Genomic DNA, 56,786 nt, shown 5'->3' with positions numbered 1-56,786 from the left:
ACGGTCCGGAAGGCGGGGCCCGCCGCAACGCAGCCGACGGTCTACGGAACGACGGTGACGGGCCAGCGCCCCGCTTTCACCAGCCGGATCGCCACCGATCCGATGAACCGGTGTCCCGCCGACTCCGACGCGCCCACCACGACGGCATCCGCTTTCAACTCGTCTGCCGCGGTGACCAGGCCGTTGTACGGATCACCGCGGAAGGTGTGGAACTCCCAGCGCACATTCCATATGTCCTTGAGCCGCTCCGTGGCCGCCCTGATCTCGCTCACCAGGCCCTCCGCGACCTCGCCGGTCGTGTCGGCGACCGGTGCGCCGAGCGCGGCGCCCGCGGGCATCACCGGCTGGACATAGACGAGGGCGAGCATGGCGTTCTGCCGACGGGCCAGCCCGGCGGCGTACGCGGCGGCACGCATCGAGGAGTCGGACCCGTCGAGGCCCGCGACGATCACTTTTGGACCGTCTGTGCCACGTTCGAACTGGTGAGGCTGCTGGTCTGTCACGGCAGTGAGGTTAGCCGCTCCCGGCGCCGCACCCGGCCCAGGCTGCCCGCTGCCCTGACCGGAGCCGCCGGTTGTCGCGCATGCGATCCCTGGAATGGGTGCAAAACCGTTCCTAGCCAGTGTGCGTAAGTGAGTCTTGGACCCACTGTTGCGTACTGGGCGCATCCCGAACGGTTTTGGATGCGCTGGGTTCCCGCTTTCGCGTCCCGCTCGGCGGCACGCCTCCAGGGGCGTGATCCGTTGCGGGCGGGCGGGTTCCCTCACGCCCCCGGCCACCTGGTTCGGCCTGGACGGTCCGATGCCCCGCACGATCACTCTGGTCGTGTGGGGGCGGTGCCGTCCGACGCCGGATCGGGAGTCCGAGGGCGCGTCGTCCGATCGCGATACCGGCGGCATCGTGACGGGACATCTTTCGGCGTGGGGTGGCCAGCGGTTTCTGCCAGTGCTGGGCACCCCACATGCTGGTGTAGGCGGGGTCGACCGCGACCATGCTCAGGCCGTGTTCGGCGGCCATGGACACCAGTCGGGCCTTGAGCTTGGCGGTCGGGATGCCGGAGATGAGCTGCCGGAACCTTTTGCGGCGGCCGTGTTTCTCCCTGGTCTTCTCGGTGGTGAAGTCGAGGTCTTCGATGCCGATCGCGGCGACCCCGACACGCATCGCCCAGTTGATCAACCGGGTCAGGGCGTGGCGGATCTGTGCGTCGCGGTGAGCGGTGGTCCCGGACAAGTCGTAGGGGAAACGCCGCGGGTCGCCGATCGGGTTGCCGTGGACATCGAGGTGGTAGGCGGCGAAGTGGTCGGCGTTGGTGTCGACGCCGATCATGCCCCGGGCGCATGCGGCGGCCAGTGGGATCGTCTTGACGGCGGGGCGTTGCCAGGATGCGGTGAGGTACCAGCGTCCGCGGTCCGTATCGAGGTGGATGCGGTAGGCGACGGCCCGGTGCGCTTCGATGCGGTCGGCCCACTCCGCGCCCCGGTGCGCGAACGCGATGCGGGCGGTGAGGACGTACCGGCCGTGCCCGGCGTTGGCCAGGTGCGCGAGCGGGAATGGCAGCTTGATGCTGACCTCGCCGTCCGGGGTGACGCGGATCGTCTCGTTCCCGAACCGTTTGCCCGACTCGCCGTCGGCAGCGATGAACCAGCGTTCCGCCTCCCAGAGTTGCCGCCACTTGTCCTCGGTGAGTTGGGCCTGGGTGAGGTGGTGGCGGGTGTTGAGGAGACGTTTACCGCCCCGTACCACCCGCACCCGTCCGGCCTGCCACTCGGCGACAGCAGCAGCGTGCCGCGCCTTTAGTGCTGCGAGGCGGCGGGACTTGCGGAACCACTCGCCCTTCGACTGGTAACCGCCCGCCGCGCGCTTGGTGCCCTTCTTTCCGACCGGGAGGGACAGGCGGTGCCGCAGCGTCCTGATCCCGGCTGCCAGGTTCTGGATGTGCGCTGCCTGGCAACGGCGTGCGAGCGCCCACTGACCGTGCGTGGCCTTCGTGATCGCCCCCGCGATCCGCGACGACGACACCCCGGTCAGCTCCCGCTTACGCGCCGCCCAGGTCTCCGCACCGTGCTCCAGACCGTCCGCACAGCGGGCCTTGAGATCACCGGAAGCCAGCGCACCCTGGTGCTCGCCGACCGCGCGCAGCACCTTCTCGTCCTGGGGCGTTAGGTGTTTGAGGCGGTCCCGGATCGCCACCCCGCAGGGCCCGGGCACCACGAAGGGCACGGCCAACTTCCGCACACCACCCACCACATCACCCCCTACCGGGCCGGACACCTGCCACCCGACCCAACGAGCAGCAGCCACCAAGGTCACCCATTCGGCCCCAGAACCCCCGTTCCCACCCCCGCGAATGCACCGCCAGGACTCACTCCCGCACGCCACCACTCACTTCGGCTCAGTAAACCGACGGCAGCTCGCAACCCTTCGCACCCCATGTCGTCGAGAGGGGTGGACCGACCGAATTGCGACCGGTTGGTCGCGGAGCGTGACCGGAGTCCGCCTGGTCGCGGAATGCCGCTCCGGCCGACATCGGCCACGTCGCTGTGCTCACCTCCGGCGACCGCTCGCTTCTAGAACACCTTGCCACCGTGGACCTCGAACACCGCGCCCCGGTCGTCGTGGCGGGGCACCTCGATGCGGCTGCCCTACTTCAGCGAACGGAGACCGTGGAGACCGCCGGTCCCGCTGTGGTGCCGGCGAAAACCGACATGCCCACCCGTCCCGGTGCGACCCCGTTCCGGTTCCGGCCCGCGAGAGTCGGGTCCTGCGGGGCCGGTGCCTCGATGCAGCCGTTCCTGTCCCGGCCCACTTCCATCCCTCTTCTTCGGAGGGAATCCCCGCCTTCAGGCGGGGAGGGAATCCGATCCTGAACCCTGCGGCGCGGAGCGCCGCAGTTTCGCTCCGGAATGCCTCGCCCGCGGAGCCGCGCTCAGTCGGGCCGCTTCTGGTTCTCGATGTAGTCCTTGACCACGTGGAGGGGTGCGCCGCCGCATGACCCCGCGAAGTGGGAGCCGGACCAGAAGCGGCCGTGCATGATGGCCTGGTTGACGTGGCCGGTGAACTCCTCTCTTCGCAGCGTGTCAGTATCTCGTCGTTGAAGACGGTCCGCCGGTATCTGGTGACGAACATCAATTGCGTGTGGAGGTGGTGGATGACGTGACGGCCGCGCCGTACGTCGGGGTTTGGTTCCCAACGTGGTGACATGAACCAATGTTACGGTTAAGGTCGATTCGAGTCGGAGGGGTGGGCTGAATGATCCGTGCGTACAAGTTCCTCCTGCGGCCCACCGCCCGGCAGGAACAAGCGCTCGGTGAGATGCTCCGCGATCACTGTTCCCTCTATAACGGGGCATTGCAGGAACGTCGTGACGCCTACCGGCATGTCTCGAAGACGACGGTCCGATACGGGCAGCAGTCCGTGCAGCTCAAGGAGATCCGGGCATGCGACCCGGAGCGTCAGGGCCGCTGGTCGTTCTCCAGCCAGCAGGCGACGCTGCGGCGTCTGGACAAGGCGTTCGCGGCGTTCTTCCGCCGTGTCAAGGCCGGTGAGAAGCCGGGCTATCCGCGTTTTCGTGGACTTGGCCGGTTCGACACGGTGGAGTTCCCCAGGGACGGAGACGGCTGCCGTTGGGATGCCACCGCGCACGACCCGGTCACCCGCGTCCGCTTTCAGGGCATCGGGCACGTCAAGGTGCACCGGCACCGGCCGGTGGTCGGCCATGTCAAGACGGTCTCGGTCAAGCGTGAGGGCAAGCGCTGGTATGTGATCCTGACGGCCGAGCGGCCCCGGCCCGAGCCGCTGCCCGCGACCGGCAGCGTGGTCGGCATCGACCTGGGCATTGCCAACTTCCTCGCCGACTCGAACGGCGAGTTCGTGCCCAACCCGCGTCACGGGCGAAAGGCCGCAGCGAAGCTCGAAGCAGCTCAGCAGGCACTGAGCAGGTGCAAGCGCGGAAGCAAGCGCCGCCGCAAGACCGTGGAGAAGGTCGCTACCCTGCACCGCAAGGTGCGCCGCCAACGGCTCGACCACGCCCACAAGACCGCGCTCGACCTCGTACGCGAACACGACCTCATCGCGCACGAAGACCTCAAGATCCGCAACATGAGCAAGGCCCCCGAACCGAAGCCCGACCCCGACAAGCCGGGCAGCTTCCTGCCCAACGGGGCCGCGGCCAAGGCCGGGCTGAACCGCTCGATATCGGATGCCGGATGGGGGGTGTTCCTCGCGATCCTGAACGCAAAGGCTGAGAGTGCCGGGCGGGAAGTGATGGCCGTGGACCCTCGCAACACCTCCCGGCGATGCCCCGAATGCGGGCATACCACCAAGGAGAACCGGCCCACACAGGAGACGTTCCACTGCGTCTCGTGCGGCCACAGCGCGCACGCGGACACCGTCGGTGCTCTCAACGTTCTACGGGCCGGGCTGGTCCGTCGCGAAGCCCAACCGGCATAGCGAGAAGCCACCCCGTTGACGGGGTGGAGGAGTCAGTACGCCCGACATGGGCAGCAGCTAAAGGGTGAAAGTCCCGACGAGAAGAGGTGAGACTAACTCGCTAGCCGAACGGCAAGGGCGTCATCGCGAGGTGGGGTCCGAAGGAAGCCGGAGGCAAAACCGGGTACCGATGTACAAGAACCGCATTTGAGGCTAGGCGTCTTGGGCAAGGTGGCTGACTGCATCGAAGCCCGTTCTCACCAAGAAAGACGCAGAGTATATGCGGCGGCGATCCGGGGAAAGTTGCTGTTCTTATTCGGGGAGGTCTGCCCGGGTGTCACCTGTAACGGTGTGTCGGCCGCGATTGTGACGACCGATGCCAGCAATGGCACTGGTTTGCCGGACAGAAGTCAGCAGAGGTCATAGTACCGAGACGGGAAGGCAGTAGGCCGACAAGGACTCGGGAAGGGCCGAACGTTTAGCGGATTGGAAGAAGGGTGTCTGCTCGCGCAGGTCACGATGACCGCCGTAAATCTGCCCCGGCAGACCCTGGGGTGACGGGGTCGGTGCATACGACCGCCCAGCCCAAGGGGCGCAGTGACCAGCCGGCGCTACACGCGGACAACAATCACCGCGAGGTCTCCCTCTGGGAGACGGTGTTCTCGAAGGAGAACCTTCTCGCGGCGCTCAGGCGCGTCGAAGCAAACCGGGGTGCCCCCGGCGTTGATGGGATGACGACGGATGAACTCCGGCCATGGATCGCCCAGAACTGGCCCAAGGTATGGGCTGAGCTCGATGCGGGGACATATAAGCCCGCTCCTGTCCGTCGGGTGACCATCCCTAAGCCGAATGGTGGGGAGCGGATGCTAGGTGTCCCACGGGTGCTGGATCGCTTGATCCAGCAGGCAATTGCGCAGGCCCTCGTGCCCGTCTTCGATCCCCACTTCTCTGGGGCGTCGTTCGGGTTCCGACCAGGGCGTTCGGCCCACCAAGCCGTAAGGGTTGGTCGCCGGGCCGTCCAGGACAGAAACCGTTGGGCCGTGGACCTGGACCTCGACAAGTTCTTCGACCGAGTGAATCACGATGCGCTTATGGCGCGGGTGGCTCGCCGGGTGAGGGACAGAAAGGTCCTGAAGTTGATTCGGCGGTACCTGGAAGCCGGGATTATGAGCGACGGCGTGATGGTGAGGAACGAGGAAGGGACCCCGCAGGGTTCCCCTTGTCCCCGTTGCTGTCGAACATCATGCTGGACGACCTTGACCGCGAACTCTTCAAACGCGGACACCGGTTCGTGAGGTACGCGGACGATGTGATGATTTTCGTCCGGTCCGAGCGAGCGGCGCAGCGGACCCTCGCCTCGGTCACGGCCTTCATTGAGAAGACCTTGAAACTGAGGGTGAATCGTGAGAAGTCGAAGGCGTGCCCCATCTGGTGGACGTCACTCCTGGGATTCGGGTACTACCTCGCCAAAGGGCAGGTGAAGATCCGGGTGGACCGGAAGGCCGTGAGACGGCTAAAGTCCACCGTTCGGCGAGTCACCTCCCGGACGTGGGGCGTATCGATGGCCCACAGGATGGACAAACTCAACCGCTTCTCGGTCGGCTGGGTGGCCTACTTCAGTCTCTCCGACAGCCTTCGGGTTTTCGAGGAGATTGATCACTGGACCCGCCGCAGGCTACGGCAGGCCCAGTGGGTGCAGTGGAAGACCAGTCAGCGCAAGAACTCCATGCTCCAGAAGCTCGGTTACGAATTTGGAGACCAGGAGCAAGGCGTTGCAGTGCAACGCAAGCGATACTGGCGGGCCTCCCACCTGAAACCACTGGAAATCGCTATGAATAAAGCCTATTGGGATGCGCAGGGCTACAAGTCGTTCAAGGGCTCGTGGTCCCGCCTGAAGCTCGCCTGAGATCAGCTGGACGAACCGCCGGATGCGGGCCCGCATGTCCGGTGGTGTGGGGGGCGGGCCGGGCAAACCGGCCCGCCTACCCGATGTACGCCCGACATGGGCAGCAGCTAAAGGGTGAAAGTCCCGACGAGAAGAGGTGAGACTAACTCGCTAGCCGAACGGCAAGGGCGTCATCGCGAGGTGGGGTCCGAAGGAAGCCGGAGGCAAAACCGGGTACCGATGTACAAGAACCGCATTTGAGGCTAGGCGTCTTGGGCAAGGTGGCTGACTGCATCGAAGCCCGTTCTCACCAAGAAAGACGCAGAGTATATGCGGCGGCGATCCGGGGAAAGTTGCTGTTCTTATTCGGGGAGGTCTGCCCGGGTGTCACCTGTAACGGTGTGTCGGCCGCGATTGTGACGACCGATGCCAGCAATGGCACTGGTTTGCCGGACAGAAGTCAGCAGAGGTCATAGTACCGAGACGGGAAGGCAGTAGGCCGACAAGGACTCGGGAAGGGCCGAACGTTTAGCGGATTGGAAGAAGGGTGTCTGCTCGCGCAGGTCACGATGACCGCCGTAAATCTGCCCCGGCAGACCCTGGGGTGACGGGGTCGGTGCATACGACCGCCCAGCCCAAGGGGCGCAGTGACCAGCCGGCGCTACACGCGGACAACAATCACCGCGAGGTCTCCCTCTGGGAGACGGTGTTCTCGAAGGAGAACCTTCTCGCGGCGCTCAGGCGCGTCGAAGCAAACCGGGGTGCCCCCGGCGTTGATGGGATGACGACGGATGAACTCCGGCCATGGATCGCCCAGAACTGGCCCAAGGTATGGGCTGAGCTCGATGCGGGGACATATAAGCCCGCTCCTGTCCGTCGGGTGACCATCCCTAAGCCGAATGGTGGGGAGCGGATGCTAGGTGTCCCACGGGTGCTGGATCGCTTGATCCAGCAGGCAATTGCGCAGGCCCTCGTGCCCGTCTTCGATCCCCACTTCTCTGGGGCGTCGTTCGGGTTCCGACCAGGGCGTTCGGCCCACCAAGCCGTAAGGGTTGGTCGCCGGGCCGTCCAGGACAGAAACCGTTGGGCCGTGGACCTGGACCTCGACAAGTTCTTCGACCGAGTGAATCACGATGCGCTTATGGCGCGGGTGGCTCGCCGGGTGAGGGACAGAAAGGTCCTGAAGTTGATTCGGCGGTACCTGGAAGCCGGGATTATGAGCGACGGCGTGATGGTGAGGAACGAGGAAGGGACCCCGCAGGGTTCCCCTTTGTCCCCGTTGCTGTCGAACATCATGCTGGACGACCTTGACCGCGAACTCTTCAAACGCGGACACCGGTTCGTGAGGTACGCGGACGATGTGATGATTTTCGTCCGGTCCGAGCGAGCGGCGCAGCGGACCCTCGCCTCGGTCACGGCCTTCATTGAGAAGACCTTGAAACTGAGGGTGAATCGTGAGAAGTCGAAGGCGTGCCCCATCTGGTGGACGTCACTCCTGGGATTCGGGTACTACCTCGCCAAAGGGCAGGTGAAGATCCGGGTGGACCGGAAGGCCGTGAGACGGCTAAAGTCCACCGTTCGGCGAGTCACCTCCCGGACGTGGGGCGTATCGATGGCCCACAGGATGGACAAACTCAACCGCTTCTCGGTCGGCTGGGTGGCCTACTTCAGTCTCTCCGACAGCCTTCGGGTTTTCGAGGAGATTGATCACTGGACCCGCCGCAGGCTACGGCAGGCCCAGTGGGTGCAGTGGAAGACCAGTCAGCGCAAGAACTCCATGCTCCAGAAGCTCGGTTACGAATTTGGAGACCAGGAGCAAGGCGTTGCAGTGCAACGCAAGCGATACTGGCGGGCCTCCCACCTGAAACCACTGGAAATCGCTATGAATAAAGCCTATTGGGATGCGCAGGGCTACAAGTCGTTCAAGGGCTCGTGGTCCCGCCTGAAGCTCGCCTGAGATCAGCTGGACGAACCGCCGGATGCGGGCCCGCATGTCCGGTGGTGTGGGGGGCGGGCCGGGCAAACCGGCCCGCCTACCCGATCGAGCGGGGCATCGACCCGGATCGATGGGATGACCACGCGTGAGGCGGGGGCACACGCCCGCGGCGTCTCCGCAGCGTCGGTCACAAGCGCTCCGGCGGAGACCGGGTGGCGACCTGCCGAGGCTGCGTCAAGGGGCCGCGGTGGACCGGGCAAGAGCTCAGGACCGTTCCGCATCAGTGCGACGCAGGTGAGCATCACCAGGGCGATCGCGCCCCAGGGCGAAGGTCTGGTCCGCTCGGGGCGCCAGTGGTCCCGACCCATGGTTCTCCCTTCGTTGCGACGATGGGAACGGTAAGCGCAAGGCGGCCCGGCGGCGATCAGGGACGGGCAAATGGGTGGCCGCCGGAAAGGCCCACCCGATCGGCGAATGTGCGGACAGGGGATTCTGACTGCCCATGACCTGCGTCTCCGTCAGATGTGCTGGGCAGGGGCCCGGTGGGTCGGATCACCGGGGTGGAGCAGTGCCGAAAAGGGGTGGATCAAGAATCTGGTGAGGGTTCGTCATGCCCAGGGGACCCGTCGGACCGACCGATCGACGGACGCGGGCTCCACAGAACTGAGCGTCGGAGCCGGCCCGGCCGCTATCGCGGCAATCGGTGGCGGCGCGTCCCCCGTGCGTCTTCGGTGGATGAGTCATCAAGTGAACCGCCCGCCGAACGCGGCCACCGGCCCGGTACGCCCGTCGCCCCGGGTCCTGGACCAGGACCCGGGGCGACGGGCGTACCACCGACGGTCTGCGCCGGTCAGTGGCTGTACCTCTCGTTGCGCCGGCGCACCACGAAGACGGCGCCGGTGGTCGCGGCCACGGCCAGTGCCGTGCCGCCGACCAGTTGCGCGGCATTCATCCGGCCGATGCCGCCGAGATCACCCTGCACACCGTTCGGCGCGAGCGCCGTGGAGCCTGTGCTGGGGGTGCCGGCGGAGATCGTGAGACCGATCTCCGCCGTGGAGGTCGGCGACGTATTGCAGATGAACGACACTTCATAGGAAGCGCCCGGTTTTGCATCCCGGTCGACCGTGGCCGAGGCGCTGCCTCCTCTGGGAATAGTGACGCTGTCGAAGATGCTCGAGCTGGCCGTTGCTGTTGTTGGGCACCCCCGGGCGGCCAGGGTGACCTGGCCGCCCGGCGCGATCACCGACGGAGCAACGGTGTATCCGGTCGCGCCCGGCGCGCCCCCTGACGTCACGGCGTACGCAGCCGGAGCGGTCAGGGCGAATGCGGCGGCGCCGAGCAGGGCGACGGGTGCGACACCTATGGCGCGCATCGTGAAATCCTCCGGTTCCCCGAGGAGCAACTGCGGAACGAATATCCACAAAGTGTCAGATATGCACCTCGATGGAGGAAACGTTAGAAGTGCTGTATATCGCTCGCGATCGGGGACCGGCGAATGGGGCACAGGTGTCCCCCGGGCGGCGCACCATCCGGGCGTCAGGCCGTCAGGCCGTCAGGCCTTCAGGCCGTCAGGCCGTCAGGGCGCCGGTCAGCCCGACACGTTGGGGAAGAGGTCGAGGAACGGCGCGGCCGTGGCCGAGATGTCGCGGCCGAAGGGGGAGTCGAAGTCCCAGATCAGGAAGAGCAGGAAGGCGATGAGCACGCTGAACAACCCGGCCAGCAGCAGTTCCCGGAAGGTTCGGCGGATCTGAAGGGTGAAAATCAGCCCGACCGTCACCAGCGCCCCGGTGATCAGGCCGAACCAGACCACACCCGGCATGGTGGCGCCGGCGCTCTGGGCGCGGGCACTGCGCGCGTCGTCGGCGGCGGCGACCTGGTCGACCAGTGGCTGATACGCCTGCCCCTCGTGGTCGTTCCTCGGCCGGTAGTCGGTGACATCGGCACGCACCCGGCCGAGGAGTTCGGCGCCCTCGTCGGTGAGGCTGCCGCGTTCTGTCATCGCCTTCCACTCGTCGTGGACGACATGGCCGACGTACGCGTCGACATCGGCGCGGATGCGGGTATGCACCTCGGCCGGGTAGACCGAGGAGCGGGCATTCACCTCGTGCAGTGCCTGGGCCTCCTGGCGGACGTACTCCTGGGCGGCGCTGCGCCCCTCCCAGACGCCCGCGATGGCGAGGCCGAGCACGATGGCGTACACCACGCCGATCATCATCGTCATGTATTCGATGACGTCAGGGGTTTCGGACGGGTCGTCGTCCTCCCCGACGCGGCGATTGTTGAGGACGGCGATGGTGAGCACGACGGCGCAGGCCGCGGCCATGGCGAGGGTGAGAACAAGCCATTCCGACATGGGCTTCTCCGTGGGTCAGCGGGAGCGGGGACGTAGCACGGCAACGGCGAACACCGCAGGAGCGGTGATCAGCAGGGTGAGGGTGACCAGGGAGGGACCGCGCTGGGGGACCTTGCGCGGCGGCTTGCGGTAGGTGGGGATCGCCACCGGCTTCGGCCGGGGTGGCGTGGGGCGTACCGAGGGCGTGGGCTCCGGGGGTGGCGGTGTGGGCGCCGGTGGTGGTGGCGCCGGTACCGGGGGTGGTGGCGGAGGCGGAGGTGGAGGCGGCGGGGGTGGCGGCGGGGGTGGCGGAGGCGGGGGAGGGGGAGGTGGGGCCGGCGGTGGGGGTGTCGGCCGCGGGGTCGGCCTGGGCACCGGGCCCGCCTGGCAACGACCGTCACCCGATGTGGCGACCGCCGAGTTCCCGCCGCCGTCCCCGATCGAGGCGTACGAGCAGTTGTCGGCCACCGCGGGCACCGGGGCGGTCAGGAGCCAGCTGAGTGCGACGGCTGCGGTGAGCCGCCCGAAGAGGGATCCGTACACGACGGGGAGCATGTTCCGGCCGGTGGGAGGGCACGCGGACCACGGTCCTGATTCCCCTGATGGAGGGGACCTGGGGCACTGAGGGTTTGCGGGTCGGGAAATTTCTGCGAACGCGTTGAACGAAGAAGCATCCGCCGCCCGTACCTAGGGCCATGAACGACGCGGACGAGCGTCACAACTGGCTGAAAAATCACGGGAGTTGACATGAACACCTGGCGGAACGCCTCGCTCGCGGTCACCGCGGCGGCCCTGTTGGCGCTGACGACGGCGTGCGGTCAGGAGCAGGGTACGGATTCGCCCAACGGCCAGAACGTCGGCAATGCCAGTCCGGCCGGTCAGGCGGGCAGCGGCTACGACGCCGACAGCGGATACGGCTCCGGCAGCGACTACGGATCCGATTCCGGGGCACAGGCGGGCACGTCCAAGCAGGCAGGACAGCTCGCGGTGTGGGACAGCAAGAAACTCGGCAAGGTCGTGACGGACAGCGAGGGATTCACTCTCTACCGTTTCGACAAGGACACCGCGAGCCCGCCGAAGTCGAATTGCGAGGGCGACTGCGCGAAGGTCTGGCCGGTCGTTCCCGCGGGCAATGCGACGGCCGCCGCGGGTACCGATGGAGCACTGATCGGCAAAGTCACCCGCGCGGACGGTACGCAGCAACTCACCATTGCGGGGTGGCCGATGTACCGGTACGCCAAGGACACCAAGCCCGGAGACGCCAATGGTCAGGGGGTGGGCGGCACGTGGTTCGCCTCCGCGCCGGACGGCAAGAAGGCTGCGGTGAACGCCGACGGTCCGAGCGGTGGTGAGCAGGCCGATCTCGCGGGACTTTCGGTCCGCAAGGACCCGAAACTCGGAGACATCGTGGTCGACAAGCGCGGCATGACGGTCTACCGGTTCAAGAAGGACACGGCATGGCCCATGAAGTCGGCCTGCACCGGGGCCTGCCTCTCGAAGTGGCCGGTTGTCGCCCCATTGGCCAAGAATGATGTGAAGGGCGTCACCACCAAGGGCTTTGTCACCTTCAATCGCCCCGACGGTCTCAAGCAGCAGGCCATCGATTGCTGGCCCATCTATACCTTCTCCGGTGACATGAAGCCGGGTGACACCAACGGCCAGGGTGTCGGGGGCACATGGTATGTGGTGTCTCCCGAGGCAAAGCTCGTCGGCGCCCCGAAGTAGCCCCACAACAGCCGTTCCGGACCGGCCCGTCGCTGAATGTCACCGTTAGCGACGGGCCGGATGCACATGCCACTGGTGTGTGACCAATAACGGACCGCTAATTTCCGTTTCCGCTCGCTCTCCTGGCGGTCGGTCAGTAGCCTCTGGTCAACACTGACCATGAACATGGCCGGATCGCCGTGGCGACTTGTTGGAGACATCGATGGAGCGTCCCGCCTGGGCACCGCAAGGCATTGACATTTCAGTGCCGAGCGTGTCACGCATGTATGACTTCTATCTGGGCGGATCGCACAATTTCGAGGTGGACCGGGAAGCGGCCCGCAAGGCCATGGAGTTCATGCCGGGACTCCCCAAGATCATGCAGGCCAATCGTGCCTTTATGCGCAGGGCGGTGCGCCATGCGGTGAGTGAAGGCATCACTCAGTTCCTGGACATCGGTTCCGGCATACCGACCTTCGGCAATGTCCACGAAGTCGCCCAGGCCGCCGACCCGGAGGCGCGGGTGGCGTATGTCGACCACGATTCCGTTGCGGTCGCGCACAGCCAGGCCGTACTCGAAGGAAACGACCGCGCGGTCATCGCCACCGGCGATCTGCGCCGTCCGCAGGAGATTCTGAAGAGCCCCGAGGTCAGCGAACTCCTCGACCTGGAACGCCCGGTGGCGCTGCTGCTCGTCGCCGTCCTGCACTTCATCGAGGACGCCGACGAACCGCAGGCGGCCGTGACCAAGCTGAGCGAGTCACTCGCCCCCGGCAGCCTGCTCGTCATCACCCACGCCTCGTACGAGGGCATCCCGCTCACCCAGGAGGAGGCGGGCGGTGCGGTCGGTGTCTACCGGAACATCCGCAACCCGCTGATCATGCGGTCGCGCGACGAGGTCAGCCGGTTCTTCGACGGGTACGAGATGGTCGAGCCCGGGCTCGTGGCCATGCCCAACTGGCGTCCCGACTCCCCCGTGGTGCAGGAGCAGGAAGACCCATATGCCTTCTCGGGCTTCGGCGGAGTGGGACGCAAGGCGTGAGCATTCCCGCCCAAGCGTCCGGAGCACCGGACGCGGAGCCCGACGACGCCGAGGACCGGCTCCGGAGATTCGCCACCATCTGGAGCCGGGCCATCTTCCCCTCGACGGCAACGTCCATGACCCGTCCGGAGTTCGAACAGCATCTGCTGCCGCTGGCCCGCAGGTTGAGCGACATCCTGCACGCGCGTCCCTTCGACCCCGCGCCCGCCAACAAGGTGGGAGCCGCGCTCGTCGCCGCGCACTGCACGGACCCGGACGCGCTCAGCTCCACGCTGGGCGTCGTCGACTCGTACCTGGTGCTCTACTGCGGCGGCAACGGCCCGGTGATCCTGTCGACCGAGGACAGCAGGGCCCGGTGTGCCCGCATGCAGCACGCTCTGGCGGGCGGCTTCACCCAGGCGCTGCGCGAGCGGACCCTGGCCGAACAGGAGGCCATCGCCCGCTCGGCGCTCACCGCCCGCTCCAACGCCGAGGAGGCGCTGCACGCCACCGAGGCGCGGTTCCGTGCCGTCTTCAAGGACGCCGCCATCGGCATCGGGATCGCCGACCTGGAAGGCAATGTGCTGGAGGTCAACGACACGCTGACCCGGATGTTCGGCGGCCTCGATCACCATGTCCGCAGCCACAAGGTGAACGAGTGGGTCCACCCCGAGGACTCGCCGCACGTGTGGAAGTACTACGAGGAGCTGGTACGCGGCGAACGCGAGCACTACCGCGTCGAGAAGCCGTATTTCCGCAACGACGGCACCGTCCTGTGGACCAACCTCACGGTGTCGCTGCTCCGCGACCCCGAGGGCCGGCCGCAGTACCAGCTGGCGCTCATGGAGGACACCACGGAGCGCAGGCTGCTGAATCTGCGGCTGCGGTACGAGGCCACCCACGACGCGCTCACCGGCCTGCCCAACCGCACGCTGTTCTTCGAACGGCTGGAGAAGGCGCTCTCCGCCGATGACGGCAGCCGCTTCGGGCTCTGCTATCTCGACCTCGACGGCTTCAAGGCGATCAACGACAGCCTGGGCCACGCGGCAGGGGACCGGCTGCTCGTCGAGGTCGCCGACCGGCTGCAGAGCTGTGCGACCGCGCCGGGCGAGATGGTGGCACGGCTCGGCGGCGACGAGTTCGTGGCGCTGACCACCGGCCCGCACACCGAGTCGGAGGTCGACGAACTGGCCTGCCGGATCCTCGGCGTGCTCGCCACGCCGATTCGGCTCGACGGCCGCGAACTGACCGTACGAGGCTCCATCGGCGTCGTCGAGGGACCGGCGGGCGAACGCAGCGCCGCCGAGGTGCTGCGCAGCGCCGACATCACGATGTACCGGGCCAAGTCGGCGGGCGGCAACCGCTTCGAAATAGCCGATGCCGAGGCGGACGCCCGTGCCATCACCCGGCACGGGCTGACCACCGCGCTGCCCGCTGCCCTGGAGCGCGGCGAGTTCTTCATCGAGTACCAGCCGCTCGTGCACCTCGGCGACGGCACGGTCCACGGCGCGGAGGCACTGGTGCGCTGGTGCCATCCGCAGCACGGGGTGCTCGGGCCGGACCGATTCATTCCGCTCGCCGAGCACACCGGGCTGATCGTGCCGCTCGGGCGGTGGGTGCTGGAGGAGTCCGTACGGCAGGCCAACTTCTGGCAGGAGCGGCACAGCGATGGCGGTCCGCTGCGGATCAACGTCAATCTCTCGCCGACCCAGCTGCACCATCCGCGCCTGGTCGCCGAGACCGTCGACGTGCTGGAACGCTCGGGTCTCGAGCCGGGAGCTCTGTGCCTGGAGGTCACCGAGTCCGCGCTCATCGGAGCCGATGACGACCTGCTCAAGCCGCTGCGGCAACTGGCCGAGATGGGTGTCGACATTGCGCTCGACGACTTCGGTACGGGCTACTCGAACCTGGCCAATCTGCGTCGGCTGCCGGTGAGCGTGCTCAAGTTGGACCGTTCCTTCACCCGGGGCATGCAGCAGCATCCGGCCGACCCGGTCGATCTGAAGATCGTCGAGGGGATCGTCTCACTGGCGCACAGCCTGGACCTGGCGGTCACGGTGGAGGGTGTCGAGACGGGAGCCCAGGCGGAGCAGCTGCGGAAGCTCGGCTGCGACACGGCTCAGGGGTGGTACTACGCGCGGCCCGGGGCACCTGACCGGATCCACGCCTTGCTGCTGGCCGACGCGGTCTGAGAACCTGTCGGGTGACCTCTGATCGGGCGGCCACGCCTGGCACGCACGCTTCCCGCGTTGCCGAAATGTACTGGTAGCTCCTTCTTCGAGCTCTCAGCTTCGTTCGAGCAGGGGAGACCCCATCCGAGGACATCCCGCCGCCTTGGAATCGCGCGCACCAGACAGCGTCCGCCATCTGATCGAAGGTCACTCGACAGGCTCTGAGCGGGGAGGTCCGGCACCGGCCGCGTCCTCAGCTTCCGGACGGGCTCGATTTCCCGAGCCCGTCCGGCCGACTGGCCAGCAGTACCCGTTGGAGCTCCCGCGCCGCCCGTGGAGGCGCCACGTCACTGCGGTGTGCCAACGCGATCGTTCGCCGCAGCCCCGGCGGGGCAAGCCGTGTCGTCCGCAGGTCGTGCCCCGCCCGGACCGCCACCATGCTCGGCACCACCGCCACGCCCAGTCCCGCCCGTACGAAACCGAGCACCGCGTCCATCTCGCCGCCCTCCACCGTGAACGACGGCTCGAAGCCCTCCGCCCGGCACGCGGCCACGGTCAGCTCCCGCAGGTCGTAGCCGTGCCGGAACATCACCAGCGGCTCGCCCTGCAGATCCGCGATCCGCACGCTTCCGCCCTTCCCCGGTCGCGGAGCCCCCGCCGCCGACACCACCACCAGGTCCTCCTGGAGCAGTTCCACCGTGGTCAGCGCAGGCGACGCGGCCGGCAGTGGCAGGACCACCAGCGCGAGATCGAGCGCCCCCCGCGCCAGCTCCCGTACGAGGTCGTGCGAGCCGCCCTCCTCCAGGAGCAGCTGGATCCCCGGGTGCTGGTCGTGGAACGTGCGCAGTACGTCGGGCAGCAGCCCCGTGCACAGGCTCGGCGTCGCCCCGAGCCTGACCCGGCCCCGGCGCAGCTGGGCCAGCTCCTGCACCTCGTGCCGGGCGGTATCGGCATCCGCCAGGATCCGGCGGGCCAGCGGCAGCAGCGCCTCGCCCGCGTCGGTCAGGGCGATGTTGCCGCGGGCCCGGCTGAACAGCTCTGCCCCCAGCTCGTTCTCCAGCGCCCTGATCTGCTGGGAGAGCGAGGGCTGCGAGACATGCACCTCCTCCGCGGCGCGGGTGAAGTGCCGTGTCTCGGCGACAGCCACGAAGTACATGAGCTGCTGAAATTGCATACACCCAGCGTAGCCCGCTCCATAGTCAAAGGCTATGGATATGAGCCGTGTCATGTCTTGGACCGATGAGCCCGTTCGGTCGTAGCGTCGTGTCCATGGCACTGGCAACACGGACGGACCGACGACCGTCCATGACACGTACGCTCTGGGACTCGTCCGTCGGCAAGAAGACGGTCATGGCCGTGAGCGGCCTGATCATGCTCGGCTACCTGGTCGTCCACATGATCGGCAACCTGAAGATCTTCTTCGGGCCGGGGGAGTTCAACCACTACGCCCACTGGCTGCGGGTCATGGGCGAGCCCTTCCTGCACTACGAGTGGGCCCTCTGGATCGTCCGTGTGGTGCTCGTCGTCGCCGTCGTGGCGCACGCCACCTCCGCGTACCAGCTGAGCCGCCGGGACATCAAGGCGCGGCCCAGCAAGTACGTCCACAAGAAGCCCCGGGCGAGCTACGCCACCCGCACCATGCGCTGGGGCGGGATTATCCTCGCCCTGTTCATCGTGTGGCACGTCCTCGACCTGACCACCGGCACCGTCCACTCGGGCGGCTTCCAGTCGGGGCACCCCTACCAGAACGTCGTCGACACCTTCTCCACCTGGTACGGCAACGTCATCTACATCGTCGCCATGCTCGCTCTCGGACTCCACGTCCAGCACGGGTTCTGGAGCGCCGCGCAGACCCTCGGCGCGGGCAGGGCGAGCCGCGACCGTGTCCTCAAGACCATCGCCAACGTCCTCGCACTGGTGCTGACGGTGGGCTTCATCTCCGTACCCGTCGCCGTCATGACCGGAGTCGTGAGCTGACATGACCGACTACTCGCACTACGAGACCGGTGCACCCGTCGTCGACACCAAGGCCCCCGAGGGTCCCGTCGCCGAACGCTGGGACACCCGCCGCTTCGAGGCCAAGCTCGTCAACCCGGCCAACCGCCGCAAGCACACCGTCATCGTCGTCGGCACCGGCCTGGCCGGCGGATCGGCCGGGGCCACGCTGGCCGAACAGGGCTACCACGTCGTCCAGTTCTGCTTCCAGGACTCGCCCCGCCGCGCCCACTCGGTAGCTGCCCAGGGCGGCATCAACGCCGCGAAGAACTACCGCAACGACGGCGACTCGATCCACCGGCTCTTCTACGACACGGTCAAGGGCGGCGACTTCCGGGCCCGCGAGTCCAATGTCCACCGGCTCGCCCAGATCTCCGTCGAGATCATCGACCAGTGCGTCGCGCAGGGCGTCCCGTTCGCCCGCGAGTACGGCGGCCTCCTCGACAACCGCTCCTTCGGCGGTGTCCAGGTCTCCCGCACGTTCTACGCCCGCGGCCAGACCGGGCAGCAACTGCTCCTCGGCGCCTACCAGGCACTGTCCCGGCAGATCGCCGCGGGCAACGTCGAGCTGCACGCCCGGACCGAGATGCTCGACCTGATCATCGTCGACGGCAAGGCCCGCGGCATCGTCGCGCGCGACCTCGTCACCGGAAAGATCGACACGTACTTCGCCGACGCGGTCGTGCTGGCCAGCGGCGGCTACGGCAACGTCTTCTACCTGTCGACGAACGCCATGAACTCCAACGCCACCGCCATCTGGCGCGCCCACCGGCGCGGAGCGTACTTCGCCAACCCGTGCTTCACCCAGATCCACCCCACCTGCATCCCGCGCACCGGCGACCACCAGTCCAAGCTGACGCTGATGAGCGAGTCGCTGCGCAACGACGGCCGGATCTGGGTCCCGAAGGCCAAGGGCGACAACCGACCGGCCAACGAGATCCCCGAGGACGAGCGCGACTACTACCTGGAGCGCATCTACCCGGCCTTCGGCAACCTCGTGCCACGCGACATCGCCTCGCGCGCCGCGAAGAACGTCTGCGACGAGGGCCGCGGCGTCGGCCCCGGCGGACAGGGCGTCTACCTCGACTTCGCGGAGGCCATCCAGCGCATGGGCAGGGCGAAGGTCGAGGAGAAGTACGGCAACCTCTTCGACATGTACGCGCGGATCACCGCGGAGAACCCGTACGAGACCCCGATGCGCATCTACCCCGCCGTGCACTACACGATGGGCGGACTCTGGGTCGACTACGACCTCCAGACCACGATCCCCGGCCTGTTCGCGATCGGCGAGGCCAACTTCTCCGACCACGGGGCCAACCGGCTCGGCGCCTCGGCGCTGATGCAGGGTCTCGCCGACGGCTACTTCGTCCTCCCGTCGACCATCAACGACTACCTGGCCCGCAACCCGCACCACGGCGAGGTCGACGCCTCGCACCCGGCCGTGGAAGAAGCCGTCGCGGAGACCGAGGACCGGCTGCACCTGCTGCTCGCCGTCGACGGCGACCGCACCCCCGACTCCTTCCACCGCGAAATCGGCGAACTCATGTGGGAGTACTGCGGGATGGCCCGCACCGAGGAGGGACTGCGCAAGGCGCTCGACCGGATCCCGCAGATCCGTGAGGAGTTCTGGCGCCGCATCAAGGTCCCCGGCACCGGCGAGGAGTTCAACCAGTCGCTGGAGAAGGCCAACCGCATCGTCGACTACCTGGAGCTCGCCGAGCTCATGTGTCTCGACGCCCTGCACCGCGCCGAGTCCTGCGGAGGCCACTTCCGCGAGGAGTCGCAGACCCCGGACGGCGAAGCCGCCCGCCGGGACGAGGAGTTCTCGTACGCCGCCGCCTGGGAGTTCACGGCCACCGGCGACGCCCCCGTCCTGCACAAGGAAGACCTCGTCTTCGATTACGTCCACCCCACTCAGCGGAGCTACGCATGAAGCTCACCCTGCGCGTCTGGCGCCAGAAGAACGCCGACGCCCCCGGCGCCATGTCCACCTACCAGGTGGACGGCATCTCGCAGGACATGTCGTTCCTGGAGATGCTCGACACTCTCAACGAGGAGCTCATCCTCGCCGGCGACGACCCCGTCGCCTTCGACCACGACTGCCGCGAAGGCATCTGCGGCGCGTGCAGCCTCGTCATCAACGGCGACGCGCACGGCCCGGAACGCACCACCACCTGTCAGCTCCACATGCGCTCCTTCCAGGACGGCGACACGATCGACATCGAACCGTGGCGCGCCTCGGCGTTCCCGGTCGTCAAGGACCTGGTCGTGGACCGGTCCGCCTTCGACCGGATCATCCAGGCGGGCGGCTACATCACCGCCCCGACCGGCACCGCCCCCGAGGCGCACGCCACGCCGGTGCCCAAGCCGGACGCCGACTTCGCCTTCGAGCACGCCGAGTGCATCGGCTGCGGCGCCTGCGTCGCCGCCTGCCCCAACGGCTCGGCGATGCTCTTCACCTCGGCGAAGATCAACCACCTGGGCGTCCTGCCGCAGGGCGCCCCCGAGCGCGAGACCCGGGTGCTCGACATGGTCGGGCAGATGGACAGCGAGGGGTTCGGCGGCTGCACGCTCACCGGGGAGTGCGCCACGGCCTGCCCGAAGGGCATTCCGCTGCCGTCGATCTCGGCGATGAACAAGGAGTGGCTGCGGGCGACCCGGAAGGTCCGACGCTAGTGCCCCTCCCGGCAGGCTTTACCCCGTCGCGCCGTCCCCCAAGGCCTTGAGGGCCAGCGGGACCCCCTTCCGCGTCGGCCACAAGCCCTGGTGGCTCCTTCCCCAAGCTCTCCACTCCGTTCGAGCAGGGCAGACCCCGGCCAAGGACTTCTGTCCGCCGTGCGATCGCACGCACCGGACGACGCTCCTCATGGGGCAAACATGCCCGGTCCTAGGCCTGTTCTGATGTCGGCCGGCACAGCCGGTGAAGAGACCGGCTGTGCCGACGATCCGTGCAGCGCTCCTTCGGCCTGCGGCCGGCCGACGTCAGGGCTTGATCGGCTTCACCTTCGTGTCGACGCCGTTCACCCGCACGGTGACGTTCCCCTGGTTCCGCGCCCGATCGGCCACGATCCTGTAGGACGTGACCTTCCCGTCGCGCCACTCACAGCGGACCTCGTAGCCGCCGCGGGCGCGGAGCCCGGTGAAGGAACCCTTGGCCTTCCATTCGTCCGGCAGGGCGGGCAGCAGGTGGATGACGCCGTCGTGGCTCTGCAGGAGCATCTCCGCCACGGCGCCGGAGATGCCGAAGTTGCCGTCCATCTGGAAGGGCGGGTGGTTGCAGAACATGTTGGGCAGCGTGTTGTAGGCCAGCAGTCCGCGCAGCATGATCTGGGCGCGGTGCCCGTCACCGAGGCGGGCGAAGAGGGCTGCCCGCCAGGGCCAGGTCCACGAGCGGCGGCTGTCGCCCGACACCGTCGCGGCCGTGAACGGGACGCCTTCCTTCTCGCCGCACCGTGCCTTGAGCGAGACGAGGGCGGCGGCCGCGAAGTCGGGCGTCTTCGGGGTGATTTGGCGGCCCGGGTAGACCGCGAAGAGGTGCGAGGTGTGACGGTGGATGTCGCTGGGGCTGTCGATGTCCTCCTGCCACTCCTGCAGCTGACCCCACTGGCCGATCTTGTTCGGCGCGAGACGCGCCTGCATGTCCTTGACCTTGGCCCGGTAGTCGGCATCCGCCTCGAGCGCCGCCTCGCAGTCGAGGTAGTTCTGGAACAGGTCCCAGATGATCTGCTGGTCGTACATGACGCCGTCCTCGCGCGGCCCGTGCTCGGGGGACCAGCCGTTCGGCGAGACGAGGAGTCCGTCCTCGCGCTCCTTGAGCTGGTCCTCCCAGAACTCGCAGATCTCCTTGATCATCGGGTAGGCGACGGTGCGGAGGTAGACCAGGTCCTGGGTGAACGCCCAGTGCTCGTAAAGGTGCTGCGCGTACCAGGCGCTCGCGACGGTGTTCCACTCCCATGCGTTGCCGCCGAAGATGCTCTGGCTGGTGCGGGCGGTCCAGCCGCGCGTGTCCTTGCCGAAGGCGTTGCGGGTCGCCACGCGGCTGGGCACCGCCACCTGTTTGATGAACCCGACGAGTGCCTCGTGGCACTCCGACAGGTTCGTCGTCTCGGCTCCCCAGTAGTTCATCTGGACATTGATGTTGGTGTGGTAGTCGGAGGCCCACGCCGGCGTGTTGCTGTCGTTCCAGAGGCCCTGGAGGTTGGCGGGCAGACCCTTCGGGCGCGAGGAACTGATCAGCAGGTATCGGCCGAAGTCGAACATCGTCTGCTCGAGGGTCGGGTCCTCCCCGCCCGCCGCGTAACGCGCCAGCCGGGCGTTGGTCGGCAGGGCGACGACGGCGTCGTCGGAGGTGCCCCAGGCGACGGAGACGCGGTTCATGAGGGTGCGCATCTCGGCGGTGTGCTTGTCGCGTATCTCGTCGTAGGACCGGGCGGCCGCTTTCTCGAGTGCCGCGGCGACGACCGGTTCCGGATCGGCTCCGCGCCACCCGGCGGCGGCGTCGAGCTTGTAGTCGGTGCGGGCGTCGAGGAGCAGGGTCAGGGTCGTGCAGCCGGTGAACCGGAGCACCGACCCGTCGGTGCTGAAGTCGCCGTCGGTGTGCACGACCTGGACGGCGCACGCGTGCTTGAGGCCGTTGCCCATGACACCGCTGAAGGCCATCCGCCGGGCGCCGGCGTCGACGGTCGTCGGGGCCTGATCCTGTCCGGACGTCAACGAGATCGCTCCGGAGAGTCCCCGGTCTCTGTCCGACGTGTACCGGAAGACCATGACGTCCGCGGACCGGCTGGCGAAGGCCTCCCGCAGGACGCGCCGCCCCGGCTCGCCGAAACGGGTGACATGGACACCCTCGAAGAAGTCCAGGGCGCGCTGGTAGTCGACGAACGTGGACTGCATGCGCGTGTCGAACCCATTGCCTTCCAGGACGACCTCCGCGATCTGGAAGCCGGTGGACGACTCGCCGGGGGTGAACGTGAGCCGGTAGGCGCGGTAGGCCGTGCTGTTGGTGATCCGGAAGGTCCGGCTCTCGCCGCGGCCGGCGAAGGGCGCGCCGGGGTTCTGCGTGTCGAGGGTCACCCAGGCTTGCCCGTCCTGCGACGCCTCGAGCGCCCATCGCCGGGGGTCGTCGTGCGGACGGTCCGGGGCCGCTGTCAGCGTGTACGAGGTGACGGCGGTCGTGGTGGACAGGTCGGCCTGCCAGACGACCGCCGGTGCGACGGCGTCGACCCGCCAGACCGTGGCCGGATCGCGGTCCACCGAATTCGAGATGTCCGTGGCCTGACCGGATCCCTCGGAGTGCCCGCTGGGTGACGACAGGTACATCGAGCCGCCCCCGTCGAGGTCGACGCCGGACAGGCCGATCTCGCTCACCTGGAAGTGGCTGACCCCTGCTTTGGGAACGAAGTCGAACCGGTAGAAGCGGTAGGCCGCGGTGTCGGCACAGGTGAATTCCTTGGTCTGGTACCGGCTCTCGAAGGGCGTCGCCAGAGTGCGGCTGTCCAGCTTGGTCCAGGTGGAGCCGTCGGCGGAACCGGAGAACGTCCACTCCTGCGGGTCGCGCTGCGGGACGTCGTTGGCACTCGTCAGACGGTAGGACGCGACCTTGACGGGGTCGGGGAGCTCGACCTGCCACTGCACCTTCGAACCGGGTGCCTCGATGCACCACTTGGTGCTCGAGTTACCGTCGTACGTCTTGTCGACGCCCTCGGTCGAGGAGGTACGGTACGGTCCCCCCGGGGCCGTGACCTTCGCACGGCGAGCGAAGGTGACGACGACATCACCGAAGTTCCGGTACGAGCCGAAGCCGGTCATGCCGGTGTCGAATGCGCTGTCCGGCTTGCCCGCGAGAGCGTTGTCGTAGTTGTTGACACCACCCCAGAGACTCTGCTCGTTGAACTGGACGCGCTCCTCCGAGGGGTTGGCGAAGAGCATGGCGCCGAGCCGGCCGTTGCCGATCGGCAGGGCCTGCGACTGCCAGTCAGTGGCGGGGATCGAATACTTGAGCGCCTTGCGCGACAGGGTCGGCCACTGGACGGACGCCGGCACGGCGGCCCCGGCGGCAACGGCCTGTCCCACAGGGATTCCCCCGGTCAGCTGAGTGATCAGCGGTGTGAGGGCGAGGGCACCGCCGAACTTGAGGATGCTTCGTCTCTGCGGTTGCGGTTCATTGGTCACGAGAGAGCTCCTGGCCCATTGATCGGTTCTTTAATGGAGAGATGAGGGAGATGCGTCGAAGCATGCCGAGGGCGAGGCCATTTCATCGGATGACAGATCGGATGTCTAGAGTGTGCGGCACTGCCTCTGCTGATCCCCCCTCCCCAGGAGGGTCGATTTCGTTGGTCCTGGTCCCGGGAGCCGCCGGCTCCCGGGACCAGGAGGTCTCCGGCTGGCCGACCGGTCAGGAGGCGACAGAGATGTCGTCGCCGTGGACCGTTCCCTATGCGCACCAGCCGTGCAGACGGACCGTCACCGCATTCGTGGAGCCGGTGGTGAAGGAGACCGATTGCTTGGTCCAGCTGCTCGACGAGCCCCAGGTGCCGGCCGTCGTGTCACGCCGTACGCCGAGGTGGCCGAAGTTTCCGTGCACCCAACCGCTGAGCGTGTACGTGGCGTGGGGGGACAGGGTGAGCGTCTGCGTGCAATCGCCGGTCTGCGACGCGGTGGCCGCGGCCGCCAGTGCGTGCGCGCCGCCGTACGCCGGGGTGGAGACGACCGCGCCGCCGTTCTCACAGCTCCAGGGAGCGAGCGAACCGGTCTCGACGTCGCCGTTCACCGGGGCGCCCGTACCGCCGCCCGGACCGGACACCGTCAGTGTGAAGGTGGCCGAGTGGGTGAGCGTGCCGGAGATCCCGTCACGGTGATCCTGTACGTGCCGGGGGGCCGCGAGCGCCGAAGCGTTCACGGCGGTGGTGAACGTCTCCGCCGGACCGTAGCCGTGGGAACAGGCCAGTTGGACCTGATGGGCTGTCAGGCCGACCCGAGGGCGGCCGCCAGGTACGCCGCGGTCCGGCCGTCCGCCGCCCCGGCCACCTCCGTGGGCGTCCCCACCGCGACGATCCGGCCACCCCGGTCGCCGCCTCCGGGGCCGAGGTCGATCACCCAGTCGGCACCCGCGACCACGGCCATGTCGTGCTCCACGACCACGACCGTGCTGCCCGCGTCGACCAGTCCGTGCAACTGCCGCATCAGCACCTCGACATCGGCCGGATGCAGCCCTGTCGTCGGTTCGTCGAGCAGATACAGGGTGTGGCCGCGGCGGGTACGCTGCAGCTCGGTGGCGAGCTTGATCCGCTGGGCCTCACCGCCGGACAGTTCCGTCGCCGGCTGCCCCAGCCGCAGATAGCCGAGCCCCACATCGAGCAGTGTCCGCAGACTGCGCTCGGCGGCGGGGGTCCCGGCGAAGAAGCCGGCCGCCGACTCCACCGTGAGATCCAGCACCTGCGCGATGTTCAGCCCGCGCAGGGTGACCTCCAGCGTCTGCGGGTTGTACCGCGCGCCGTGGCAGTCCGGGCAGGGCGCGTACGTGCTCGGCAGGAAGAGCAGCTCGACGGAGACGAACCCCTCGCCCTGACAGGTCTCGCACCGCCCGCCCGCCACATTGAACGAGAACCGCCCTGCCCTGTAGCCGCGTTCGCGCGCCGCGCCGGTCTCGGTGAACAGCTTCCGCACGACATCGAAGAGCCCGGTGTACGTGGCCAAGTTGGAGCGCGGGGTACGGCCGATCGGCTTCTGGTCGACCTGGACGAGACGGTCCACCGCCTCCAGCCCCTGCGCCGATGTGCAGCCGGCCATGGGCTGCTCGGCGGGAAGGCCGGCGGTGGCGGACGCCTGCCGGTCGGCGAGGACCCCGGCGAGCACCTGACCGACCAGAGTCGACTTCCCGGAGCCGGAGACCCCGGTGACCGCGGTGAACACCCCGAGCGGGAACGCGGCGTCCACCCCGCGCACATTGTGCCGGTCGACACCGATCAGCTTCAGCCACCCGGAGGGCGTACGCGGCTCCCGGGCAGGCACCGGACCCCCGCCGAAGAGGAACCGCCGCGTCGCCGACTCCGCGACGTCCGCGAGTCCGGCCGGGGGCCCGCTGTGCAGCACCATGCCCCCGTGCTCGCCGGCCAGCGGCCCCACGTCGACCAGCCAGTCCGCCTGCCGCACCACGTCCATCTGGTGCTCCACGACGAAGACCGAGTTGCCAGCCTCCTTCAGCCGGCCGAGGACCGCGAGCAACGACGCGGTGTCCGCCGGGTGCAGACCGGCCGACGGCTCGTCCAGCACATAGACGACCCCGAAGAGTCCCGAGCGCAGCTGGGTGGCGAGCCGCAGCCGCTGCAGCTCGCCGGAGGACAGCGTCGGAGCCGTGCGGTCGAGACTGAGATAGCCGAGCCCCAGCTCGGTCACCGTCCCGATCCGGGTCAGCAGATCCGTCGTCAGCACCCGCGCGGTGTCATTGCCGCCCGCGGCCGACAGCACGTCGGCGAGGCCCGCGAGGGGCAGCGAGGTCAGCTCGGCGATCGTACGGCCGGCAAAGGTGACAGCCATCGCCTCCGGACGCAGCCGAGTGCCGCCACAGACCGGACAGGGGGCGCTGGTCAGGAAGCGCTCGGCCTTGGCCCGCAGGGTGCGGCTCTTGGAGTCCGCGAAGGTGTGCATCACATAGCGCCGCGCACTCATGTACGTGCCCTGGTACGGGCGCTGGATCCGGCCCGCTTCCCGCACCGGGTGGACCGTCACCACCGGCTGATCGCCGGTGAAGAGGATCCATTCCCGGTCCTGCGCGTCCAGCTCCCGCCACGGCCGGTCGATGTCGTACCCCAGCGTGTCCAGGACGTCGCGCAGGTTCTTTCCCTGCCAGGCGCCCGGCCAGGCGGCGATCGCGCCGTCCCGGATCGACAGCGACGGGTCCGGGACGAGGAGCTCCTCGGTGGTGCGGTGGATACGCCCCAGACCGTGGCACTCGGGGCAGGCCCCGGCGGCGGTGTTCGGCGAGAACGCATCGGAGTCCAGCCGCTCGGCCCCCGCCGGATACTCCCCGGCGCGCGAGAACAGCATCCGCAGCGAGTTGGACAGTGTGGTGACCGTACCGACCGAGGAACGGGCGCCGGGCGCCGAACGCCGCTGCTCCAGCGAGACGGCGGGTGGCAGACCGGTGATCTCACCGACCTTCGGCGCGCCGACCTGGTGGATGAGCCGCCGGGCGTACGGGGCGACGGACTCGAAGTAGCGGCGCTGGGCCTCGGCGTAGATCGTCCCGAAGGCGAGGGAGGACTTCCCGGAGCCCGAGACGCCCGTGAAGACGGTGAGGGTGTCGCGCGGGATGTCGACGTGGACGTCCTGCAGATTGTGCTCACGGGCGCCGCGCACCCGGACGTACGGATCGTGGGGGGTGGGCATGCGCGCGGAACTCCGTACGGATGGGGGCAGGGCCGACAGATGGGGAAAAACAGTCGGATTCTAGGCGTCGGCGGTGCCTGGGTCCGCAACGCCGACGCAGGTGTTCCCCTCCGTACCCCCCCAGGTCAGAGAGGGGAACACCGCCTGACAAAGCCCTACTAGCGGGCGTTGCGCAGCGCCCGCTTGATGGGGCCCGGGATCACCCGGCGGGCACGCTGGTACGGCCGCCGCTCGGGTCCTTCGCTCTCGCGCGGGACGGGCACCCTGCTTGCCTTCGCAAGGCGTCGTTCCAACAGGGTGTTCCGGTCGGTGAGCTCGGTCATCTGGGACTGGAGCCAGTTGAGGCGAGTGCTCATCTCGGGGACGCCGCTGCCGGTCCAGGGACGGACGCCCGCCGGGAAAGCCAGCTCGCTCATGCGGGACTCGAAGGCCGCGCCCCCGTCACCGTGGGTGAAGGTGTTCTCCAGGCCGTTCTTGTCCAGGAAGTTCATGAACCGGTCGAACCGCTCGTGGTGACCGCGCATCAGAGGCCCGAAGTCCGCCTCGGCGTACAGATCCGCGGGATCCACGTTCTCGGGCACCTTGGCGAGCATCCGGTGCGGAATCTCGAAGTAGCGGCACAGCTCCAACGTCCGCGAGTCGCTGCAGAGCACCGTCGCCGGCGTTCCGGCGAGCAGCGCGGCGATGTTGCCGTGGATCCGAGAGCCGAACGAGAAGTCGAAGCCCCGCAGGTCGTCCACCCATGTCTTGGGGTCTATATAGACCCTGACCTTGCCCTCCGCGAACATCGGGTGGTCGGGGTGGGTGGGGATGTCGGTGACGACGGCATTCGCGTGGCTCAGGTCACGCCAGTGCAGCTGGCGGGCATCGGACAGGTTCTGCCCGATGAAGCGCAGATGGGGATAGCGCGCACGGGTGTGGTCGATGATCCGCCCGAGCTTGTACTTCTTCACGGCGTCGTGCGATCCGTTGATCGCGATCCGCGACTCGGGTCCCAGTGGCCGGGTGTTCTCGCGGATGAAGAGATCACGGCCGCCCATGAACATCGACGGACAGCCGATGACCTCCACGTCACGGAAGCCCATGTCCCGCAGGTAGCGCTCGGTGAACTCCCCGCGCACCCCGATGGAAGCGCTGCGGTCCAGCACCGCGGAGACGAACGCGTGCACGCTGGGCGCCATGGGCCGCAACCGGTCCGCGGAGTAGTTGGTGCTGGTCTGCGCGCCGACGCCCGGCACGATGACCGGGATCTTCAGCTTCGAGATGAGCTGGGTCAGCCGCTTGAGCTGGGGCTCGAAGGACGGCCGGAAGGCATTGGCGAGCGGAATGACGAAAGCGTCGTACTCCTCGTTGATCTGCTCGGCGGCGGCGACCCTGGTCCGGATGCCGTTGGAGACCACCTTGGTCCGCGGCGTCTCAAGGATCTTGTGCGCGGCATCGCTGAAGATCAGGTTGCCTGAGTTGGTTGCGAACACGTCCTCGTGGAGGGCGCGCTCAACAGGAACGACGTCGTAAGGGCTCTTCCCTGAACGCAGGAGTATTCGCTTCACATCGGTAACGTTAGATGCCACGAATTAAGGTTAGCTTTACGTAGGTTTTAGTTTCCATCGGGATCGGCACAACCTTTTCGGCGAACGCGGAACGTGACCATCCGGCTACCCGGTCGTCGGCGCGGATCGGCCAGGAGGCTCCGCGTCAACCTTTCCTGCGTGACCTCGCAGATAGCCAACTCGGCCCAGGTGGCGCACCCTTGAGAGCGCGCGCCCCCGCCCTACCCTTCTCCTGCGCAGGGGCGCGCCGATCGGGGGAGGCGGAAGACGATCACGGCCGACTCGCTGTCCGACGACGACGTGCTCGAGGCGGTGGCCCGGCACACCGGCCGGCCCGGACAGGGAGCGCAGATCCGGCGCGAGGGTGCGGACATCACCCCGGTGCCGATGCTCGGCCTCACCATCGACCGGTCCATCGAGACCCGCACCACGAAGCCGGTGCGCAGGGGCGGCAGACCCGACCGGTCGCACCTGCCGGAGTACGAAGGCGATCTGCGCGACTGCCCGGTCGATCCGCCGACGGACCCGGGGCGGTCGAAGACAGTGGAGTTCGTCCTGCGCGGATCGGTGCGGACGGCGCCCTGCATCTGTGTGGGCGGCCGGATCCTGTGCAAGCGGTGCTCGACGCGCGGGACGCTGCGTTGCGAGACGGGCGTCGCATGCCCGAAGTGCCAGGGCATCGATCGGTGCACCTGGTGCGACGGTACGGGGAAGCGGCGTACCGGCGAGGTGCGGGCCCCGGCTCCGGGGTCCTCCGCGCGCGTCAGGTGTGCCCAGTGCCACAAGCCCGGTACTGCCTGCCCCGGCTGCGAGGGAAAGGGATTCAAGGTGTGCACGACGTGCCGGGGCACGGGTGCCGTGAAGTGCCCGCACTGCGACGGGGAGGGGTCGTCCCGGCACGACGAATGCGACGGCACGGGCACGGTCGCCCTGTACACCGCGGGCACGGTCGCCTGCACCACCCGCCCCGACTCACCGAACCTTCCCGAGCCGCCTCCGCCCCTGCGCGTCCGGCGCATGACCGCACTCGGCGGCGCCTGCAACCGGCTGCGCTCGCGCGCGTCCGGGCTGGTCCGGTCTCCGGCAGCGGGCGCCCCGCTCCGCCCCTGGCTCCGCCGGACGCGCAACGGGGACCATGCGAGGCCGCCCGGCCACGCCCTCAGATCGCCAGGCCGGTGCCGAGATGCCACTCGCGAGCTGACGTGTAGGCCACGGCGGCCGCGACGACGTCCAGCGCAGCATGGCCGGTGGACTTGAAGACGGTCAGTTCGCGGGGATCGCGGCGGCCGGGGTGCCCGCCGTCGAGGACTGCGCCCAGCAGGGCGGCTCGCTCGGGCGGGCAGCCCTGGAGTTCGTGTGCACCGGCGGGGAGCGGTACGGTGACCGCGCCGGTCCACTCCACGAACAGTGAGCCGTCGCGGACGGTGTCCAGGTCCAGCTCAGGTCCGCGAGAGCCGCCCACCGAGCCGACATGGGCGCCCTCGGTCAGTCAGGTGCGGCGCAGCACGGGCTCGCGCGCGCCGGTGCAGCAGAGCACGACGTCCGATCCGCGCACCGCGACCTCGACGCTGTCGGCGGTGGCGTGCGGGTGCCGGGCGGCGAGGGCCTCGGCCCGGTCGGGGTCCCGGCCACCGACCACCACGGCGGTCGGCGGGGTCCTTTCGGGCCAGCAGTTCCATCTGCGCGGCGGCCTGAACTCCCGTGCCCAGCACGGCGATCCGGGCCGCTTCCGGTGCCCCGAGCGCACGGGGACGGCCGCTCCCGGGGCGGTCCGTCGGGGACGGGACGGCTCCTCTTAGGCTGGGCGCGTGACCTACGAAGCCCGGCCGCTGGCCGTATTCGACCTGGACGGCACGCTCGCGGACAGCGGGCACCGGCAGCACTTCCTGGAAGGGGCCCGGCGCGACTGGGGGAGCTTCTTTGCCGCGGCGGTGGACGATCCGCCGCTCTACGAGGGCGTGCGGCTGGTGCTGAGCAGCGCCGAGGAGTGCGAGGTCAGGTACCTCACCGGACGGCCGGAGCGCTGTCGTCGGGACACCATGGCGTGGCTTGCCGAGCAGGGCCTGCCCGAGGGGCGCGTGTACATGCGGCGCAACGACGACCGTCGCCCGGCCCGCCACACCAAGCTGGAGATCCTGAAGCGGCTGGGCCGGGAGCGTCTCGTCCGGATGCTGGTCGATGACGACGAGCTGGTCTGCGACGCGGCCGAGCTGGCCGGTTTCACCGTGGTGCGGGCTCGCTGGGCAGTGGCCTCGCCCGCGTTGAAGGACGCTCAGGAGCGTGAGGGGCGTAGCTGACCGCGGCGTACCGGGTCAGGTGGTCTCGTCGAGCCGGAAGCCGACTTTCAGGCCGACCTGGTAGTGCTCGATCCGGCCATCCACGATCTGCCCACGCACCTGGGTGATCTCGAACCAGTCGAGATTGTGCAACGTTTCCGCCGCCCTTGCGATGCCCCGGCGGATGGCGTCGTCGACGCCCTCGTGGGAGGTTCCTACGATTTCGGTGACCCGATACGTGTTGTTGGACATCGTCTGACCCCTTTCGTTCATACCACGGTGCCCCACTTGGCGCGGGTACGCGAGAGGTCGAATCGGGGGATGTGGCGTGAACGACCCTTGACCAAATGATTGGTCCATACCAAAATCCAGCCACGCCCGTGCGAGCGCCGCCCGCAGTCCCCCACACCGGGTCCTGATTTCGTCGTGCCCTTTCGCAGAAGGTGACCCAGTGAAGAACCGTGTACTCACAGTAGGAGTCGTCGCGCTCGTTTCCACCGTGGCGCTGGGCGGCTGCGGCTACCTCCCGGGCTTGGGTGGCCCCAGCGGCAAGACGGTGACGATCTGGCTGATGAAGGACAGTGTTTCCGCCGATTTCCTGGACCGTTTCAAGAAGTCGTACGAAGAGGAACACCCTTCCATCGAACTGGAGTTCAAGATTCAGAGCTGGAGTGGAATCGGCCCCAAGGTCACCGCGGCCCTGCGGGGGCACGACACCCCGGATGTCATCGAGGTCGGAAACACCCAGGTCGCCCAGTACGCGGAGAGCGGCGAACTGCGCGATCTGACCCTTGAATCGATGCGCGATCTCGGCAGCGAGGAATGGCTGCCCGGCCTCGCCGATCCCGGCAGCATCGACGGCGTCCAGTACGGCATTCCCTGGTACGCGGCCAACCGTGTGGTGATCTACAACAAGGATCTTTTCGAGCAGGCCGGCATCAAGAGCCCGCCGAAGACCCGGGACGAGTGGATCGAGGACAGCCGTCTGCTCAACCGCAAGGGCAACCAGGGCGTCTTTCTCGCGGGCCAGAACTGGTACGTACTCGCCGGGTTCATCTGGGACGAGGGCGGCGATCTGGCCACCGACAGAGGCGGCGACTGGGAGGGGGCCCTCGACACGCCCGCCGCGATCAAGGGCATGAAATTCTACAAGGAGATCCAGTCGTTCGGCAACGGCCCGAAGAACGCCGACGAAGAGCACCCTCCGCAGACCGATGTGTTCGCCGAGGGTGATGTCGCGCAGATCATTTCCGTGCCGGGTAGCGCCAAGCTCATCGAGCAGAAGAATCCCGAACTCAAGGGAAAAATCGGCTACTTCCCGATACCCGGCAAGACCGCGAAGAGCCCCGGTTCCGTTTTTACCGGCGGTTCCGATCTGATCGTTCCGGAGAAGGCTGACAACGGTATCGCCGGTATCGAGGTGATCAAGGCACTGGCGGGCGCGAAATGGCAGGCGGACCTCGCCAGAACCATGAGCTATGTGCCGAACAAGACGAGCCTCGCACATGTCATCGAGGGCCAGGAGGGCACCGCCGCGATGGCCGAGGGCGCCCGGCGCGGTCGCGCGACCCCCAACTCGCCGCAGTGGGCGGCGGTCGAGGCCGAGAACCCGATCAAGCCCTACATGTCGGCCGTTCTGCGGGGCGGTGACCCGCTGGCCGAGGCGAAGTCCGCTTCGGAACGGATCACCGCCGAGCTCGCGGGCAGCTGACCGGGCCGCGCCGCCGGACGGGCCACCGGTCCCGCCCGATCCACCGCCCGACACCTCGGGATTCAGCCGTCGCACATCCAGGCTCTCCGCAGCGGTCATATTGAATCCAGCCGGTCACGGAAGAAGTAAGGGGCCGGGCCGTCGCAGCAGTGCGGCAGCCCGGCAGCCGCCCTTGCCGATCCGTCCCCGGAGAACGCCATGAACGCGCTGCCCACCCCACCGCTCGTCGCCGGCCCTCTCACCTCCGCCTCCTTGGTGCCGGAGCAGCCCGCCCCGGCACGGTCCGAAGCTCCCGCGCCGCCGCTCTACCGCGTCTCCCTCGCCGTGACCCAGGACGAGGTGCGGGCCGCCCAGCGGCTGCGCCACCAGGTATTCGCCGGTGAACTCGGTGCCCGGCTGGACGGGCCGGAACCCGGTCTGGACAGCGACGCCTTCGACGCGTACTGCGATCACCTGCTGGTACGGGAGGTGGCGACCGGCGACGTCATCGCCACCTACCGCCTCCTGCCGCCCGACCGGGCCCGTGTTGCCGGCCGCCTCTACGCGGAGAGCGAGTTCGATCTCCGCCGGCTCGGACCGATCCGCGACGACCTGATCGAGGTGGGCCGCTCCTGCGTCCACCCGGCCCACCGGGACGGCGCCGTCATCGCCCTCATCTGGGCGGGGCTCGCCCGCTACATGGAGCGCAGCGGGCACAACTGGCTGGCCGGCTGCTGCTCTATACCCCTGGCCGACGGCGGCGTCCTGGCCGCCGACTCCTGGGACACCGTACGGGCGAAGTACCTGGCCCCCGAGGAATACTGGGTCACCCCGCACCGCCTCTGGCAGCCCCACGCCGCCACCAGCGCCGGCCGAGCCGCCAGGACCCCCGCGCGCACCGGACTCGCCGCCCTCCCGCCGCTGCTCCGTGGCTACCTCCGGCTCGGCGCCTGGGTCTGCGGGGCGCCGGCGCACGACCCCGACTTCAACGTCGCCGACCTCTACGTCCTGCTGTCGCTGCGCCGCACCGACCCGCGCTACCTGCGCCACTTCCTGTCTCTCGCCCCGCTGACATGAGCGCCTGGCTGCCCACCGCGCCCTGCACGCCACACACCTGCGCCGGTCATGACGGTCCGGTGCGCGGCGCCCTCCCGGCCACGGCCCTGCTGCTCGCCGGGTGCACCCTCGTGCTCGTCGGCGCGCTGTGCACCGCTCCCGTGCTGCTCCTCGGTGCGGGGCAGCGCGACCGGCTGATCCGGTGGTGGGCGTACGCGGTCGTGCGGGCGTTCGGCGTGCGGATTCAGGTGACCGGCGACCCTGCGCCGACGGCCGGGGCGGATCACGCCGGTGCTCCCGGTGCGCTGGTCGTCGCCAACCACATCTCATGGCTGGACATCCCGCTCGTCGCCACCGTGTTCCCGGGCCGGATGCTCGCCAAGAGCGAGATCCGGGGCTGGCCGGTACTCGGCCCGCTCGCCGCGCTCGGCGGCACGCTGTTCGTCGAGCGCGACCGGCTGCGGGCACTGCCCACGACCGTGCGCACCATCGCGGGGGCACTGCGCGGCGGCTCACGGGTGGTGGTCTTCCCCGAAGGCAGCACCTGGTGCGGGCGTGGATCCGGTGGCCGGTTCCGGCCCGCTGTCTTCCAGGCGGCGATCGACGCGGACGCCGAGGTCCGTCCGGTACGCATCACCTACCGCACCGCGCGGACGGACGGGCCTGCGGCCGGCGCCGCCGCGTTCGTCGGTGACGATCCGCTCACCGCCTCGCTGTGGCGGGTGGTCACGGCGGCCGGGCTGACCGCCGAGATCCGCGTCCTGCCGCCGATCCCCGCGGGCACCCGGCCCGGCCGCCGTGCTCTTGCCCGTACCGCTCAGACCGCCGTGGCCAGCGACACCGCGAACCGGTCCGCGGAGTCCGTCCACCACTGAGTCAACGTGAGTCCGGCCGAGGCGAGTTCGCCCCGGATCCCTTCCTTGCGGAACTTCGCCGAGATCTCCGTACGCAGTTCCTCACCTGCCGTGAACGGCACCACCAGATCCAATTCCGGGATCTTCACCGTGAGGGCTCTGCGGGCCCGCAGACGCATCTCGATCCACTCCCGCTTCGGGTCCCACAGCGCCACGTGGTCGAAGTCCGCCGGATCGAAGTCGGCTCCCAACTCCCGGTCGACGACCGTCAGTACGTTCTTGTTGAACGCCGCTGTCACCCCGGCCGCGTCGTCGTACGCCGCGACGAGCGTCTCCTCGTCCTTCACCAGATCCGTGCCGAGCAGCAGGGTGTCGCCGGGCGAGAGCAGCGACCGTACCGACTTCAGGAACACCGCCCGCTCGTCCGGCAGCAGATTGCCGATCGTGCCGCCCAGGAACGCCACGAGCCGCGGCCCCGGTGTGTCCGGCAGGGTGAGTCCGTCGGTGAAGTCGGCGATCAGCGCATGGATCGACAGGTCCGGCCGCTCCGCGAGCAGGGTCTCGGCCGCGCCGCGCAGCGCGCTCTCGCTCACGTCGACCGGCACATAGCTGTGCAGCGCGGGCAGCGCGTCCAGCAGATACCGGGTCTTCTCCGACGAGCCGGAACCCAGTTCGACCAGGGTCTGTGCCCCGGACGCCGCGGCGATCCCGGACGCGCGGGCGACCAGGATCTCCCGCTCGGCGCGGGTCGGGTAGTACTCGGGCAGCCGGGTGATCTCCTCGAACAGCTCACTGCCGCGTGCGTCGTAGAACCACTTGGGCGGCAGGGTCTTCGGGTGCCGGGTCAGGCCGTGCAGCACATCGGCGCGCAGCGCCGCGTCCGTCGCGTCCGCCGGCAGGGTGCGGGTCAGCTGAATGGGACTCACTCGGTGGGCTCCTTGAGCGGGGTGAGCAGAACGTCGGTGCAGGTCGCGACGAGCAGGGTGCGGTCGGGGACCGTGCGCCAGTGCGGATCGTCGTCGTAGGGCTCCGAGGCCACGACCGCGCTGCGGCCCGGCTCGGTGAGGTACCAGAGGGTGTCTCCCCAGGCCGTCGCCACGATGGTGGTGCCGTCGGTGAGCAGCAGGTTCAGCCGCGAACCGGGCGCCGCCTCCGCGATCTCGCCCACGGTGTCGGCGACGGCCTGCGGTATGTCGTCCCCCTGGGCGATCCGGTGCTGTACGAGTGCCCAGACCAGGGCGGAGTCGCAGCGGGCGGTGAGGGTGAGGAGTTCGGCCGGGGGCAGCGTGGCGACGAGCGGCGCCAGCGACCCGGGCCAGCCCTTCACCGCGCCGTTGTGGCTGAACAGCAGCCGGCCCGAGGTGAACGGCGCGGCTGCCGCCTCGCCGTCCGCCCCCGGCTCGGTGGCGTCGCGTACGGCGGCCAGCAGCGCCGTGCTCCGCACCACCCTGGCCAGATCGGCGAAGGACAGGTCGGCCCAGATGGGACCCTGGCGCCGGTAGCGACCGGGCACCGGGTCGCCGTCCGCGTACCAGCCCACCCCGAAACCGTCCGCGTTGACGGTCCCGTACTTCTGCTGCCGGGGCTGCCAGGACTGCCGGACCAACGCGTGGGACGGCTGCGTCAGCACAGTGCCGAGCGCAACCGGTGGCCCGACATAGGCAATATGACGGCACATCAGAGATCCCTCGCAGTACGGAATCCGGCGAAGATCTGGCGCCGCACCGGCAGGTCCCAGTTGCGGAACGTGCCCCGGCAGGCCACCGCGTCCACGGCGAAGGAACCACCGCGCAGGACCTTGTGGTCGGGCCCGAAGAACACCTCCGAGTACTCCCGGTACGGGAACGCCGCGAAGCCCGGATAGGGGAGGAAGTCGCTCGACGTCCACTCCCACACATCACCGATCAACTGGCGTACGCCGAGCGGTGATTCACCCGCAGCGTACGCGCCTGCCTGCGCCGGACGCAGATGGCGCTGGCCCAGATTGGCGCGGTTCGGGGTCGGGTCCTCGTCGCCCCACGGGTAGCGGCGCGAGCGGCCCGAGCCCGGGTCGTGGCGTGCCGCCTTCTCCCACTCGACTTCGGTGGGCAGTCTGCGCCCCGCCCAGCGGGCGTACGCGTCCGCCTCGTACCAGCTCACATGGAGCACCGGCTCGTCGGCGGGCACCGGTTCGGTCACCCCGAACCGGCGGCGCAGCCACTGCCCTGCGTCCCGGTGCCAGAACAGCGGGGCGGTCAGGTCGTGCTCGCGGACCATGGCCCACCCCTCCGGCGCCCACCAGCACCGTTCGGTGTAGCCGCCGTCCTCGATGAAGCGCTCGTACGCTCCGCAGGTGACCGGTGTCGTGTCGATGAGGAAAGCGGGGACGTCGCGCACGTGGGCGGGCCGCTCATTGTCGAGGGCCCAGGGTTCGGTGGACGTTCCCATGGTGAACGGACCGCCGGTCACCAGGACTTCGGTTGGCAGGGAAGCCGCGTCGGTGGGCAGCGGCGGTTCCGGTGCGGTGAGTACGGCAGGCCCCGACCTCAGCTGATGAGTGATCAGCATCGTTTCGTCGTGCTGCTGTTCATGCTGGGCGATCATCCCGAAGGCGAAGCCCGCATCCACGAGCGGGCGGCCGTCGGTCAGGGCGGTGCTGTCGAGGATGTCCAGGGCCCGGCCCCGTACCTCCGCCGCGTAGGAGCGGGCCTCGGCCGGCGGCAGCAGCGGCAGGGACGGACGGCTCGCCCGGGGATGTTCGAAGGCGTCGTACAGCCCGTCGATCTCGGGCCGTATAGCCTCCCGTCCGGCGACGCCCCGCAGCAGCCACAGCTCTTCCTGGTTGCCGATGTGTGCGAGATCCCACACCAGGGGCGACATCAACGGTGAATGCTGAGCGGTCAGTTCATGGTCGTCCACGCTGTCGGTGAGGAGCGTGGTGCGTTCCCGGGCGGTGAGGAGCGCCGCAAGAGCGCGCCGACGGAGCGCTTCGGCGTCCAGGCCGGCGGCTGGGGGGGTGGGGGAGTGCGTCATGAGCCTGCCTTCTTTCCCGGTTCCGGACGGAGCGTGGCCGCGGGCATCGCATGCACCGCTTCCCCCGACAGCAGTCCGGACAGATCATCGGCCGGACATCGCCCCCGGGCGACATAACGGTCGTGGAAATTCGCCACCGCCTCCTGCACGGCATCGTTCGCACCCATCCGGGGCAGCGCTTCGCGGGCCAGCTGGAAGCAGACATCGGCCACCGCTCGTAGTTCGGGGTCGGCCAGGCCGTCACGGGCGGCGCCGGTCCAGAGCGGGTTGCGCGGTGCCGACTGCGGACCCGCCGTCTCGGCCAGCGGTTTCACGGTGCGGTACACGGTCTCGGCGGCCTCCGGGTCGTCGAACAGAGCGGTGGTGACGGCGAGCGGCACGAGCCATCCGTCGTCTCCCGGCTGTGCGTCGATCATGCGCAGTTCGAGATGTCCGCGAGGGCGCACCGGCGGAAAGAGCGTGCTGATGTGGTAGTCGAGATCGGCGCGCACCGGCGGTCGTGGCGTGCCCGTGCGGATCCAGTCGCGGAAGGTCAGATCCTCCGGGACGGCCCATGGCCCCTCGCCGCCCCGTATGCACATCACGGGGGTGTCGAGCACATGTGTGGCCCAGGCGTCGCGCGGGGCCAGATGGCCCGGCGGCGCCAGACTTCGTACCGGATCGAGATCCGCCCAGATCGACTGGCGGGTGGACCGCAGTCCCGTCGGCCGGCCCTGCCGGTACGGCGAGTTGGCGAACGCCGCCACCAGCACCGCACCCAGCAGGTGCGACAGCTGCCAGCGCCGCCCGTAGCCCAGTGGTCCCGGCTCCTCCTCGCCGGCGTCCAGACAGACCTGGACGGATGCGGTGGTGCACATCATGGCGCGGCCGGCCGTACCCGACCGGTCGAGCGAGACCTCCATGGCGTCGTAGCGGGGCTCGTGCAGCAGACGGTACGGCGGATGCCAGGGATCGACGCCGAAACCGACCGGTGCGAGGGTTTCCGCGTCGAGGGCGGCACGTACGGCGGCCAGATCGGTGGCCATGGCATCGACGCAGGCCATCAGGGAGTCGGCGGGGCGCGAGCTGAGCTCCAGCTGGCCGCCGGGTTCGAAGGTGAGTGCCGCACTCAGTGGCAGCGCGCGTACAGCGGCGACAGCCGCGTGGAGACGGTCGTGAGGGACCGGCGTCCGGGGGTGGTCACGGTCGTGGATGAGCCATTCGAGCTCGACACCGACCGTGCGGGGTGGGCCCGTCTTGAAGCAGATACATCGCAGTAGATCCTCCGCTTCCCCCTCGCCGAGGGGCTGGTTGTACTCGGCCGGACCGTGGCCGACAGGTGCGTCCGGTGACATTCCGGGGCCTCCTTCTTCGGTGCGCCCGTACCACCCAAACCTTTGCCAGGAGATCGCACAAGGGGGCCCCTGTGCGACAGAAATTCGGTTGCATCCGGGCCTCGGAAGCACCGACCATGCCCCGTATGCACCACACGGGGGAGTATTGATGAGCGCACGGCTTCGCGCCATCGCAAGAGAGACCGAGACCATCGTCGAGGAGGGGCTCTACCGCACGCCCGCGGGGCGTGAGGTCAGTATCGAGCGTGCTCTGGCCGCTGCGCTCTCCGGGACCCGGCTGTACGGGCCCGAGCCGGTTCCTGTCGCCGTTCTGGACTCCGACCGCGCCACGGTTGTCGAGGTCACCGGCGAGAGCAGCCTGCAGGCGGCGCGCCGGATGACGGGCGAAGGGCCCGGCAAGGTCGCCGTGCTCAACTTCGCCTCCGCCCGTAACCCGGGCGGCGGCTACCTCAACGGCGCGCAGGCCCAGGAGGAGGCGCTCTGCCGCGGCTCGGCGCTCTACGCCACCCTGCTGCGCGCCCCCGACCACTACGCCCACCACCGAGCTGAACGCAGCGCCTTCTACACCGACCGGGTCATCCACTCACCCGGCGTACCGGTGTTCCGGGACGACCGGGGGCGCCTGCTGGACATCCCGTACACCGTGGGCTTCCTCACCTCGCCCGCACCCAACGCCGGAGTGATCCGCAGCCGGACCCCCGAGGAGGCCCCGCGCATCCCTGCCGCGCTCGCGTCCCGCGCCGAACGGGTGCTGGAGGTCGCTGCGGTGCGGGGATACCGCAGGCTGGTGCTCGGCGCCTGGGGCTGCGGCGTGTTCCGCAACGATCCGGCGCAGGTGGCCCGTGCCTTCCGGGTGCTGCTCACCGACGGGGGCCGGTTCGCCGGGCATTTCGAGCAGATCGTCTTCGGCATCCTCGACCGGGGTTCCGAATCGACCACTCGTACCGCATTCGCTCGCACGTTCGAAAAGGAGATAAGGCCGTCGGGACCGGACACTCCCTGACCCTGCCGTTGAGCCAGAGGGGTGGACACCGACCGACACGGTGACGTTGAGCCAGAGGGGTCAACGTCAGCCGCAGGGCGGCCCCCGCCGCCCGCCGGTCAGTGCCAGCCGTAACGCTCCCGCAGCCGGTCGGCGACCAGATCGAACCGGTCCCGGTCCAGCGCGCACGCCTCGCGCCGCATCCCGTCCTCATGCACCCGCAGCACGCGGTCCAGATCGACCCAGGACGGCCGGCCCGAGCTGTCCCACGGCCCGGCGCCGAGAGCCACCCACTCGCGGTCCTGGTCGTGCTGCTTGCTGGAGAGCTGCACGGCGAGCAGCGTGCCTGCCGCCTCCCGGGCCACCACCAGCACCGGGCGGTCCTTGCCGCGCCCGTCGTTCTCCTCGAAGGGCACCCAGGTCCAGACGATCTCGCCGGGGTCGGGATCACCGTCGCGGTCGGGGGCGTACGAGGTGCGGACCGGGCCCACGTCGTGCGGGTTCGCCTCGGCGGTCGCGGTGGGGCCGGAGCGCCCGGGGAAGTCGGCCGAGCCGTCGGCGGCGCGGGTGGACTCCGAGAGGTATGTGCTGTCTGAACGGTGAGGGATGGTCATCGGAACACCGTAGGGGCTTCCCGGCGCATTCCGTGGACCGGGCCCGCCGAACGGACAGCAGTCCGTGACCATGTCATCGGACGCGCGCCCCGCGCACGTGCGCGCTGCACCCTCGTCAGGCTCGCACGCCCGCGCCCGGCGTTCCCGGCGCAGGGGCAGGTGCCCGGCCGCCGGACTGGTCGTGACGCCTTTCTCCAGGCCGCGCCTGTCGGAGCGTCAGCGCCCTCGTACTCGCCGGTCTCGACGTCAACCGAAGGTTCAGGGTTGGACCCCGTCGTCGCGTTCGCACAGCCGCCGCACCGGAAGAGGAGGGCGCCTGCTGGGGCCCCCTCCGCCACGCCGACCACGTGCGGCGCCGAGGCCGGCGGCACCTGTCCGCCGATGCTGCGTCGGCACGGGGTGGTCGACACGGAGTTGTGGGCGCTGCGTGTCGGGGACCCGGAGCCGTGGCCGGTTCTCGCCCGTGGCTGACGGACGAGGACCGGCCACACCTACCGGGAGCGGTCAGGAAGGTGTGCTTCCCTCCTGATCACCCGTCACCGGAATACGCTCCTTGCGCGGCGACGGCGGCACGACGGGCGTGACACCGTTGACCGGCGCCGAGGACCCTGCCGTCCCGCCCTTCTCGCTCATCGTGGACAGCAGCTGCCGGGCCAGGCCCAGCCCCGTGCCACCCATCGTCAGCGCCTTCGCGAACATGTCCGACATCCCGTCGGCGCCGTTCAGCAGCACCATGTGGTCCACACTGCTGAAGGCTCCAGCGCCCGCCTCGACGATCTCCGGCCACTTCTCCGCCAACTGCTGGGCGACAACGGCTTCCTGATTCTCCGCGAGGGCAGCAGCACGTGCCTTGATCGCTTCGGCCTCGGCCAGCCCCTTGGCGCGGGTCGACTCGGCCAGCGCCAGCCCCTTGGCCTGCGCCGCCGCTGCCTCCGCCTCACCGGTCGCTCGAGTCGCCGACGCGGCGGCGGCGCCGCGTGCCTTCGTGGCCTCGGCCTCCGCGATCGCCGCCGTCTTGACCCGGTTGGCCTCGGCGATCGCGGCGAGCTCCGTCTCCTTCGCATGCGCCTGGGCGGCCGAGATCCGGGCGTCGCGCTCGCCCTCCGCCAGCGTCCGCTTCTCGTAGGCCTGGGCATCCGCGGGCTTTCGTACGTCCGCCTGCAGCTGTTGCTCGCGCCGCTGGGCCTCCAGTTCGGCGACCCGGGTCTCCTGGACCACGACCTCCTGCCTGGCCGCCGCGTCGGCGAGGGGCCCCGCCTGCCGCGACTTGGCTGCGGCCTTGTCCCGTTCGGCCTGATACCCGGCCTGCAGGATCTCGCTGTCGCGGGTCGCCTCCGACATCCGGGCGGCGGCCTGCTGCTCCGCCTCGGTGGCCCGCCGGTTGGCCTCGGCCTGCGCGATCCGGGCGTCCCGCTGCACCGCCGCGGCATGTGGCATGGCGAGATTCTTGATGTACCCGGTCGGGTCCTCGATCTCGTGGATCTGCAGCGAGTCGACGATCAGCCCGAGCTTCTCCATCTCGGTGCCGCACGCCGCCCGGGTCTGACCCGTGAGCTTCTCCCGGTCCCTGATCATGTCCTCGACGGTCAACCCACCGACGATGGAACGGAGATGACCGGCGAACACGTTGTGCACCCGCTCCGACATCATCTTCTGCTGGTCGAGGAATCGACGGGCCGCATTGGCGATCGACACGAAGTCGTCGCCCACCTTGAAGATGACAACGCCGCGCACCCGCAGAGGAATCCCCTGATGCGTGACGCAATCGACGGACAGTTCCGTTTCGTTGAGATCCAGGGACATCTTCCGTACCGCCTGCACGCCGGGCAGGACGAGCGTGCCGTGCCCGGTGACGATGCGGAACCCCATGCCCTGTCCGAGGCCCTCGGTCTTGTGCTTGGAACCGGAGATGACGAGTGCTTCGTTCGGCTCGGCCACCCGCCACATGAGCTTGAACAGGCCGATCAACACAATGATGGCAGCGAGTACGAGACCCGCCGTGACGCCGATGACCATCGGCTTGCGCCCCCTCGGAGGAGCTCACAGAATGGGCGCCCGGCTCGCGACGCCTGGCACGAACGCTCGCTGCGTTGCCGAAATGCCCTGGTAGCTCTTTCCCCGAGCTCTCAGCTTCGTTCGAGCCGGGAAGACCCCGTCCGAGGACCTTTCAGCGCCTTGCGATCGCACGCACCGGACGCCGCGCGCTGATCGGACTCCCATTTTGTGAGCTGCTCTTATCGCAGCACCCCGTCGGCACTGCTGAACAGAGGCAGTCTTCTCCTGCGCGCGACGGCGGAGAAGAGGTGTGCGCAACCTTGCCGCAATCTTGACTGCCGCACGCCGGACGCCGGTCCTCCACGCACCTCAACTGTCGTACGCAGGAGCCACATAGACCGTGCGCGGCGGCAGATATTCAATCACCGTCACCACCGTCCCCGGCTCGATGCGGACTGCCGGCGGGGCGGGATGGGCGAGGAAGTGCTCGGCGCCCCCGCGGATCTGAACGATCACCTCACCGACCAGCCCCGGCCCCACGGTCCCGGTCACCCTGCCGAGCAGCCCTACCATCGACGAGTCATCCATGCCCCGGAGCGTACCCACCTCGACGCGGTCTGGAAGACTGCCCGACGCCATGAGCCAGTTACCCAAGCAGCCCACCGAAGGCCACGTCCCGACCAGCGCCGACGTGGCGCGGCTCGCCGGAGTCTCGCGGGCCACCGTGTCGTACGTACTCAACAACAACCCCACCGTCCGGATCAGCGAGTCCACCCGCCGCCGGGTCAGGGAGGCGGCCTCCGAACTCGGCTATGTGCCGCACGCGGCGGCCCGGAGCCTGCGCGCCGGACACACCCGGACGGTGCTGATGCCCACCGGGGACCACCCGGCCGGTCCGTTCCACCACCGCTTCCTCCACGAACTCGAATCCGGGCTGCGCCGCCTCGACTACACCGTGGTCCAGCACGGGAGCCTCGGTCTGGAGGCCGACGACGCCGCCCGGGCCTGGGCCGAACTCCGCCCCGTCGCCGTGATCGCACCCGGCGGGGTCGCGCTCACCCCGCAGGGCATAGCCGTACTGCGGCGCTCCGGCGCCAAGGCGGTGATCACCTTCGGCCCGCAACCGGTGGACGGCGCCCACGCCCTGGTCATGGACCAGCGGGAGGTCGGCAGTTGCGCGACCGGACATCTGCTGGAACGCGGACGGCGCCGGATCGGCGTCGTCATGCCCGAGGAACCGGGCCTCGCCCTGTTCGCCGAACCGAGGCTGTCCGGAGCCCGGCGGGTGGCGGCCGATGGCGGAGCCCTCATCGAACCGTTGCCCCTGCGGTACGACGAGGAGTCGGCCGGCGCGCTCGCCGCCCGGTGGCGCACGCTCGGCCTCGACGCCGTGTTCGCATACAACGACACCTACGCGATGCTCCTGATGCGGGCTCTCCAGGACGCGGGCATCGAGATACCCGCCGAGACGGCCGTGGTGGGCGCCGACGACCTGCTGCTCGGCAGGCTGCTGAGGCCCCGGCTGAGCAGTGTGCGGATGGAACTGGCGACGTCGCAGCCGCTGGCGGACCTCGTCGACCGGCTGGTGCGCCATCCGGGAGGCGTGCCGGAGCGCCATGATCTGCTGAGGGCGCGGGCGATCCCCCGAGAGTCCAGCTGAGGCGGGTTCAGCGCGGCAACGTGCGCGTCGTGCGTCGCTTGCTTAGCGTCATGACCATGAGCCAACCGCAGAGTTACGAGATCCTGCTGGTCCCCAAGTTCACCGAAGGCCCCGTGGAGGCCCCGAAGGCCAAGGGCGCCTCCGAGGCCCCCGAGTCCGCCGATGCCGGCGATGCCCGGTCCGTCGGGGCCCCTATCCGCTCTGCCGTTGTGGAGGCCACCGGCGAGACGGGGGCGTCGGGCTACCCCCGGTACGCCGGGGAGGGCATGGTGGCGGACATCGATCCGGCGACCCACACCGTGGAGGCGCTGCTTGTCGACGGTGCCGAACTGGATCTCGGGCTCTCGGTCAGGATCTCGGAGCGGACCGCCGACAGCTGACCGTTGATCGTGGCAACTGCTCTGCGCAAGGCTGGAGTTGGGCAAGGCGCTTGTGCGTGACGTCCGCACCGTTCCGTGCGCGCCAAAGGGAGCAGCAGTTCGATCAATTCCCTTTTCGTTCGGTGCGGCGTGACTACGATGTTGCACGTTCAACCGGGCGAGATCACGTTCGATGGCCGAACGCAGCTCGCACGGCTGCGCCGGATCGCGTAGTCCCGCGAGGCCGCGGCCACACACTTTGCGCGCCCCACCGCATGGGACCACCCCTCGAACCGATCGACTGGAGAGTCTTCATGTCCCTGCTCGACCCCAAAGCCTGGCAGTCCCGCACGCTCGCGGGAGGTGAGTCGGACGTCGTCGAGCCCGCCACCGGCGAGGTCCTCGGACACGTCACCCTCGCCGCGCCCGAGGACATCACGGCAGCCGCCGAGGCCGCGGTCGCCGCCCAGTCCGCCTGGGCCCGTACCCCGCACTTCGTGCGCGCGGCCGTCCTGCGCCGGGCCGGTGACCTGTTCACCGCCCACGCCGACGAGCTGCGTGAATGGCTCGTACGGGAGTCTGGATCGATCCCCGGCAAGGCCGACTTCGAGTTCCACGTCGCCGCCCAGGAGTGCTACGAAGCCGCAGCCCTCGCCTCCCGGCCGGCCGGTCAGGTCCTGCCCAGCGAGGACCAGCGGCTCTCCTACACCCGCAGGGTCCCGGTCGGCGTCGTCGGCGTCATCGCCCCGTTCAACGCGCCGTTGATCCTCTCCATCCGGTCCGTCGCGCCCGCACTGGCCCTCGGCAACGCGGTTCTCCTCAAGCCCGACCCGCGCACCGCGGTCTGCGGCGGACTCTCACTCGCCGCGGTCTTCGCCGAGGCCGGACTCGAGGAGAACCTGCTGCACGTCCTGCCCGGCGGCGCCGAGGCCGGACAGGCGCTCGTCGCCGAACCCCGCGTCCCGGTCATCTCCTTCACCGGCTCCACCGCGGCGGGCCGCGCCGTCGGGGAGGCCGCGGGGCGGCTCCTCAAGCGGGTACACCTCGAGCTCGGCGGCAACTCCGCCCTCGTCGTCCTGGAGGACGCCGACCTGGAAGGCGCTGTGGCCCAGGCGACCTGGGGCTCCTTCTTCCACCAGGGCCAGATCTGCATGACCACCGGCCGCCACCTCGTCCACGCCTCGCTGCATGACGAGTACGTCGAGCGGCTCGCCGCGAAGGCGGACGCGCTGGCGGTCGGCGACCCGCACCGTGAGCAGGTCCATCTCGGCCCGGTCATCGACCGCGGCCAGCTCGGCAAGATCCACCGGCTGGTCGAGTCGAGCACCGCACGGGGCGCGAAACTCGCGGCGGGCGGCACCCACCGCGACCTGTTCTACCGGCCCACCGTCCTCACCCACGTCGACGACCGGACGCCCGCATACGCGGAGGAGGTCTTCGGTCCGGTCGCCCCCGTGCGGTCCTTCGGCACCCTGGACGAGGCCGCGGCGCTGGCTGCCGACAGCCCGTACGGGCTGTCGCTCGGCATCGTCACCCGCGACACCGCCCTCGGCCTGGAACTCGCCGACCGGATCCCGACCGGCATCGCCCACATCAACGACCAGACGGTGAACGACGAGGCGGTCGCACCCTTCGGCGGCATCGCCGCGTCAGGCACCGGGGCGCGCTTCGGGGGCGATGCCAACCTGGAGGCCTTCACCGACCTGCGCTGGACGACGGTCCGCCGCGAACCGGCCGGCCACCCCTTCTAACCGGCCACCCCTTCTAAACGGTGGCGGGCACGCCGAAGGGGTCCGGCCGGCGAACCGGCCGGACCCCTTCGGCGTCGCTCGCTCGCGCTGCCTACTTCTCGCCCTTCTGCTGGTCCTCGATGGACTTGCGGACCTCGTCCATGTCCAGCTTGCGGGCCTGCCCGATGACATCCTCGAGCGACGTCTCCGGCAGGGCCCCCGGCTGGGAGAACACCGCCACATTGTCCCGGACGATCATCAGGGTCGGAATGGACCGGATCTCGAAGGCAGCCGCCAGCTCCTGCTGCGCCTCCGTGTCGACCTTGGCGAAGACCAGGTCGCCGTGGCGCTCGGACGCCGCGTCGTACACCGGCGCGAACTGCCGACACGGGCCGCACCAGGAAGCCCAGAAGTCGATCAGGATGAACTCGTTCTCGCTGACGACCTGATCGAAGTTTTCCTTGGTGAGCTCTACGGTGCTCATGCTCTCGATACCTCTTCCTGTGCCCGTTCGGACGTGTCCGGCACAACGGTGCCCGGTTCTGCGCTATTCCGCCTGCCCATGTGGCCGTGGCTCACACCCCCGGCCAGACTGTCCCCCATGACAGATGCTGTGGAGAACGCCGTGTACGACGTCGTGGTGATCGGTGCGGGGCCTGTGGGCGAGAACGTGGCGGATCGGACCCGGGCTGCCGGACTGTCCACGGCGGTCGTCGAGACGGAGCTCGTCGGCGGCGAGTGCTCGTACTGGGCGTGCATGCCGAGCAAGGCGCTGCTGCGCCCCGTGGTGGCTCGCGCCGACGCGCGCAAGGTCCCCGGACTCAGCGCGGCTGTCCAGGGACCCCTGGACACGGCCGCCGTCCTCGCGCACCGTGACGAGTACGCCTCACACTGGAAGGACGACGGCCAGGTCGCCTGGCTGGAGGGGATCGGCGCGGACTTCTACCGGGGCCAGGGACGTCTGACCGGTACCAAGGAGGTCTCCGTCACAGGCCCTGACGGCTCCGAACACCGGTTGACCGCCCGGCACGCCGTCGCCGTCTGCACCGGCAGCCGCGCCGTCGTTCCCGACCTTCCCGGAGTCGCCGACGCCCGCCCCTGGACCAGCCGCGAGGCGACCAGCGCCAAGGAGGTGCCGGGCCGACTGGTGATCGTCGGCGGGGGAGTCGTCGGGGTGGAGATGGCCACCGTCTGGCAGGCTCTCGGCGCGCACGTGACGATGCTGATCCGCGGCAAGGGGCTGCTGCCGAAGATGGAGCCGTTCGCGGGCGAGCTGGTCGCCGAGGCCCTCACCGAGGCCGGAGCCGACATCCGCACGGGCGTCTCCGCCACCTCCGTGCGGCGTGCCGGCCCCGACGGGCCGGTCACCGTGGAACTGGACAACGGCGAGCGCATCGAGACCGACGAGATCCTTTTTGCCACCGGCCGTGCCCCGCGCACCGACGACCTCGGGCTGGAAACGGTGGAACTGAAGCCCGGATCCTGGCTGAAGGTCGACGACAGCTGCCGCGTCGAGGGCAGCAACTGGCTGTACGCAGTCGGCGACGTCAATCACCGGGCGCTCCTCACCCACCAGGGCAAATACCAGGCCCGCATCGCGGGTGCCGCGATCGCCGCCCGAGCGCAGGGCACCGCGCCGCTGTCGACCGCGCGCTGGGGCGCACACGCCGCCACCGCCGACCACGCGGCCGTCCCCCAGGTCGTCTTCACCGACCCGGAGGCCGCATCCGTCGGGCTCACCCTCGCCGCGGCCGAGCGCGCCGGGCACCGGGTCCGCGCCGTCGACCACGACCTCGCCGCCGTCGCCGGCTCCGGACTGTACGCGGACGGCTACCGGGGCCGCGCCCGCATGATCGTCGACCTCGACCGCGAGATCGTACTCGGCGTCACCTTCGTCGGCCCCGGCATCGGGGAGCTGCTGCACTCGGCCACGGTGGCCGTTGCGGGTGAGGTCCCCATCGACCGGCTTTGGCACGCGGTCCCCGCCTATCCGACGATCAGCGAGGTGTGGCTGCGCCTGCTGGAGGCGTACCGCGGCTGAGGACGGCTGGTGAGCCGGTGCGTCGGCGACGGGTCCCGCCGTCCCTCGGAGGCACAGCGGGACCCGTCGCCGGGGTGCTTCGTCCCGCGCAGGTGCACGCTGCAACTACGTCCCCGAAGTGCCGGCGAGCTCACGGGGCGAAGCGTTTTTTCCGGTTCTCACCAGTAGTGGCGCCGTCCACCCATCCCGTGGCCGACAGCACCGAGAATCCAGAGGACCGCACCGATCAGCACGAGGGCGACGCCGATGGTCCACAAGATGGAAATTCCGGCCACCATGCCGATCACGAGCAGAATGACTCCGAGGACGATCATTGCGTCCCCCAATCTTTCAGGGCCACTTCCGAGTATGCGCCGGACGGCGTGTCTCGGCGTGGCAGACGACTGCCGTTGCTCGTACTGCCGTCCAGGGCCGGGAATCCCTGGCCGGGACCGCAGTGGATCACACGTGACAGCCGGGGTGTTCCGCGCCGCCGAGGCGGTCCGATGGGCCTTCTCGACCAGGCGCGATCCGGTCCGGCGAACCGCTACGCGACCCGCCTCTCCGGCACCTCCTGTTGCTCTTCCTCGTCGGGCAGCTTCACGTCGCTCACCAAGATGTTGACCTCCACGACCTCCAGACCGGTCATCCGCTCGATGGCGGCGATCACTTCGGTCCGGACGTCGCCCGTGAGCTCGACGATCGAGTATCCGTATTCGACGATGATCGACAGGTCGACCGCCGTTTGGACCTCGCCGACCTCGACCTTGACACCGCTGGTGACGGACTGACCTCCCGCTCCGGGTACCCGCTCCCGCACGGCCCCCATACCGCGGGCGAATCCCCCTCCCATGCCCTGGACTCCGGGCACACCCCGGGCCGCCAGCCCGGCGATCTTCGCCACCACGCCATCGGCGATCGTGGTTCGGCCCCGAGACCCAGGTTCCGTTCGGCGGTTTCCGCCGTGCGGTCCTGCCGCGTGCGTGGCCTCGGATTGCGAGCGCGTGGTTTCGGGCCGGTTCACCTGTGTTTGATCGGTCATGGTCGGTCGCCCTTCCGATGAGAAGGTGGGTTCGAACGCCTTGGCCAGTTTACGTACCATTTGTCCATGTTGCTCGAGCGGTACGGGTGTAGGCGGACCCACGGGCGGGCCCGCGCGGAGAGAGGGGCGGGTGGGCGGACTGCCCCTTCTCGTCCTCCCGCCTTCCTGGGCTCCGCCTCCACGACCGCTTCGGTCTCTCCGTCGGCGGACTCGAACAGGCCGACCGGTCGTCGGGGATGGTGTGACCTGATGCCACCGGCGTGGTGGGCCGGTCCGGTGGTGGAGGCCGACGCCGGATTACGGGACGTCGGCTCCGGTGCTCAGGGACCGCCCGCAGCGCAGGTTCCAGCGGCCGGACCGGCCGCTGAGCTCGGTCAGCGTCAACGGGGCGACGTCCAACCGCCAGAACGTCTGCGGCGGAAGGTCCAGCGCATGCACGATCGCGGCGCGTACCACTGCGGGTTCGGCCACGGCGATCACGCGGCTGTCACCGGCGCCGTCCCGATGCAACGAGTCCAGCCAGCCGCCGACCCGCGTGCACAGGTCCAGCAGCGACTCACCGCCGTGCGGTGCCGCCGAAGGGCCGGACAGCCAGTCCGACACCGCCTCCGGCTCGGCCTCGCTCACCTCAGCCAGCCGCTGCCCGCTCCAGCGCCCCAAGTCCCAGCCACGGAGGGCCGGTTCGGGATCGGACCGCAGCCCCAACGCCTCGGCGGTCCCGGCGCACCGCTCGTCCGTGCCACACACCCGGCGGTCGGCGGCAGGCATCGCGTCCGCGGCCGCACGCGCCCGCCGGACACCGGACGCGTCGAGCGGGGCGTCGCCGTCGAAACGGGCTTCACGCAGCGCCGCGTTGAGCGCCGGTGAGATCAACATCACCTGTACCGTCAACACCGGTGTCAACTCCCTGAACTGTGGCCTCTCGGGTAAGCACACCATGGCATCCGGGCCTCCCGGCCCCGCGGATGGCGCCATGGCGGCGCGTGCCCGCAGGCGGTATGGTCGCGACGAACATGACGACGGTGTGATGGAAGTCCGGTGAGAATCCGGCACGGTCGCGCCACTGTGAACCCGTACCCGTACGGGAAGTCAGACCCGGCACTGTCGTCTCAGGTACCACGATCGGGACGCGTGTTCCCCCAGGAGGTTCTGCCATGGCACAGACTGCTGCCCCCGCAAGCGTCGCAACACCCGCCATCACCCCCATCTCGCTGAAGGCCATTGCCCCGTGGGCGGTCTTCTTCGGCATCCTCATGCTCGTCCTGCTGTACTTCGTCGGCGCCGAGCAGGGTGCCACCGCCGTCATCTCCGGCGAAGGTGTCCACGAGTGGGTTCACGACGGTCGCCACCTGCTCGGTTTCCCCTGCCACTGACACGCTGCGCACCCCAGGGGAACCCGCTCATGAACTCCATATCCGTCAGAGCCCTGCTCGTCCGCGGCATGCTGGCCGGACTTGCCGCGGGCGCGCTCGCTCTTGCCGTCGCCTACTTCCTCGGTGAATCCCGGGTGGACGCGGCGATCGCGCTCGAAGAGGCTCACAGCCACGACCACGGCGGCGGCGAGGAAGTCGTCAGCCGCACGATGCAGTCCACCGCGGGTCTCGCCACCGGTGTCCTGGTCTTCGGCGTGGCTATCGGCGGCATCGCCGCGCTGGTCTTCTGCTACGCCCTCGGCCGCATCGGCAGGTTCGGCCCGAGGGCCACGGCCGCATTGATCGCGTTCGGCGCCCTGCTGACCGTGTATGTGGTGCCATTCCTCAAGTACCCGGCCAATCCGCCGGCTGTCGGAAACCCCGACACGATCGGCCAACGCACCACCCTGTTCTTCCTGATGGTCGCCCTCAGCGTGCTGCTGGCCGTCGCTGCCGTCATCTTCGGCAAGCGGCTGGCTCCCCGCCTCGGCAACTGGAACGCGTCCATTGCGGCGTCCGCCGCCTATGTGCTCGTCATCGGGCTGGCCTACGGCTTCCTGCCCTCGTTCAATGAGGTCGGAAAGGACTTCCCGGCCAGTCTGCTGTGGGAGTTCCGCCTCGCCACCCTCGCCGTTCAGGTCACGCTGTGGACCACTTTCGGTCTGGTCTTCGGCTATCTGACCGAGCGACTGCTGGTGCCGAAGACCGGCACGGTGACGTCCGAGGGCGGTACCACGTCCCATGCGGCCGCCGCTGCGAGCTGAGGCGCCGGCCGACTCGTCGGCCGTATGACGGCAGAACCCGCCGGAGTGTCCCGGCGGGTTCTGCCCTTTATGCGGCGTCCGTCGCGTCGGTGGCTTCAGCCACGTACGTCATCTCCGTTGCGTCCGGCGCCTCCGGCGTGTCCGACCATTCGATGAGGAAGTGCTTCACCCGGTCGTCCGCCCTGACGAAACACATGCCTGCCGCCACCATGACACGCTGGGACGCGATGTTGTCGAGGTCGGCATCGCCCTTCACGGCGGCGATGCCCTCGTCGCGGGCGAGCTCCAGCAGCGCCCGCAGCGCCTCGGAGGCGTACCCCTTACCACGCGCCGCAGGGGTCAGGCCGTAGCCGATCGTCACTTGCCCCTCCGCGTTCGGAGCGCCGTGAAAGCCCACTCCGCCTATGGCGTGTCCGTCCTGGCGGAGGCGGATCTCGTAGGCGCCGAACGGCTGGGGGTTGCCGGTGTCGGCGCAATGCTCCAGGAAATGCCCGGCCCCGGCCGCGTCGCCGTCGGTAGGGTACTCCGGTGCCCATAGGGCCCCTGGCCCCGGACGGCGGGCCACTACGTTCTCCGCCTCGGCGGGACTCAACGGGTGGAGTACGAGTCGAGGTGTCACAAGATCTCCCATGACCCGTCGGACTATCACGGCGGCGAGCCTCGGCGCACCGGAATAATCGGATTCTTTGCTGCCTGAAGGGGTGGGCAGCCGTGCCCTGACCTTCGAGCAGTGCGCGGAGGACCACGTGGCGGCCTTCCGCTGACACGGGCCCCGGTCGACGCCGCCGGCACCTCCCGGGCCGACGCACGTGGACACGGCCCGTCCGCAACGGAGGGCCCGGGCGGCATGCGTTCGCCGACCGGGCCCACCGTCTTGCACCCACAGCGGCCGGGAAGGAGGGCGGGGCTTCCCCGTCGGACAGCGTCCGTCCCGAAGCCTCGCCGTCTCAGCTGCCCATGTCCTCCCCGAAGTCCCCCGACATCGCCGCCGCCATCCTCAGGTGAGGCGTCGCCTCCTCCTGCCGGCCCTGCCGCTCCAGGGTGCGGCCGAGCATCAGCCGCGCATAGTGCTCCACCGGGTCGCGCTGCAGCACCGCCCGCAGCTCCGTCTCGGCCTTGCCGAGCCGCGCCGAGTGGTAATAGGCGCGGGCCAGCAGCAGCCGCGGCGCGACCTGCTCCGGTGCCTCCTCGACCAGTCCGCCCAGGATCCGGGCCGCGGTCAGGTACTCCTTGGCCTCGAAGAACATCCGGGCGCGGTCCCAGCGGTCGGCTGCCGTGCCGAACTCGTAATAGGTGTCGTTCACTTGTCCTCCTCGGTCGCGGCTTTCGGCGATCCGTCGGGCCATGCGTCCCGTCGTTCGCGCAGCCCGCTGTCAGCTTCCACAACACATCACTATGGTTGAACATTCCACCAAACTTTTGGCGTGGGTATCGACCGCCCGCGCCGGCACAGGAATAGGTTGAGCGCCATGAGCAATCTCGATCGCCAGGCCGCACTCTCCGTCTGCGGCGGCCGGGGCTTTGTCGTCGCCGACCCGGTGCGTGAACTCCTCAACCCGCGTCACGTCCAGCTCGGCGAGTCCACCGAGGTTCGCAGGCTGCTACCCAATCTCGGCCGCCGGATGGTCGGAGCCTGGGCCTTCGTCGATCACTACGGCCCCGACGACATCGCCGACGAACCCGGGATGCAGGTGCCCCCCCACCCCCACATGGGCCTGCAGACGGTCAGCTGGCTCCACGACGGCGAGGTGCTTCACCGCGACAGCCTGGGGAGCCTGCAGACGATCCGCCCGCGCGAACTGGGACTGATGACCTCCGGCCGGGCCATCAGCCACTCCGAGGAGAGCCCGAAGCCGCACGCTCGCTTTCTGCACGGCGCCCAGCTCTGGGTTGCGCTGCCCGACGCTCACCGCCAGGTCGAGCCGCACTTCCAGCATCACACCGACCTGCCGACCGTCACCGCCCCCGGCCTCGCCGCAACGGTGATCCTCGGCGAGCTGGACGGCGCCACCTCTCCCGGCGCCGCCTACACCCCGATCGTCGGCGCCGACATCGCCCTGACTCGTGGCGCCCAGGCGCGCCTGCCGCTCGATCCGGACTTCGAGTACGCCGTACTGTCCATGTCCGGCGAGGCGGAAGTCGACGGCGTGCCCCTGCTGCCCGGATCGATGCTCTACCTCGGCTGCGGCCGCACCGAACTCCCGCTGCGCGCCGACTCCGACGCCGGGCTGATGCTCCTCGGGGGCGAGCCCTTCGAGGAGGAGCTCGTCATGTGGTGGAACTTCATCGGGCGGACGCACGAGGACATTGCGAAGGCCCGCGAGGACTGGATGAACAGTTCCCGCTTCGGCGAGGTGAAGGGCTACGACGGTGACCGACTGCCCGCCCCCGAACTCCCGCCCGTGGCGCTGAAACCGCGGGGGAGGGTGCGCTGACCTGGGAAAATGCCAAGTCGGCAGTCCGGTGGGCCCTCTGCGGCGCTCCAGCCCTGCGCCGTCCGGGTGGGGCTGGGTGTCGCATCTCGCGGTGTTCCCTGAAGCGGCGTCCACGATCCGAGGGTGTGGTCGTCCGTCAGCGGCTTCAGCAGACCTTGTGCTGACCCAATGTCGACTTCGCTGATGGCGTGTCAGGCGACGTTTTCACTGGCTGACGTCCGCGATGGGCCGGCCGGCGTGCCGGCCTCGGCGCGATTGCGACTCGACGTCGCCCGGACCGGCTGATTGCTTCACGTGTCTTTCCCGGAAGGCGGCGGGGCTGTCCCGGAGCGGTGGCGGCGCCCCGCCGCGGGACACCAGGGGGCTCAACTATCAGCTACGCGCTCGCCGGCGGCGACGTCGCCGAACTCCGGCGCGCGGCTCGCCGAACCACCCCAGACCGAACTGTCAGCGCGACAAGGTGGGTTGCCGCCCGAACTTCGGCAGTCGGCCTTCAGCCGCAGCTCGATGTGAATACCGACCTCGACGGGAGTGTTGAGGGGGGAGGGCCGCGAGCCGATCGCACTGCGGGGTGGACGCCCTGTCCGCGAGGACTTCGCCGAGCAGCTCGCCGGCGCCATTGATGACGCCGAACTGGCCGGTGAAGTCCGGCGCGGTGTCGACGTATCCGACGGCCTTGACGACGTGGGTGATGCGATCGAGGTGTCCGGCCGACTGCTTCACGGCGGCCGGGCGAGCGTTCGACTCCACTATGCGTGTCTGAATCATGCGGTGCTGTAGCCGTTACCGATGCGTGTCTGCTGGATGGGTGGCTCGCGGGGTGGTGCGTCGGCGTGCGCGGGGGAGCTGGAAAGGCTTGTTCCCGGCTGGGGGCCGGGTGCGTGGATCCGGTATTCGATGTCAGAGGCACGCCCGGTCGGGGTGCGTGATCAATGCATTCGTAAGTTACGGAAATGTCCGGATTAAGTAACGCGAACCGGCGTTGCGGCTTGAGGTGGGGGAGGTGGTCCAGGCTGTGGGTTCTCGGCCTGAGGGGCCGGGATCCGCACCGCGCAGCATGGCCCTTGACCGGGCCCTGGGCGCCCTTACTTGCTTGAGGGGACATCAATGTCTGCTTCTCGTATCGTCCGCCGTATCGCCGCTACTGCTCTGGCGGCCGGTTCCGTGGTCGCCGCGGCGGCGATGCCGGCTGCCGCCGACAGTGGCCACGGGTACGGGCACGGCCGTCACCAGTCGTACTCCACGGTTGTCCTCGGCGACATCCAGTACGACAGTCCCGGTCGTGACGACTGGTCGAACCGCTCGCTGAACGGGGAGTGGGTGGAGGTCGCCAACACCGGCCGCCGCGCGGTCGACCTGGACGGATGGTCGCTCACGGACCGGAGCGGCAACCTGTACCGCTTCGACGACCTGCGCCTGGCCGGCCGCTCCACGGTCCGGGTCCACACCGGGTTCGGCCGTGACACCCGGCGGGACGTCTACCAGGGCAGCCGGGACTACATCTGGAGCAACTACGCCGACAAGGCGACCCTGCGCGACAACCGCGGCCGCACCGTGGACACCCACTCCTGGGGCTACCGCCGCTGACCAAAGGCGCACCTTTCCGCCCCCGGGGTGCAACCCTTCTGATCCGGCGTGCCACCACCCACAGAGGGTGGTGGCACGCCGCTCTCGTACGCCCGGGCCCCGGCTTCCCACCGCGCGGCACGGTGCACGGTCGCAGCACCCGGGAAAAGCTGCTGGGCCCTTGTCCGAGGGTCCAGGGCCCAGGCATACGCATCCCGAGGGGGCGAGGGTGCGCACGCCACAGGGCCCAACACCCGTAACGTGGGGCACGTCACGGGTGCCACGCCCCGAGTCCGGCAGCGGACGCCAAGATGATGCCGCGGAGTATGGCGGAGCTCATTGCTCTGTCTGTGCGGCGGTCTGGGTCCGGCAGGAGTGGCCGAGTTCGCGACCCAGACCGAGCACCACTGTCCGATCGAGTGCCCACGCGGAGGAGATGGGAGCGAGGTTGGACGAGCCGTCCGGATTCTCCGTCGAGAGGAGGACTACCGGAGTCCCGAAGTACAGAATGCTCGGCTCGATCGCTGTACGGGGGGCGGCTATGTCCGTGGTCAGGGTGCTGAGAGGTGCGGCGTTCATGGTGCGGAGCCTAAGAGCCGGACACTTCGGCAGGTGCCGAAGTGTGGCAGGGCAGGGCGCTACGTGGTCCGTGCCGCACGGTGGGGCAGTCCGCTTCGCTCCCTGCCCCGGCCTCGTTGCGTGCCGGGTGCTCTGCGCGCCGCGGCCCGGACCGGGCGTTGGAGTTCGTACCTCTCCTCGAACACGCTCTGCCGCGGAGTTCGGCCCACTCCCGGAGCGTTCCGCTGTTCCTGCTGGTCAGGGTCCATCACGTCGCGGCGCTGGATAACACGATCGCCGCGCCTGGGCGCCTGCGCGAGGCCCGCGCCCAGGACGCTGCCCTCCCTCGGTGCGGCCCATGCGGACGCCCACACCTCTGCGGCGGCAACCGCACCGGCGGCCGGCGGAGTTGTTCCCCCTGCTTCGACAAGCGGGCCGTCTGCTCGGACTGCCACCACGAACGACGTGTCGTGAGCCGTGACCGCCACGCCCGTTACGGCAGGGGCGGGAGCTGACGCAACGTCCCTCCCGATCATCGCACCGGGCGCCGAGGTCACGATGGCCGGCCTTCGGGCGAAGTGACGTCAGGGACTTGCGGTGAGCCGGAAGGTCAGACACACCAGGGGAGTGTCATCCTCAACCGGAGTTCCTATCCGGCTCCAGAACCGACGGTGGCCGGCGCGCCACTCTTCAAGAGAGACATCGCCCTCTCCTTCGGCCGCAGCATGTTCCCACGTCACCTCGATGAAGGGCCTCACCTCCACTCCGGTGATCTCAAGGGTGGCGATGGCCTCGCCATCGTTGTCCAAGAGGGCCAGCCGCTCACCGGGATACTCCAAGCCCTCGGTCTCGCCGGCGTATTCCTCAAGCAGACCGGTGGTAGCGATCTTCTTTCCGGCCAGTACGAGTGAGTTCAACTCGACCCGCACCTCGCCTTGAGTGCCGAGTTCCAATGCGCGCATACCATTGACTCGCGGCCACATCACTTCATCGCCTCATCCGAACACTCGTCAGTTCA

The 56,786-nt window shown here is 69.1% G+C and carries 50 protein-coding genes, 5 pseudogenes and 1 riboswitch (1 of these 56 cut by a window edge); of the genes and pseudogenes, 25 read left to right on the top strand and 30 right to left on the bottom strand.

Annotation, left to right across the window (positions count from 1 at the left end):
* On the top strand, position 1 holds a 1-nt sliver of the coding sequence (locus tag OG395_RS11355) for a substrate-binding domain-containing protein (RefSeq protein ID WP_266978259.1). Its footprint begins 1,634 nt before the window's first position; only 1 of the gene's 1,635 nt is visible here; the start codon falls outside the window, past its left edge; the stop codon is cut by the window's left edge — 1 of its three bases falls inside, at position 1.
* 40 nt (positions 2-41) lie between these two features.
* Here OG395_RS11355 and OG395_RS11350 read toward each other — a convergent pair whose 3' ends face one another.
* From OG395_RS11350 to OG395_RS58260, 3 genes and pseudogenes are all read right to left on the bottom strand, one after another.
* Positions 42-503 carry a universal stress protein gene (locus tag OG395_RS11350; RefSeq protein WP_266978258.1) on the bottom strand — a complete coding sequence of 154 codons (462 nt, stop codon included), beginning with the start codon at positions 501-503 and terminating at the stop codon, positions 42-44.
* 112 nt (positions 504-615) lie between these two features.
* On the bottom strand, positions 616-2,244 hold the full coding sequence (locus OG395_RS11345) for a transposase (RefSeq protein WP_327242788.1): 1,629 nt from the start codon (positions 2,242-2,244) through the stop codon (positions 616-618).
* A gap of 682 nt (positions 2,245-2,926) precedes the next feature.
* A pseudogene (locus tag OG395_RS58260) lies at positions 2,927-3,201 on the bottom strand (transposase).
* Positions 3,202-3,249: 48 nt separating this feature from the next.
* On the opposite strand from OG395_RS58260, the gene OG395_RS11335 reads away from it, so the two are divergent.
* From OG395_RS11335 to ltrA, 4 genes and pseudogenes are all read left to right on the top strand, one after another.
* A complete protein-coding gene (locus OG395_RS11335) occupies positions 3,250-4,449 on the top strand; it encodes an RNA-guided endonuclease InsQ/TnpB family protein (protein WP_327242787.1) in 1,200 nt (399 codons plus the stop codon).
* Between the two features lie 710 nt (positions 4,450-5,159).
* A pseudogene (locus OG395_RS11330) lies at positions 5,160-5,791 on the top strand (reverse transcriptase domain-containing protein); the annotation flags it as partial.
* Positions 5,792-5,824: 33 nt separating this feature from the next.
* Positions 5,825-6,334, top strand: coding sequence for a group II intron maturase-specific domain-containing protein (locus OG395_RS11325; RefSeq protein WP_442818723.1), 510 nt, complete (start codon positions 5,825-5,827; stop codon positions 6,332-6,334).
* A gap of 595 nt (positions 6,335-6,929) precedes the next feature.
* Positions 6,930-8,270 (top strand): group II intron reverse transcriptase/maturase, encoded by a 1,341-nt coding sequence (gene ltrA, locus OG395_RS11320; protein ID WP_327242044.1) that lies wholly within the window; start codon positions 6,930-6,932, stop codon positions 8,268-8,270.
* Between the two features lie 829 nt (positions 8,271-9,099).
* Here the strand turns inward: ltrA and OG395_RS11315 are convergent.
* The 3 genes from OG395_RS11315 to OG395_RS11305 all read right to left on the bottom strand — a co-directional run bounded on the left by OG395_RS11315 (position 9,100) and on the right by OG395_RS11305 (position 10,749).
* Positions 9,100-9,621 (bottom strand): hypothetical protein, encoded by a 522-nt coding sequence (locus OG395_RS11315; protein ID WP_327242786.1) that lies wholly within the window; start codon positions 9,619-9,621, stop codon positions 9,100-9,102.
* Between the two features lie 216 nt (positions 9,622-9,837).
* Positions 9,838-10,602 (bottom strand): bestrophin-like domain, encoded by a 765-nt coding sequence (locus OG395_RS11310; protein WP_327242785.1) that lies wholly within the window; start codon positions 10,600-10,602, stop codon positions 9,838-9,840.
* 15 nt (positions 10,603-10,617) lie between these two features.
* Complete coding sequence (locus OG395_RS11305; protein WP_327242784.1) at positions 10,618-10,749, bottom strand: hypothetical protein; 132 nt, start codon at positions 10,747-10,749, stop codon at positions 10,618-10,620.
* Positions 10,750-11,328: 579 nt separating this feature from the next.
* On the opposite strand from OG395_RS11305, the gene OG395_RS11300 reads away from it, so the two are divergent.
* The 3 genes from OG395_RS11300 (at position 11,329) to OG395_RS11290 (ending at position 15,498) form a co-directional block, all read left to right on the top strand.
* Positions 11,329-12,306, top strand: a complete 978-nt coding sequence (locus OG395_RS11300) for an SCO0930 family lipoprotein (RefSeq protein WP_327242783.1) — start codon at positions 11,329-11,331, stop codon at positions 12,304-12,306.
* A gap of 202 nt (positions 12,307-12,508) precedes the next feature.
* Complete coding sequence (locus OG395_RS11295; RefSeq protein WP_327242782.1) at positions 12,509-13,327, top strand: SAM-dependent methyltransferase; 819 nt, start codon at positions 12,509-12,511, stop codon at positions 13,325-13,327.
* Entirely contained in the window at positions 13,324-15,498 is a 2,175-nt protein-coding gene (locus tag OG395_RS11290) for a putative bifunctional diguanylate cyclase/phosphodiesterase (RefSeq protein WP_327242781.1), read from the top strand. Before OG395_RS11295 ends, OG395_RS11290 begins: the two co-directional genes overlap by 4 nt.
* A gap of 232 nt (positions 15,499-15,730) precedes the next feature.
* Here the strand turns inward: OG395_RS11290 and OG395_RS11285 are convergent, their stop codons facing one another.
* The gene (locus OG395_RS11285; protein ID WP_327242780.1) at positions 15,731-16,651 is read right to left on the bottom strand and encodes a LysR family transcriptional regulator; all 921 of its coding nucleotides are present in this window, start codon (positions 16,649-16,651) and stop codon (positions 15,731-15,733) included.
* Between the two features lie 95 nt (positions 16,652-16,746).
* Between OG395_RS11285 and OG395_RS11280 the strand changes: the two genes are divergently transcribed.
* The 3 genes from OG395_RS11280 to OG395_RS11270 are packed head-to-tail and all read left to right on the top strand — an operon-like array spanning position 16,747 to position 20,148.
* Positions 16,747-17,454, top strand: a complete 708-nt coding sequence (locus OG395_RS11280; RefSeq protein ID WP_266978248.1) for a succinate dehydrogenase — start codon at positions 16,747-16,749, stop codon at positions 17,452-17,454.
* A gap of 1 nt (position 17,455) precedes the next feature.
* A complete protein-coding gene (locus tag OG395_RS11275) occupies positions 17,456-19,405 on the top strand; it encodes a fumarate reductase/succinate dehydrogenase flavoprotein subunit (protein WP_327242779.1) in 1,950 nt (649 codons plus the stop codon).
* Complete coding sequence (locus OG395_RS11270) at positions 19,402-20,148, top strand: succinate dehydrogenase/fumarate reductase iron-sulfur subunit (protein WP_266978246.1); 747 nt, start codon at positions 19,402-19,404, stop codon at positions 20,146-20,148. The genes OG395_RS11275 and OG395_RS11270 overlap by 4 nt, the downstream gene beginning before the upstream one ends.
* 306 nt (positions 20,149-20,454) lie before the next feature.
* Here the strand turns inward: OG395_RS11270 and OG395_RS11265 are convergent, their stop codons facing one another.
* From OG395_RS11265 to OG395_RS11240, 6 genes are all read right to left on the bottom strand, one after another.
* A complete protein-coding gene (locus tag OG395_RS11265) occupies positions 20,455-23,643 on the bottom strand; it encodes a glycosyl hydrolase family 95 catalytic domain-containing protein (RefSeq protein WP_327242778.1) in 3,189 nt (1,062 codons plus the stop codon).
* Between the two features lie 262 nt (positions 23,644-23,905).
* Positions 23,906-24,370 (bottom strand): carbohydrate binding domain-containing protein, encoded by a 465-nt coding sequence (locus OG395_RS11260; RefSeq protein WP_327242777.1) that lies wholly within the window; start codon positions 24,368-24,370, stop codon positions 23,906-23,908.
* Between the two features lie 65 nt (positions 24,371-24,435).
* Complete coding sequence (uvrA, locus tag OG395_RS11255; protein ID WP_327242776.1) at positions 24,436-26,859, bottom strand: excinuclease ABC subunit UvrA; 2,424 nt, start codon at positions 26,857-26,859, stop codon at positions 24,436-24,438.
* Between the two features lie 158 nt (positions 26,860-27,017).
* A complete protein-coding gene (locus tag OG395_RS11250; protein WP_327242775.1) occupies positions 27,018-28,409 on the bottom strand; it encodes a polysaccharide pyruvyl transferase family protein in 1,392 nt (463 codons plus the stop codon).
* A gap of 1,159 nt (positions 28,410-29,568) precedes the next feature.
* Positions 29,569-29,871 (bottom strand): hypothetical protein, encoded by a 303-nt coding sequence (locus tag OG395_RS11245; protein ID WP_327242774.1) that lies wholly within the window; start codon positions 29,869-29,871, stop codon positions 29,569-29,571.
* Between the two features lie 27 nt (positions 29,872-29,898).
* On the bottom strand, positions 29,899-30,051 hold the full coding sequence (locus OG395_RS11240) for a hypothetical protein (protein WP_327242773.1): 153 nt from the start codon (positions 30,049-30,051) through the stop codon (positions 29,899-29,901).
* A gap of 166 nt (positions 30,052-30,217) precedes the next feature.
* Here OG395_RS11240 and OG395_RS11235 point away from each other — a divergent pair, with 166 nt between their 5' ends.
* Positions 30,218-30,706, top strand: a complete 489-nt coding sequence (locus OG395_RS11235) for a phosphatase domain-containing protein (RefSeq protein ID WP_327242772.1) — start codon at positions 30,218-30,220, stop codon at positions 30,704-30,706.
* Positions 30,707-30,721: 15 nt separating this feature from the next.
* On the opposite strand, the gene OG395_RS11230 is transcribed toward OG395_RS11235, so the two are convergent.
* Positions 30,722-30,937 (bottom strand): dodecin, encoded by a 216-nt coding sequence (locus tag OG395_RS11230; protein ID WP_266978241.1) that lies wholly within the window; start codon positions 30,935-30,937, stop codon positions 30,722-30,724.
* A 199-nt stretch (positions 30,938-31,136) separates the two neighbouring features.
* Here OG395_RS11230 and OG395_RS11225 point away from each other — a divergent pair, with 199 nt between their 5' ends.
* The 3 genes from OG395_RS11225 to OG395_RS11215 all read left to right on the top strand — a co-directional run bounded on the left by OG395_RS11225 (position 31,137) and on the right by OG395_RS11215 (position 34,306).
* Positions 31,137-32,396 (top strand): extracellular solute-binding protein, encoded by a 1,260-nt coding sequence (locus OG395_RS11225; RefSeq protein ID WP_327242771.1) that lies wholly within the window; start codon positions 31,137-31,139, stop codon positions 32,394-32,396.
* 198 nt (positions 32,397-32,594) lie between these two features.
* A complete protein-coding gene (locus tag OG395_RS11220; RefSeq protein WP_327242770.1) occupies positions 32,595-33,452 on the top strand; it encodes a GNAT family N-acetyltransferase in 858 nt (285 codons plus the stop codon).
* A complete protein-coding gene (locus OG395_RS11215) occupies positions 33,449-34,306 on the top strand; it encodes a lysophospholipid acyltransferase family protein (protein WP_327242769.1) in 858 nt (285 codons plus the stop codon). The genes OG395_RS11220 and OG395_RS11215 overlap by 4 nt, the downstream gene beginning before the upstream one ends.
* Here OG395_RS11215 and egtD read toward each other — a convergent pair.
* The 4 genes from egtD to egtA are packed head-to-tail and all read right to left on the bottom strand — an operon-like array spanning position 34,249 to position 38,631.
* The gene (gene egtD, locus OG395_RS11210; protein WP_327242768.1) at positions 34,249-35,211 is read right to left on the bottom strand and encodes an L-histidine N(alpha)-methyltransferase; all 963 of its coding nucleotides are present in this window, start codon (positions 35,209-35,211) and stop codon (positions 34,249-34,251) included. The two genes, OG395_RS11215 and egtD, sit on opposite strands and share 58 nt — an antisense overlap.
* Positions 35,208-35,963, bottom strand: coding sequence for an ergothioneine biosynthesis protein EgtC (egtC, locus tag OG395_RS11205; RefSeq protein ID WP_327242767.1), 756 nt, complete (start codon positions 35,961-35,963; stop codon positions 35,208-35,210). Before egtC ends, egtD begins: the two co-directional genes overlap by 4 nt.
* Positions 35,963-37,297 (bottom strand): ergothioneine biosynthesis protein EgtB, encoded by a 1,335-nt coding sequence (gene egtB / locus OG395_RS11200; RefSeq protein ID WP_327242766.1) that lies wholly within the window; start codon positions 37,295-37,297, stop codon positions 35,963-35,965. Before egtB ends, egtC begins: the two co-directional genes overlap by 1 nt.
* Positions 37,294-38,631, bottom strand: a complete 1,338-nt coding sequence (gene egtA, locus OG395_RS11195) for an ergothioneine biosynthesis glutamate--cysteine ligase EgtA (protein ID WP_327242765.1) — start codon at positions 38,629-38,631, stop codon at positions 37,294-37,296. The genes egtB and egtA overlap by 4 nt, the downstream gene beginning before the upstream one ends.
* Before the next feature lie 148 nt (positions 38,632-38,779).
* Here egtA and OG395_RS11190 point away from each other — a divergent pair, with 148 nt between their 5' ends.
* Complete coding sequence (locus OG395_RS11190) at positions 38,780-39,634, top strand: TIGR02452 family protein (protein WP_327242764.1); 855 nt, start codon at positions 38,780-38,782, stop codon at positions 39,632-39,634.
* Between the two features lie 98 nt (positions 39,635-39,732).
* Here OG395_RS11190 and OG395_RS11185 read toward each other — a convergent pair whose 3' ends face one another.
* The 3 genes from OG395_RS11185 to OG395_RS11175 all read right to left on the bottom strand — a co-directional run bounded on the left by OG395_RS11185 (position 39,733) and on the right by OG395_RS11175 (position 42,810).
* Positions 39,733-40,227 carry a type II toxin-antitoxin system PemK/MazF family toxin gene (locus tag OG395_RS11185; protein WP_327242763.1) on the bottom strand — a complete coding sequence of 165 codons (495 nt, stop codon included), beginning with the start codon at positions 40,225-40,227 and terminating at the stop codon, positions 39,733-39,735.
* A 504-nt stretch (positions 40,228-40,731) separates the two neighbouring features.
* Complete coding sequence (locus OG395_RS11180) at positions 40,732-42,243, bottom strand: flotillin family protein (RefSeq protein ID WP_327242762.1); 1,512 nt, start codon at positions 42,241-42,243, stop codon at positions 40,732-40,734.
* Positions 42,244-42,591: 348 nt separating this feature from the next.
* The gene (locus OG395_RS11175; protein WP_327242761.1) at positions 42,592-42,810 is read right to left on the bottom strand and encodes a hypothetical protein; all 219 of its coding nucleotides are present in this window, start codon (positions 42,808-42,810) and stop codon (positions 42,592-42,594) included.
* 49 nt (positions 42,811-42,859) lie between these two features.
* On the opposite strand from OG395_RS11175, the gene OG395_RS11170 reads away from it, so the two are divergent.
* The 3 genes from OG395_RS11170 to OG395_RS11160 all read left to right on the top strand — a co-directional run bounded on the left by OG395_RS11170 (position 42,860) and on the right by OG395_RS11160 (position 45,992).
* Positions 42,860-43,882: a LacI family DNA-binding transcriptional regulator gene (locus tag OG395_RS11170; protein WP_327242760.1), complete on the top strand. Its 1,023-nt coding sequence runs from the start codon at positions 42,860-42,862 to the stop codon at positions 43,880-43,882.
* A gap of 50 nt (positions 43,883-43,932) precedes the next feature.
* On the top strand, positions 43,933-44,262 hold the full coding sequence (locus tag OG395_RS11165; RefSeq protein ID WP_442818541.1) for a hypothetical protein: 330 nt from the start codon (positions 43,933-43,935) through the stop codon (positions 44,260-44,262).
* Between the two features lie 293 nt (positions 44,263-44,555).
* Positions 44,556-45,992: an aldehyde dehydrogenase family protein gene (locus OG395_RS11160; RefSeq protein WP_327242758.1), complete on the top strand. Its 1,437-nt coding sequence runs from the start codon at positions 44,556-44,558 to the stop codon at positions 45,990-45,992.
* A gap of 91 nt (positions 45,993-46,083) precedes the next feature.
* Here the strand turns inward: OG395_RS11160 and trxA are convergent, their stop codons facing one another.
* Positions 46,084-46,455 (bottom strand): thioredoxin, encoded by a 372-nt coding sequence (trxA, locus tag OG395_RS11155; protein ID WP_327242757.1) that lies wholly within the window; start codon positions 46,453-46,455, stop codon positions 46,084-46,086.
* A 117-nt stretch (positions 46,456-46,572) separates the two neighbouring features.
* On the opposite strand from trxA, the gene OG395_RS11150 reads away from it, so the two are divergent.
* Complete coding sequence (locus OG395_RS11150) at positions 46,573-48,012, top strand: dihydrolipoyl dehydrogenase family protein (RefSeq protein WP_327242756.1); 1,440 nt, start codon at positions 46,573-46,575, stop codon at positions 48,010-48,012.
* A gap of 158 nt (positions 48,013-48,170) precedes the next feature.
* Here the strand turns inward: OG395_RS11150 and OG395_RS11145 are convergent, their stop codons facing one another.
* The 3 genes from OG395_RS11145 to OG395_RS11135 form a co-directional block, all read right to left on the bottom strand.
* Positions 48,171-48,326, bottom strand: coding sequence for a DUF6131 family protein (locus tag OG395_RS11145; RefSeq protein WP_266990254.1), 156 nt, complete (start codon positions 48,324-48,326; stop codon positions 48,171-48,173).
* 212 nt (positions 48,327-48,538) lie between these two features.
* A complete protein-coding gene (locus tag OG395_RS11140; protein WP_327242755.1) occupies positions 48,539-49,033 on the bottom strand; it encodes an Asp23/Gls24 family envelope stress response protein in 495 nt (164 codons plus the stop codon).
* A gap of 297 nt (positions 49,034-49,330) precedes the next feature.
* Entirely contained in the window at positions 49,331-49,909 is a 579-nt protein-coding gene (locus OG395_RS11135; RefSeq protein ID WP_327242754.1) for a histidine phosphatase family protein, read from the bottom strand.
* 126 nt (positions 49,910-50,035) lie between these two features.
* Positions 50,036-50,184: riboswitch (adenosylcobalamin (AdoCbl) riboswitch) on the top strand.
* Between the two features lie 3 nt (positions 50,185-50,187).
* On the opposite strand from OG395_RS11135, the gene OG395_RS11130 reads away from it, so the two are divergent.
* Together OG395_RS11130 and OG395_RS11125 are read left to right on the top strand one after the other, a co-directional pair.
* Positions 50,188-50,406, top strand: coding sequence for a CbtB domain-containing protein (locus OG395_RS11130; RefSeq protein ID WP_327242753.1), 219 nt, complete (start codon positions 50,188-50,190; stop codon positions 50,404-50,406).
* Between the two features lie 29 nt (positions 50,407-50,435).
* Positions 50,436-51,209, top strand: coding sequence for a CbtA family protein (locus OG395_RS11125; RefSeq protein WP_327242752.1), 774 nt, complete (start codon positions 50,436-50,438; stop codon positions 51,207-51,209).
* 67 nt (positions 51,210-51,276) lie between these two features.
* On the opposite strand, the gene OG395_RS11120 is transcribed toward OG395_RS11125, so the two are convergent.
* Positions 51,277-51,840, bottom strand: a complete 564-nt coding sequence (locus OG395_RS11120) for a GNAT family N-acetyltransferase (protein ID WP_327242751.1) — start codon at positions 51,838-51,840, stop codon at positions 51,277-51,279.
* A gap of 316 nt (positions 51,841-52,156) precedes the next feature.
* Positions 52,157-52,513 carry a tetratricopeptide repeat protein gene (locus OG395_RS11115; protein WP_266978219.1) on the bottom strand — a complete coding sequence of 119 codons (357 nt, stop codon included), beginning with the start codon at positions 52,511-52,513 and terminating at the stop codon, positions 52,157-52,159.
* Between the two features lie 165 nt (positions 52,514-52,678).
* Between OG395_RS11115 and OG395_RS11110 the strand changes: the two genes are divergently transcribed.
* Both OG395_RS11110 and OG395_RS58255 read left to right on the top strand, forming a co-directional pair.
* Positions 52,679-53,644 (top strand): pirin family protein, encoded by a 966-nt coding sequence (locus OG395_RS11110; protein WP_327242750.1) that lies wholly within the window; start codon positions 52,679-52,681, stop codon positions 53,642-53,644.
* A gap of 362 nt (positions 53,645-54,006) precedes the next feature.
* Positions 54,007-54,072, top strand: a pseudogene (locus tag OG395_RS58255) (transcriptional regulator); the annotation flags it as partial.
* A 72-nt stretch (positions 54,073-54,144) separates the two neighbouring features.
* Here the strand turns inward: OG395_RS58255 and OG395_RS11100 are convergent.
* Positions 54,145-54,373, bottom strand: a pseudogene (locus tag OG395_RS11100) (RidA family protein); the annotation flags it as partial.
* Between the two features lie 378 nt (positions 54,374-54,751).
* Between OG395_RS11100 and OG395_RS11095 the strand changes: the two are divergent.
* Entirely contained in the window at positions 54,752-55,231 is a 480-nt protein-coding gene (locus OG395_RS11095) for a lamin tail domain-containing protein (RefSeq protein ID WP_327242749.1), read from the top strand.
* Between the two features lie 363 nt (positions 55,232-55,594).
* Here OG395_RS11095 and OG395_RS11090 read toward each other — a convergent pair.
* Both OG395_RS11090 and OG395_RS11085 read right to left on the bottom strand, forming a co-directional pair.
* A pseudogene (locus tag OG395_RS11090) lies at positions 55,595-55,789 on the bottom strand (flavin reductase family protein); the annotation flags it as partial.
* Positions 55,790-56,352: 563 nt separating this feature from the next.
* On the bottom strand, positions 56,353-56,730 hold the full coding sequence (locus OG395_RS11085; RefSeq protein WP_327242748.1) for an ASCH domain-containing protein: 378 nt from the start codon (positions 56,728-56,730) through the stop codon (positions 56,353-56,355).
* Positions 56,731-56,786: the final 56 nt, after the last annotated feature.

It is taken from the genome of Streptomyces sp. NBC_01320, from assembly GCF_035974375.1.
Taxonomy (GTDB): Bacteria; Actinomycetota; Actinomycetes; order Streptomycetales; family Streptomycetaceae; genus Streptomyces; species Streptomyces yanii.
The sequence above is the reverse complement of the archived record's forward strand: the minus strand, read 5'-3'. Positions and strand labels throughout refer to the sequence as shown.

Excerpts from the sequence above, each read along its gene's own strand:
- OG395_RS11110 (WP_327242750.1), top strand. The coding sequence starts at position 52,679 with ATGAGCAATCTCGATCGCCAGGCCGCACTCTCCGTCTGCGGCGGCCGG.
- OG395_RS11150 (WP_327242756.1), top strand. The coding sequence starts at position 46,573 with ATGACAGATGCTGTGGAGAACGCCGTGTACGACGTCGTGGTGATCGGT.
- OG395_RS11085 (WP_327242748.1), bottom strand. The coding sequence starts at position 56,730 with ATGCGCGCATTGGAACTCGGCACTCAAGGCGAGGTGCGGGTCGAGTTG.
- OG395_RS11165 (WP_442818541.1), top strand. The coding sequence starts at position 43,933 with ATGACCATGAGCCAACCGCAGAGTTACGAGATCCTGCTGGTCCCCAAG.
- OG395_RS11215 (WP_327242769.1), top strand. The coding sequence starts at position 33,449 with ATGAGCGCCTGGCTGCCCACCGCGCCCTGCACGCCACACACCTGCGCC.
- trxA (WP_327242757.1), bottom strand. The coding sequence starts at position 46,455 with ATGAGCACCGTAGAGCTCACCAAGGAAAACTTCGATCAGGTCGTCAGC.
- OG395_RS11300 (WP_327242783.1), top strand. The coding sequence starts at position 11,329 with ATGAACACCTGGCGGAACGCCTCGCTCGCGGTCACCGCGGCGGCCCTG.
- OG395_RS11180 (WP_327242762.1), bottom strand. The coding sequence starts at position 42,243 with ATGGTCATCGGCGTCACGGCGGGTCTCGTACTCGCTGCCATCATTGTG.
- egtA (WP_327242765.1), bottom strand. The coding sequence starts at position 38,631 with ATGTCACCGGACGCACCTGTCGGCCACGGTCCGGCCGAGTACAACCAG.
- OG395_RS11310 (WP_327242785.1), bottom strand. The coding sequence starts at position 10,602 with ATGTCGGAATGGCTTGTTCTCACCCTCGCCATGGCCGCGGCCTGCGCC.
- OG395_RS11280 (WP_266978248.1), top strand. The coding sequence starts at position 16,747 with ATGGCACTGGCAACACGGACGGACCGACGACCGTCCATGACACGTACG.
- OG395_RS11315 (WP_327242786.1), bottom strand. The coding sequence starts at position 9,621 with ATGCGCGCCATAGGTGTCGCACCCGTCGCCCTGCTCGGCGCCGCCGCA.
- OG395_RS11220 (WP_327242770.1), top strand. The coding sequence starts at position 32,595 with ATGAACGCGCTGCCCACCCCACCGCTCGTCGCCGGCCCTCTCACCTCC.
- OG395_RS11145 (WP_266990254.1), bottom strand. The coding sequence starts at position 48,326 with ATGATCGTCCTCGGAGTCATTCTGCTCGTGATCGGCATGGTGGCCGGA.
- egtB (WP_327242766.1), bottom strand. The coding sequence starts at position 37,297 with ATGACGCACTCCCCCACCCCCCCAGCCGCCGGCCTGGACGCCGAAGCG.
- OG395_RS11170 (WP_327242760.1), top strand. The coding sequence starts at position 42,860 with ATGAGCCAGTTACCCAAGCAGCCCACCGAAGGCCACGTCCCGACCAGC.
- OG395_RS11270 (WP_266978246.1), top strand. The coding sequence starts at position 19,402 with ATGAAGCTCACCCTGCGCGTCTGGCGCCAGAAGAACGCCGACGCCCCC.
- OG395_RS11335 (WP_327242787.1), top strand. The coding sequence starts at position 3,250 with ATGATCCGTGCGTACAAGTTCCTCCTGCGGCCCACCGCCCGGCAGGAA.
- OG395_RS11295 (WP_327242782.1), top strand. The coding sequence starts at position 12,509 with ATGGAGCGTCCCGCCTGGGCACCGCAAGGCATTGACATTTCAGTGCCG.
- egtC (WP_327242767.1), bottom strand. The coding sequence starts at position 35,963 with ATGTGCCGTCATATTGCCTATGTCGGGCCACCGGTTGCGCTCGGCACT.
- OG395_RS11175 (WP_327242761.1), bottom strand. The coding sequence starts at position 42,810 with ATGGATGACTCGTCGATGGTAGGGCTGCTCGGCAGGGTGACCGGGACC.
- OG395_RS11185 (WP_327242763.1), bottom strand. The coding sequence starts at position 40,227 with ATGACCATCCCTCACCGTTCAGACAGCACATACCTCTCGGAGTCCACC.
- OG395_RS11135 (WP_327242754.1), bottom strand. The coding sequence starts at position 49,909 with ATGTTGATCTCACCGGCGCTCAACGCGGCGCTGCGTGAAGCCCGTTTC.
- OG395_RS11125 (WP_327242752.1), top strand. The coding sequence starts at position 50,436 with ATGAACTCCATATCCGTCAGAGCCCTGCTCGTCCGCGGCATGCTGGCC.
- OG395_RS11230 (WP_266978241.1), bottom strand. The coding sequence starts at position 30,937 with ATGTCCAACAACACGTATCGGGTCACCGAAATCGTAGGAACCTCCCAC.
- uvrA (WP_327242776.1), bottom strand. The coding sequence starts at position 26,859 with ATGCCCACCCCCCACGATCCGTACGTCCGGGTGCGCGGCGCCCGTGAG.
- OG395_RS11275 (WP_327242779.1), top strand. The coding sequence starts at position 17,456 with ATGACCGACTACTCGCACTACGAGACCGGTGCACCCGTCGTCGACACC.
- OG395_RS11190 (WP_327242764.1), top strand. The coding sequence starts at position 38,780 with ATGAGCGCACGGCTTCGCGCCATCGCAAGAGAGACCGAGACCATCGTC.
- OG395_RS11285 (WP_327242780.1), bottom strand. The coding sequence starts at position 16,651 with ATGCAATTTCAGCAGCTCATGTACTTCGTGGCTGTCGCCGAGACACGG.
- OG395_RS11120 (WP_327242751.1), bottom strand. The coding sequence starts at position 51,840 with ATGGGAGATCTTGTGACACCTCGACTCGTACTCCACCCGTTGAGTCCC.
- OG395_RS11130 (WP_327242753.1), top strand. The coding sequence starts at position 50,188 with ATGGCACAGACTGCTGCCCCCGCAAGCGTCGCAACACCCGCCATCACC.
- OG395_RS11095 (WP_327242749.1), top strand. The coding sequence starts at position 54,752 with ATGTCTGCTTCTCGTATCGTCCGCCGTATCGCCGCTACTGCTCTGGCG.
- OG395_RS11160 (WP_327242758.1), top strand. The coding sequence starts at position 44,556 with ATGTCCCTGCTCGACCCCAAAGCCTGGCAGTCCCGCACGCTCGCGGGA.
- OG395_RS11140 (WP_327242755.1), bottom strand. The coding sequence starts at position 49,033 with ATGACCGATCAAACACAGGTGAACCGGCCCGAAACCACGCGCTCGCAA.